General features: G+C 63.9%; 50 protein-coding genes and 1 pseudogene (1 of these 51 running past the window's edge). 36 read left to right on the top strand and 15 right to left on the bottom strand.

Annotated features, from left to right (window positions below):
• A pseudogene (locus AC1Q6X_RS02575) lies at nt 1–105 on the top strand (IS1595 family transposase); the annotation flags it as partial.
• Between the two features lie 98 nt (nt 106–203).
• Here AC1Q6X_RS02575 and AC1Q6X_RS02570 read toward each other — a convergent pair.
• Both AC1Q6X_RS02570 and AC1Q6X_RS02565 read right to left on the bottom strand, forming a co-directional pair.
• Nucleotides 204–2726, bottom strand: coding sequence for a TonB-dependent receptor (locus AC1Q6X_RS02570; RefSeq protein WP_070312843.1), 2523 nt, complete (start codon nt 2724–2726; stop codon nt 204–206).
• Between the two features lie 431 nt (nt 2727–3157).
• A complete protein-coding gene (locus AC1Q6X_RS02565) occupies nt 3158–4672 on the bottom strand; it encodes an AMP nucleosidase (RefSeq protein WP_152281250.1) in 1515 nt (504 codons plus the stop codon).
• Nucleotides 4673–4785: 113 nt separating this feature from the next.
• Between AC1Q6X_RS02565 and AC1Q6X_RS02560 the strand changes: the two genes are divergently transcribed.
• Genes AC1Q6X_RS02560 through AC1Q6X_RS02545 form a run of 4 tightly spaced genes read left to right on the top strand, consistent with a single transcriptional unit; the run spans nt 4786 to nt 7317 of the window.
• Entirely contained in the window at nt 4786–5385 is a 600-nt protein-coding gene (locus tag AC1Q6X_RS02560; RefSeq protein ID WP_070291842.1) for a TetR/AcrR family transcriptional regulator, read from the top strand.
• Between the two features lie 17 nt (nt 5386–5402).
• Complete coding sequence (gene map / locus AC1Q6X_RS02555; protein WP_070260327.1) at nt 5403–6206, top strand: type I methionyl aminopeptidase; 804 nt, start codon at nt 5403–5405, stop codon at nt 6204–6206.
• Nucleotides 6207–6208: 2 nt separating this feature from the next.
• On the top strand, nt 6209–6613 hold the full coding sequence (locus AC1Q6X_RS02550) for a hypothetical protein (protein WP_070221058.1): 405 nt from the start codon (nt 6209–6211) through the stop codon (nt 6611–6613).
• A gap of 56 nt (nt 6614–6669) precedes the next feature.
• On the top strand, nt 6670–7317 hold the full coding sequence (locus AC1Q6X_RS02545; protein ID WP_070221060.1) for an FABP family protein: 648 nt from the start codon (nt 6670–6672) through the stop codon (nt 7315–7317).
• On the opposite strand, the gene AC1Q6X_RS02540 is transcribed toward AC1Q6X_RS02545, so the two are convergent.
• Both AC1Q6X_RS02540 and AC1Q6X_RS02535 read right to left on the bottom strand, forming a co-directional pair.
• Nucleotides 7314–9776 carry a tetratricopeptide repeat protein gene (locus AC1Q6X_RS02540; protein ID WP_492494868.1) on the bottom strand — a complete coding sequence of 821 codons (2463 nt, stop codon included), beginning with the start codon at nt 9774–9776 and terminating at the stop codon, nt 7314–7316. The two genes, AC1Q6X_RS02545 and AC1Q6X_RS02540, sit on opposite strands and share 4 nt — an antisense overlap.
• An 81-nt stretch (nt 9777–9857) precedes the next feature.
• Entirely contained in the window at nt 9858–10637 is a 780-nt protein-coding gene (locus AC1Q6X_RS02535) for an AraC family transcriptional regulator (protein WP_492417713.1), read from the bottom strand.
• Between the two features lie 101 nt (nt 10638–10738).
• Between AC1Q6X_RS02535 and AC1Q6X_RS02530 the strand changes: the two genes are divergently transcribed.
• Nucleotides 10739–11629 (top strand): DMT family transporter, encoded by an 891-nt coding sequence (locus AC1Q6X_RS02530; protein WP_492494865.1) that lies wholly within the window; start codon nt 10739–10741, stop codon nt 11627–11629.
• Between the two features lie 38 nt (nt 11630–11667).
• Nucleotides 11668–12255, top strand: coding sequence for an O-methyltransferase (locus AC1Q6X_RS02525; protein ID WP_230505731.1), 588 nt, complete (start codon nt 11668–11670; stop codon nt 12253–12255).
• Here AC1Q6X_RS02525 and AC1Q6X_RS02520 read toward each other — a convergent pair whose 3' ends face one another.
• Entirely contained in the window at nt 12256–12765 is a 510-nt protein-coding gene (locus AC1Q6X_RS02520; RefSeq protein WP_492494889.1) for a GAF domain-containing protein, read from the bottom strand.
• A gap of 67 nt (nt 12766–12832) precedes the next feature.
• Nucleotides 12833–13723: a LysR family transcriptional regulator gene (locus AC1Q6X_RS02515; RefSeq protein ID WP_492494863.1), complete on the bottom strand. Its 891-nt coding sequence runs from the start codon at nt 13721–13723 to the stop codon at nt 12833–12835.
• An 89-nt stretch (nt 13724–13812) separates the two neighbouring features.
• Between AC1Q6X_RS02515 and AC1Q6X_RS02510 the strand changes: the two genes are divergently transcribed.
• The 13 genes from AC1Q6X_RS02510 (at nt 13813) to AC1Q6X_RS02450 (ending at nt 30194) form a co-directional block, all read left to right on the top strand.
• A complete protein-coding gene (locus AC1Q6X_RS02510) occupies nt 13813–14799 on the top strand; it encodes an aldo/keto reductase (protein ID WP_492494861.1) in 987 nt (328 codons plus the stop codon).
• A 140-nt stretch (nt 14800–14939) separates the two neighbouring features.
• Nucleotides 14940–15764, top strand: coding sequence for a CheR family methyltransferase (locus AC1Q6X_RS02505; protein WP_200899269.1), 825 nt, complete (start codon nt 14940–14942; stop codon nt 15762–15764).
• Nucleotide 15765: 1 nt separating this feature from the next.
• On the top strand, nt 15766–16374 hold the full coding sequence (locus AC1Q6X_RS02500) for a chemotaxis protein CheB (RefSeq protein ID WP_492494859.1): 609 nt from the start codon (nt 15766–15768) through the stop codon (nt 16372–16374).
• Nucleotides 16375–16480: 106 nt separating this feature from the next.
• Nucleotides 16481–17605 (top strand): hybrid sensor histidine kinase/response regulator, encoded by a 1125-nt coding sequence (locus AC1Q6X_RS02495; RefSeq protein ID WP_492494857.1) that lies wholly within the window; start codon nt 16481–16483, stop codon nt 17603–17605.
• Nucleotides 17602–21000, top strand: coding sequence for a hybrid sensor histidine kinase/response regulator (locus AC1Q6X_RS02490; RefSeq protein WP_492494855.1), 3399 nt, complete (start codon nt 17602–17604; stop codon nt 20998–21000). The genes AC1Q6X_RS02495 and AC1Q6X_RS02490 overlap by 4 nt, the downstream gene beginning before the upstream one ends.
• A gap of 48 nt (nt 21001–21048) precedes the next feature.
• Nucleotides 21049–21447 (top strand): MAPEG family protein, encoded by a 399-nt coding sequence (locus AC1Q6X_RS02485; protein ID WP_070221081.1) that lies wholly within the window; start codon nt 21049–21051, stop codon nt 21445–21447.
• Between the two features lie 106 nt (nt 21448–21553).
• Entirely contained in the window at nt 21554–23245 is a 1692-nt protein-coding gene (locus AC1Q6X_RS02480) for a RecQ family ATP-dependent DNA helicase (protein ID WP_492494852.1), read from the top strand.
• Between the two features lie 87 nt (nt 23246–23332).
• The gene (locus AC1Q6X_RS02475) at nt 23333–24373 is read left to right on the top strand and encodes a ligase-associated DNA damage response exonuclease (RefSeq protein WP_492494850.1); all 1041 of its coding nucleotides are present in this window, start codon (nt 23333–23335) and stop codon (nt 24371–24373) included.
• Nucleotides 24366–26006, top strand: a complete 1641-nt coding sequence (locus AC1Q6X_RS02470; protein ID WP_492494848.1) for an ATP-dependent DNA ligase — start codon at nt 24366–24368, stop codon at nt 26004–26006. Before AC1Q6X_RS02475 ends, AC1Q6X_RS02470 begins: the two co-directional genes overlap by 8 nt.
• Nucleotides 26007–26013: 7 nt before the next feature.
• Nucleotides 26014–28479, top strand: a complete 2466-nt coding sequence (locus tag AC1Q6X_RS02465; RefSeq protein ID WP_492494846.1) for a ligase-associated DNA damage response DEXH box helicase — start codon at nt 26014–26016, stop codon at nt 28477–28479.
• A complete protein-coding gene (gene pdeM, locus AC1Q6X_RS02460; RefSeq protein WP_492494844.1) occupies nt 28476–29165 on the top strand; it encodes a ligase-associated DNA damage response endonuclease PdeM in 690 nt (229 codons plus the stop codon). The genes AC1Q6X_RS02465 and pdeM overlap by 4 nt, the downstream gene beginning before the upstream one ends.
• 193 nt (nt 29166–29358) lie before the next feature.
• Nucleotides 29359–29733 (top strand): KGG domain-containing protein, encoded by a 375-nt coding sequence (locus AC1Q6X_RS02455; protein WP_492494842.1) that lies wholly within the window; start codon nt 29359–29361, stop codon nt 29731–29733.
• 194 nt (nt 29734–29927) lie between these two features.
• The gene (locus AC1Q6X_RS02450) at nt 29928–30194 is read left to right on the top strand and encodes a hypothetical protein (RefSeq protein WP_070300427.1); all 267 of its coding nucleotides are present in this window, start codon (nt 29928–29930) and stop codon (nt 30192–30194) included.
• Between the two features lie 9 nt (nt 30195–30203).
• Here AC1Q6X_RS02450 and AC1Q6X_RS02445 read toward each other — a convergent pair whose 3' ends face one another.
• Nucleotides 30204–30812 (bottom strand): DUF2239 family protein, encoded by a 609-nt coding sequence (locus AC1Q6X_RS02445; RefSeq protein WP_492494839.1) that lies wholly within the window; start codon nt 30810–30812, stop codon nt 30204–30206.
• Between the two features lie 84 nt (nt 30813–30896).
• Complete coding sequence (locus AC1Q6X_RS02440; protein ID WP_070221099.1) at nt 30897–31394, bottom strand: pyridoxamine 5'-phosphate oxidase family protein; 498 nt, start codon at nt 31392–31394, stop codon at nt 30897–30899.
• 262 nt (nt 31395–31656) lie between these two features.
• Here AC1Q6X_RS02440 and AC1Q6X_RS02435 point away from each other — a divergent pair, with 262 nt between their 5' ends.
• The 5 genes from AC1Q6X_RS02435 to AC1Q6X_RS02415 are packed head-to-tail and all read left to right on the top strand — an operon-like array spanning nt 31657 to nt 36127.
• Nucleotides 31657–32310: a PepSY-associated TM helix domain-containing protein gene (locus AC1Q6X_RS02435; RefSeq protein WP_492494837.1), complete on the top strand. Its 654-nt coding sequence runs from the start codon at nt 31657–31659 to the stop codon at nt 32308–32310.
• Nucleotides 32311–32342: 32 nt separating this feature from the next.
• Nucleotides 32343–32858, top strand: a complete 516-nt coding sequence (locus AC1Q6X_RS02430) for a DUF2271 domain-containing protein (RefSeq protein ID WP_290603349.1) — start codon at nt 32343–32345, stop codon at nt 32856–32858.
• Nucleotides 32859–32870: 12 nt separating this feature from the next.
• The gene (locus AC1Q6X_RS02425; protein WP_492494835.1) at nt 32871–33695 is read left to right on the top strand and encodes a DUF4198 domain-containing protein; all 825 of its coding nucleotides are present in this window, start codon (nt 32871–32873) and stop codon (nt 33693–33695) included.
• A gap of 26 nt (nt 33696–33721) precedes the next feature.
• On the top strand, nt 33722–34750 hold the full coding sequence (locus tag AC1Q6X_RS02420) for an FAD:protein FMN transferase (protein WP_492494833.1): 1029 nt from the start codon (nt 33722–33724) through the stop codon (nt 34748–34750).
• A 12-nt stretch (nt 34751–34762) separates the two neighbouring features.
• Nucleotides 34763–36127, top strand: a complete 1365-nt coding sequence (locus AC1Q6X_RS02415; protein ID WP_492494831.1) for a sulfite reductase subunit alpha — start codon at nt 34763–34765, stop codon at nt 36125–36127.
• Between the two features lie 15 nt (nt 36128–36142).
• Here the strand turns inward: AC1Q6X_RS02415 and AC1Q6X_RS02410 are convergent, their stop codons facing one another.
• The 6 genes from AC1Q6X_RS02410 to AC1Q6X_RS02385 form a co-directional block, all read right to left on the bottom strand.
• Nucleotides 36143–37372, bottom strand: coding sequence for a DUF2325 domain-containing protein (locus AC1Q6X_RS02410; protein ID WP_492494829.1), 1230 nt, complete (start codon nt 37370–37372; stop codon nt 36143–36145).
• Between the two features lie 48 nt (nt 37373–37420).
• Nucleotides 37421–37747: a hypothetical protein gene (locus AC1Q6X_RS02405; protein WP_070312866.1), complete on the bottom strand. Its 327-nt coding sequence runs from the start codon at nt 37745–37747 to the stop codon at nt 37421–37423.
• Nucleotides 37748–37832: 85 nt separating this feature from the next.
• Nucleotides 37833–38030 (bottom strand): hemin uptake protein HemP, encoded by a 198-nt coding sequence (hemP, locus tag AC1Q6X_RS02400; RefSeq protein WP_034750559.1) that lies wholly within the window; start codon nt 38028–38030, stop codon nt 37833–37835.
• A 251-nt stretch (nt 38031–38281) separates the two neighbouring features.
• Complete coding sequence (locus AC1Q6X_RS02395; protein ID WP_070221155.1) at nt 38282–39088, bottom strand: Crp/Fnr family transcriptional regulator; 807 nt, start codon at nt 39086–39088, stop codon at nt 38282–38284.
• Nucleotides 39089–39424: 336 nt separating this feature from the next.
• Nucleotides 39425–40069 (bottom strand): response regulator, encoded by a 645-nt coding sequence (locus AC1Q6X_RS02390; RefSeq protein WP_070221113.1) that lies wholly within the window; start codon nt 40067–40069, stop codon nt 39425–39427.
• 154 nt (nt 40070–40223) lie between these two features.
• The gene (locus AC1Q6X_RS02385) at nt 40224–40691 is read right to left on the bottom strand and encodes a universal stress protein (RefSeq protein ID WP_070221114.1); all 468 of its coding nucleotides are present in this window, start codon (nt 40689–40691) and stop codon (nt 40224–40226) included.
• A 466-nt stretch (nt 40692–41157) separates the two neighbouring features.
• Between AC1Q6X_RS02385 and AC1Q6X_RS02380 the strand changes: the two genes are divergently transcribed.
• Nucleotides 41158–42012, top strand: coding sequence for a protein phosphatase CheZ (locus AC1Q6X_RS02380; protein WP_121670176.1), 855 nt, complete (start codon nt 41158–41160; stop codon nt 42010–42012).
• On the top strand, nt 42012–43907 hold the full coding sequence (locus AC1Q6X_RS02375; protein WP_070221116.1) for a chemotaxis protein CheA: 1896 nt from the start codon (nt 42012–42014) through the stop codon (nt 43905–43907). Before AC1Q6X_RS02380 ends, AC1Q6X_RS02375 begins: the two co-directional genes overlap by 1 nt.
• A gap of 64 nt (nt 43908–43971) precedes the next feature.
• On the opposite strand, the gene AC1Q6X_RS02370 is transcribed toward AC1Q6X_RS02375, so the two are convergent.
• Entirely contained in the window at nt 43972–45108 is a 1137-nt protein-coding gene (locus AC1Q6X_RS02370) for a S41 family peptidase (RefSeq protein WP_492494825.1), read from the bottom strand.
• Nucleotides 45109–45420: 312 nt separating this feature from the next.
• On the opposite strand from AC1Q6X_RS02370, the gene leuC reads away from it, so the two are divergent.
• The 9 genes from leuC to trpB all read left to right on the top strand — a co-directional run.
• Nucleotides 45421–46824, top strand: coding sequence for a 3-isopropylmalate dehydratase large subunit (gene leuC / locus AC1Q6X_RS02365; RefSeq protein ID WP_070221120.1), 1404 nt, complete (start codon nt 45421–45423; stop codon nt 46822–46824).
• 94 nt (nt 46825–46918) lie between these two features.
• The gene (locus tag AC1Q6X_RS02360; protein ID WP_010400408.1) at nt 46919–47041 is read left to right on the top strand and encodes an entericidin A/B family lipoprotein; all 123 of its coding nucleotides are present in this window, start codon (nt 46919–46921) and stop codon (nt 47039–47041) included.
• 51 nt (nt 47042–47092) lie between these two features.
• The gene (leuD, locus tag AC1Q6X_RS02355; protein ID WP_492494822.1) at nt 47093–47740 is read left to right on the top strand and encodes a 3-isopropylmalate dehydratase small subunit; all 648 of its coding nucleotides are present in this window, start codon (nt 47093–47095) and stop codon (nt 47738–47740) included.
• An 11-nt stretch (nt 47741–47751) separates the two neighbouring features.
• Entirely contained in the window at nt 47752–48822 is a 1071-nt protein-coding gene (leuB, locus tag AC1Q6X_RS02350; RefSeq protein WP_070221124.1) for a 3-isopropylmalate dehydrogenase, read from the top strand.
• Between the two features lie 45 nt (nt 48823–48867).
• On the top strand, nt 48868–49995 hold the full coding sequence (asd, locus tag AC1Q6X_RS02345) for an aspartate-semialdehyde dehydrogenase (RefSeq protein ID WP_071650193.1): 1128 nt from the start codon (nt 48868–48870) through the stop codon (nt 49993–49995).
• A gap of 255 nt (nt 49996–50250) precedes the next feature.
• Nucleotides 50251–52737, top strand: a complete 2487-nt coding sequence (locus AC1Q6X_RS02340) for a motility hub landmark protein FimV (RefSeq protein WP_492494819.1) — start codon at nt 50251–50253, stop codon at nt 52735–52737.
• A 381-nt stretch (nt 52738–53118) separates the two neighbouring features.
• Nucleotides 53119–53922, top strand: a complete 804-nt coding sequence (truA, locus tag AC1Q6X_RS02335) for a tRNA pseudouridine(38-40) synthase TruA (RefSeq protein ID WP_492417674.1) — start codon at nt 53119–53121, stop codon at nt 53920–53922.
• A 22-nt stretch (nt 53923–53944) separates the two neighbouring features.
• On the top strand, nt 53945–54628 hold the full coding sequence (locus AC1Q6X_RS02330) for a phosphoribosylanthranilate isomerase (RefSeq protein ID WP_492417672.1): 684 nt from the start codon (nt 53945–53947) through the stop codon (nt 54626–54628).
• Nucleotides 54621–55341, top strand: partial view of a tryptophan synthase subunit beta gene (trpB, locus tag AC1Q6X_RS02325; protein WP_121670171.1) — the 5' portion only. The gene runs 530 nt beyond the window's last position; the window shows 721 of its 1251 coding nt (coding positions 1–721); the start codon lies at nt 54621–54623; its stop codon lies beyond the right edge, outside the window. The genes AC1Q6X_RS02330 and trpB overlap by 8 nt, the downstream gene beginning before the upstream one ends.

Genomic DNA, 55341 nt, shown 5'->3' with positions numbered 1-55341 from the left:
AATTACCTGGGGTGGCGCTGGATACTGGACGCCGGGCGCATCCGCTCCCCAGAAACATTATTGAAGGCAACACTGGGCGAGTTCCCACATTTGACGGTGACATAGCTTTTTTTCGTCTGCCGGGCATGAAAAAAGCCGCACTCTCGTGCGGCTTTCGGGGGCAGTACCGGCAGCCATTTCAGGCTGCCGGGGATTGCGCTACATTACATGAACTTGTAGCCTGCGCCGATGTAGAAGTAACGGCCGCGCACGTTGTACAGCTGAGCAAAGCCCAGGGTGCCGTACTGGTTACCCGCGCCCATTGCGCTAAACGGTGGCATTTTGTCGAACAGGTTCTTGATGCCGGCCGTGAAGGTCAGGTTTTGCATCGCCACGTACTGGCCCGTCAGATCGACTTCCGTGTGCGAAGGAATCGTGCGGGTGCCCGGCTTGATTTCTTCGCGGCGCTTGTCAGAGTCGATCATGTCGCCCGTCGTGCGAATGACCAGGGAGCCGGACATATTGTCCTTTTCCAGGCTCGCAGTAAACGTGTTGCGGTATTTCGGGTTCATGAACGTCTTCAGCGTGCTTTGCACCGGATCCGTTTCCGTATCCTGCGTTTCCATGCGGGTGTAGACGGTGGACGCATTGCGGATCGTGAACTTGCCGAACATCGTTTGCGGCGAGGTGTAGCGTACGTCCGTATCGAAACCGCGTACTTCGGTGGTAGCCAGGTTCTGGTTGTTCAGCAGGATGCGCGCGTCGCCATTCTTGATTTCGACGTTGCCGCGCTCGATCGCCTTGGTTTCCGTCAGGGTACCGATCTCGTTCTTCTTGTCGATCTTGAAGTAATCGATGCTGACCGTCAGCGAGTTCACTGGCGAGAACACCACGCCCAGGTTATAGGTCTTGCCCGTTTCAGGTTTCAAGTCCTTGTTGGAGCCGGAGACCTGGTAGTAGGAGAAGTTGGTGCAATTGCCGGAAATCGAAGGGAAGGCATTGCAGATTTCCTTGTCGTTCGTCGTATAGGCACCGGCATCGACGCCGCCATACATCTGTTTCAGCGATGGCGCCAGGTAGCTGCCTGCATACGAACCGCGGAACATCAGGTTGTTCAGCGGCTGGTAGCGCAAAGCCAGTTTCGGGCTGGTCTTGCTGCCGACATTCGAGATGTCGTCATAGCGCAAGGCGACCTGAGCTTCGACGTTTTTCAGGAAGGGAATCGACAGTTCGCCGAAGATGCCCTTGGAATTGCGGTCCGCCTTCACGGAGGCTTGCTGGATGCTGCCGAAGACCAGGCCATCGATCTGGTTCTGGTCGGGCTGGTCGCTCAGCGTTTCCTTGTTGTACGACACGCCGACGGCGTAGGCCATCGCACCGCCAGCCAGGTCCATGATCGGCGCCGAGGCCTTGGCGTTGAAGAAGGTCAGTTCCGATTTGCCGGCGCGCGTAGGCGTCAGGCGAATCTTGTCGACGGCGGCTTGCGGGTTGTCGGTGCGGGTCGGGTCGATCGAACCATTCTCGATCGCTTCGTTGAACAGATCGTAATGTGCGTAGTTCGAATCGCGGTTGGTGGCCTTGCTTACGCCCTTGCCGATGGCGACGTCCCAGTCGATGCCGCGCGTCGTGCCTTCCAGGCCCGTCGAGAACTGGGTCATTGTGCCCTTGCGGTTGGTCTTGCGAGGACCCATTTGCATAAAGCGGCCGGCAACGGTCTTGCCATTGACTACGAAGTTGCCCGGAGCAGCCTGGGCTTCGAAGTCATCCTTGCTTTCGGAATAGGTAAATTCCGCGAACGCGCGGATGTTGTCGCTGATTTTCAGGCTGCCGATCAGCATGCCGCTGACGCGGTCGGCGCCGTTGGTCGAGGTCAGCAAGGTCTTGTTGACGTCGAAACGGCAGGAGCCGTTGCTCAAATCGTCCGGTGGGCATGGCACCAGGGTGCCGCCGCCGGCGATATTGCCGCTAGGATGGAAGCCGCTGCGGCCATCCGGGCCGCCAAAGCGGCGGAAGTCGGCCGAACGGGTCAGGTCGCGGTCCTTGCGGTAGATCGGATCGCGCTTGAACACGTCGACCGTGGCCAGTACGTTGAAGCCCTGGGTGTCGTAGTCGCCAAAACCGTACACGAGGTTGGCCGTCTTTTCCTTGGCGTCCGAGCGCGAGCTTTGACCATAGCTGGTCTTCGCTTCCAGGCCCTGGTAGTTCTTTTTGGTGATGAAGTTCATCACGCCGGCCACCGCATCGGCGCCATAAATGGCGGATCCGCCGTCCTTCAGGATTTCAATGCGTTCCAGCGCGCTCAGCGGGATAGCGTTGACGTCGACAGCGGCACCGGCGCCGGAGCCGTCAGCCAGCGCATTGGTTGGCAGGCGGCGGCCGTTCAACAGGATCAGCACGTTGCGTTCGCTCAAGCCGCGCATCTTGATGTTGGTGGTGCCGGAACCGGAAGGCGAGTTGGCGCTCAGCTCGCCTTGATCATTGATGTCGATCGAGGCCAGATTCTTGACCAATTCGGCAACGCTGGTGGCGCCCGTGCGCTCGATATCTTTTTTGGTGTAAATCTCCACCGGTGCGGCCGTTTCGGCATCCACGCGCTTGATGGCGGAACCGGTGACGACCACGCGCTGCAATTTCTCGTCAGCCTTGGCTTCCTGCGCTTGAGCGGCCTGATGCATGAAGCCTGCGCTCATGACCAAAGTGCCGGCAAACATCATGCGCAAGGATTTGCTTAATTTCTTTTCAATCATTGTCCATCCTCCAACTAGGAAACTTTAGTTTCCTTAGGGTTTTTATTTAGCTATTTGAAAGTATTTTCAAAATTACCATGTTTATAAATTTAGCAGCTTAAATTTACAATTCATCAGACCATTTTTCGCCTTGGGCTGTCAAGACGGCTCTGCTTTTTGCGTATGGATTCTCTCTTCGAAGAATGACGCTGGATGAATTTGATTTGTGTATGGCAGGAAATCATTAAATTTCAATTGTTAAATAAATTTAATTTCCCCATTGGCAAAAAAAGCGTGGATAGTTTTGTTTTTTTATAATGCCGATCTAGACATCTGTTGTTTTTTTGTGACGTTTTATAGTGTCGTTGCGACGATTGCCCGCCGCATTGCGTCAGCGCCACGGGCAAAAAAAACCGCCCGTGGAGGGCGGCCGGCATGACGGGGAAGCGCGCTTATTGAAACGCCACCTCCGCAAAACTGCGCAATTTTCGGCTGTGCAGGCGGTCCACGCCCTGGCGGCGCAGCAGTTCCACGGCGCGGATGCCGATGCGCAGATGCTGGTCGACCCGTTCGCGGTAGAAGTGATTGGCCATGCCGGGCAGCTTGATTTCGCCGTGCAGCGGCTTGTCGCTCACGCACAGCAGGGTGCCGTACGGGACGCGGAAACGGAAGCCGTTGGCGGCGATCGTCGCGCTTTCCATGTCCAGCGCGATGGCGCGGCTCTGGCTGAAGCGGCGCTCCGGCGTGCGCTGCGGCAGCAGTTCCCAGTTGCGGTTGTCCGTGCTGGCCACGGTCCCCGTGCGCATGATGTGTTTCAAGTCATGCCCCGTCAGCTGGGTGATCTCCGCCACCGCCGTTTGCAGCGCCTGCTGGATTTCCGCCAGCGGCGGGATCGGCACCCATAGCGGCAAGTCTTCGTCGAGCACGTGGTCTTCGCGCACATACGCGTGCGCCAGCACGTAGTCGCCCAGGCTTTGCGTGGTGCGCAGGCCCGCGCAATGACCGAGCATCAGCCAGGCGTGCGGGCGCAGCACGGCGATATGGTCGGTGATGGTCTTGGCGTTGGCCGGACCGACACCGATATTGACCATGGTGATGCCGCTGCCGTCCGCGCGCAGCAGGTGATAGGCGGGCATCTGCGGCAGGCGCGGCGGGGCGGCGCCCAGCGCATCCTCGCTTTCGACCGTCTGGCCGACCCGGCGCGTGACCACGTTGCCCGGTTCGACAAAGGCGACGTAGCCGTCGTCGTCCGAGGGCGCTTGCGCATCGGGCGCGCGGTCCATCATGGCGTGGCCCAGGCGGATGAATTCGTCGATATAGAACTGGTAATTGGTAAACAGGACGAAGTTCTGGAAATGCTGCGGCGAGGTGCCGCTGTAGTGGCGCAGGCGCTGCAGCGAATAGTCGACGCGCGGGCCCGTGAACAGCGACAGGGGCTGCGCTTCGCCGTGCGCCGGTTCGTGCGTGCCGTTGGCGATGCCGTCGTCCATGGCCGACAGGTCGGGCAGGTCGAACAGGTCGCGCATGGCCAGGCGGCGGCCCGCATCCATATTGCCTTCGATATGGTCATGCTCGGCGAACGAGAAATGCACGGGAATGGGCTGGGCGCTGACGCCCACTTCCAGGTGCACTTTCTGGCCGCTGTTATGGTTTTTCAGCAGCAGGGTGAACTGGTCCAGATAGTAATCGCCGAACAGGTCAGGGCGCGTCAGCGTGGTTTCAAACACGCCGGGGCCGGCGACAAAACCGTAGGCCAGCGGCGAGTCGGCGCGCGCCACGGTGTCGGTCTGGATGCGTACGAAGGGGTAGCAGGCGCGCACGCGCTCGTGCATGTCTTCGCCGGCGACAAAGCGCTGCAGCGCGTCGCGCAGGTGTTCGATGCTGCTGCGGTAAATGGCTTGCACCTGTTCCAGCGCCAGGCGTGGATCGTCGAAGCGGGAGGAGGCGATGAAGGGGGGCGTAAGCAAGCGGATTCTCCTTGTAGCGGTTCGTGCATACCATTGTAAGGCAGCAGGGCAACTCATGTTGGCGCATGTCGGGGGCGCTTGACGAATTCAAATAGAATCTGTATTCTATTTGAATGGTCAGACTAGCCAAATTCAACGAAAACAACTTCATCGACAGCGCGATCGCCGTCGCCGCCCAGTGCGGCGTGGGCGCCGTGTCGATGGCTGCCATCGCCGTCAAGGCCGGCGCGCCCATCGGCTCCGTGTATCACCGCTTCGATTCGCGCAACGCCATCCTGGCGCGCGCTTGGCTGCGCGTGAAAAGCGACTTCCGCGAGGAAGTGGCCAGCCGCTGGCTCGGCGGCGACACCTGGGCCGGCGTGCACGGCTTGCTGGACTGGTGCCGGCGCAAGCCCGTGTACGCGCGCTTCCTGCTGCAATGCGCGGACAGCCCCGATTTCAGCAGTGGCCTCAGCGAGCAATTGCTGGCCGCCGTCGAAGAGGAACAGGCGGCGCTCGACGCCTGCTTTGTGCGCTGCGCCGAAGCCATGCCCGCCACCACGGAGCTGGACCTCGATCACATGCTGCTCAAATTCGTGCTGATCGACGCGCCCGTGGCCGTCGTCAAGCCCTACCTGACCCAGGAGCGGCCGATACCGGCCAGCGTCGACGCCATGCTGCGCGCCTCGCACGACGCCGTGCGCGGCTGGGCGACCCAAACCATCACACACTGACAAAGAAAAGAATCCCCATGCGCTATTCCACCCAGCTTGAACACGGCAAGAAAATCCCGCTGCACGATGAAGAGGGTTTTATCGGCATGCGTGCGGCCGGCCGCATCGCCGCCGACACGCTCGACTACATCGCGCCTTTCGTCAAACCGGGCGTGTCGACGGCCAAGCTCGACGCCCTGTGCGAGGAATTCATGCGCGCCGCTGGCGCCATCCCCGGCACCATCGACTACCACGGCTACAAGCACGCCAGCTGCATCTCCGTCAATCACGTCGTCACGCACGGCATCCCGTCCGAGACCAAGATCCTGAAAGTGGGCGACATCCTGAACATCGACGTGACCCCGAAATTCAACGGCTGGTTCGGCGATACCAGCCGCACCTTCAAGGTGGGCGCCGTGTCCATCCTGGCCAACCGCCTCGTCAACACGGCGTATGACGCCATGATGGCCGGCATCCACACCGTGCGTCCGGGCGCGACCCTGGGCGACGTGGGCGCCGCCATCGAGGCGGTGGCCAAGGCACAGGGCTTTTCCTCCGTGCGCGACTTCTGCGGCCATGGCGTGGGCCAGGTCTTCCACGACACGCCGCAAGTGCTGCACTACGGCCGCGCCGGCACGGGCATCGTGCTCGAACCAGGCATGATTTTCACGATCGAACCGATGCTCAACGTGGGCAGCTACCAGGTCAAGGTCTTGCCCGACAAATGGACGACGGTGACGAAAGACCGTTCGCTGTCGGCGCAGTTCGAGCATTCGCTGGCCGTGACGGAAACGGGCTTTGAGATCTTTACCCTGACCGGTTCGACCGAGCCGCTGGTCTGAGCATGGATGCGGCCAGTACCAGCCTGACGCAGCGCCTGCTGAACAAATACCGGCACGATCCCGAAGACGCGCTGCAGCAGGTGGCGCTGGCCGTCCTGCAGCAGGAAGGCATCCGCGACGACAGCGTGCTGCGTTCTGAACGCATCGCAGCCCTGGCGCCGCCCGTCGCCCAAGTGCTGACCCTGGCCGAGTGGCTGGCCTACGTGGACTGGGAAGGCTTCGACAGCGCCCTGTACGCGAATATCGACGCGGTGGCGGCGTTCGTCGCCGGCGAATTGGGCCTGCCCGAGGCGGCAGCCAATCTGCTGCAAACGCGCGATGCGGCCGTGTTCGAAACGCAGCGCCCCGAGCTGGCCGCTGCAGCCTTGCTGTTCGTCGAACGCCACATCGCGCTCTTTCCCAGATAGCGGCCTGCGTCTTACAATGGCGGCAAGCACTGTTGCCCCATTTTGAAGACTTCCGCATGAGCGATTTTCCCGAAGATATCTACACCGAGCCGTCCGCCGACGTGCATACCCTGAACAACCTGGGGCCCCTGACCGGCATGGCCGGCATCTGGACGGGCACGCGCGGCCTGGACGTCAAGCCGAAAGCGGACGGTCCGCGCAAGCAGGCCTTCGTCGAACGCATCGAACTGCAGCCGATCGACCCCGTCACCAACGGCCCGCAACTGTTCTACGGCTTGCGCTACTACATCCACATCACCAAGCCGGATCAAGTGAAAACCTATCATGAGCAGGTCGGCTACTGGCTGTGGGAGCCGGCCACGGGCGCCGTGATCCAGACCCTGGCCATCCCGCGCGGCCAGATCGCCATGGCGTCCGGTACGACGACGGCGGACGCCACCAGTTTCGAACTGGTGGCCAAGCGCGATTCGACGGCCTACGGCATCTGCTCGAACCCCTTCCTCGAACACGCGTTCACCACCGTCGAATACCGGATCAAGGTCGATATCCACGCCGACGGCACGTGGGGCTACGATGAAGACACGGTCATGCTGATCCGCGGCAAGGACGAACCGTTCCACCACACGGACCGCAACCTGCTGACGAAAATCGGTGAGCCCACGCCGAACCCGATGGCCTTGCAGGCGCTGGCGGCAGCCGCTTAAGGCTGTCCCTGGGCGACGGCCTTGATCGCGCGTTCCTCGCCCATGGCGGCAGCGATCTTCCAGCGCTGCATGGCGCTGGCGCGGTCCGGGCGTTTCAATCCGGCGCCTTCCCAGTCCATCAGTCCCAGGTTGTAGATGTCGCCTGCGCTGCCCTTGTCGGCGGCCAGGGTGAACCATTTGCGCGCTTCCTTGTGGTTGACGGGAATCTGGTAGCCGCGCACGTGGTACAGGCCCAATAAGTGCATCGCTTGCGCATTGCCCTTGTTCGCGGCCTGTTTCAGCAGGTCGAGCCCGCGCGCCATGTTGCGTGGTTCCTGCCAGCCTTCGGCCAGCATCACGCCCTTCGCCGTCAGCGCATAACTGTCGTTCTTCAGCAAGCCCTTGCCGACCAGGGGCTTGGCGGCCACCTGGCGCGCTTCGCGCTGCTGCGCCGTCGGCGCCGTGACGGGGCCGGGCTTGCCTTCGCCCATCAGCAGCATCCAGCCATACAGACCATACGCGCCCGCGTCGCCCTTGCCGACCAGGCTTTCCAGCATGGCCAGCGCCTGTGCCTTGTCGCCATTTTCGTACAGCTTGACGGCCTTGGCGGCACTTGCGTCCGGCGGCACGGCGGCCGGTGCATGGGGCGTAACGGGCGCCGAGGCCATGGCCGCCTGCTGCGGCGGCGCAGCGGGGCGCACGCGCACGGGCAAGCCATAGCTGGCGGCCAGCACGGCCACGCTGGCGGGCGCGAGGATCAGCACTTGCGCCAGCTGGTTGCGGCGTCCCTTGCCGGCGATGCCCATGGCGCGTTCGGCCTGCTGCTGGCCGCCCAGCGCTTCGCTCAGCACGCTTTTCACCTTGCGGTTGAACAGCCAGTAGCCGGCGCCCGTGATGAGCAAGCCGGCGATGGCGGCCGCGCCGCGCCCGGCGAAGAACCAGGCGGCGATGGCGGCGGCCAGCGCGGCCAGCGCGCTTTTCCACCAGAATTGCTTGGCCAGCCGCGTGTAGACCTGGCGCAGGGCGCCGAGCACGCAGGTGCGCACATTGTTGGCATAGTCGGCGGAGACGACATCGACGTGGGCGTGGTCCGCGTCGCCGCTGAGGACAGACTCGATCACGTCCGCATTCAGCTCCGAGGCGGCCACGTCGCGCAGCGGCGTCAATAGCCCCTGCACGTGGGCCGAGAACAGGCCGTCGTCGGCGCTGCCGGCCAGCGCATCGCTGAGCGCCTTGAGGTCGCCGCGCAGCAGTTTTTCCACGATGTCGTCCAGCGTCAGCCAGCGCAAGTCCGTGCCGTATGCCACCAGGTGGTGTTTTTCTGCGTTGCACGATGCGTCCAGGCGCACGATGCGCAGCTTGGCCGCATACAGGGCGTCGACTTCCTGCGGCTGGTCTTCATTGTAAATGCTCACTTTCGCCAGGCTCAAACTGCTGGCAATGGCCGCCAGTGAGTGCACGCTCTCCTTGTCGCGGATGCGGCGCGCGTCATCGGGCGCCTGCTTGGGCAGGCTGACGCTGTAGCCGGGCGTCACATGCACGTCGACCCAGGCCGCCGTGCCCACCTTGCCGGAGCCGTCGCACGGGTTGCAGCGCAAGTCGCCCACGCCGCTGCAGGTGCGGCACGTGACCTTGCCGCTGGCGCGGCAAGTGCCGCAATTGATGTTGCCGGAACCGTGGCAGGTGTTGCACGTGACCTTGCCGTAGCTGCAATGGTAGCAATTGCGATGCTTGGTGCGGTATTGCGTGCGCGTTTCGCTGTGGTAGCTCGTGTGCGAGCTGCCGTTGCTGTAGGTGGTAGTGGGCACTTGCACCGTGATGTAATCGGTGACTTGCTCGGACACGGTGCCGCTGCCGCTGCAATACGAGCACGACACCTTGCCGCTGCCGTAGCAGCCGTAAGCGTCGCAGCTGACGGTGCGCCCGCCGTGGCAGTTCCAGCATGTTTCCGTCGTCGCGCCGTGGCAGGTGTGGCAGCCGATGCGGCCTTTGCCCGAACAGGGGACGCACGTATCGAGGTGCCAGTACTTGACGGCGTGCGGCAGGTAGGCGCCCGCTTCGATGGCGTTGTAGGCCTGGCCCGCCTGGCGCAGGGCAGCGTCGAGCTTGCCCGCCGCGCGGCGCAGCCGTTCCTTTTCCTGCGCGTGAGCGAGCGCTCCCACCTCGTGGGAGCCACAGCGGCAGTCATTGCCCGAGGGCGTGAAATAGCCATTGATCACGCGCTGCTCGAAGCGCGCCTCGAGCGCGTAATTGGCTTGCAGGGAAAAATCCTGCAGCACGTCTTCCTCGCCCAGCGGCGTGATGTCGTGCGGCTCGAAACGCGTCTTGTCCTGCACCAGCGTGCGCAGCTTGCCCAATACGGTGGGGATGTCTTCCTTGCCGAGCTTGATGGGCGCTGGCGCCGCCACGGCCGTCTCTGTCACCTGCGGCGTATCCTCGCTGCCTGGGGTTTCATGGGCCGTGTCGGTGCTGGGGTTCATGCGCGTCCTTTTGCTCTCTGGAAAGATGTTTGAATTTTAGCATCCTCATATGACAAAGCATGACAAAGCGGAGCCGCTTTTTCAGCGCAGCCTGCGGCGGAACTGGTCCGGCGTGCCGCCGCTCTGGCGGCGGAACATGGCGATGAAGGCGGAGGCCGTGCTGTAGCCCAGTTCCAGCGCGATCGCCTGCACGGTTTCTCCCTGTTCCAGCAGGGGCAGGGCGGCCAGGAAGCGCTGGCGCTGGCGCCATTCGCCGAACGGCATGCCCAGTTCGCGCTGGCAGCGGCGCGCCAGGGTGCGCTCCGTGACGTGCAATTGCGCGGCCCACTCGGCCAGTGAGCGGTTACTTCCCGGCTCCGCCTGCAGGGCCGCCAGCAAGGCTGCGATGACGGGCTCGTCGCTCCCGGGCAGGTAGTTGCGGCTGCACGGCGCCAGCTGCAGCTGGTCGACCAGCACTTGCGCCAGGCGCTGGTCGGCTGCGGTGGCGGGCGTGGTGACGTTTCTGTCGGCGAAGTCGCCGAGGATGGCTTTGAGCAGGGGACTCAATACCAGCGCGCACGGCTGGGCCGGCAGCTGCGCGCACAGGCTGGCATCGATGTAGGCGGAGTGAAACACGACGTCCTGGCGGATATAACCGTCGTGCAGGGTCTCGGGCGGTATCCACACGGCGTACTGGGGCGGCGACAGATAGCGCTGGCCCGCCACCATGATTTCCATCACGCCCGTGGAACAATAGGTGAGCTGGCCCCATGGATGGCTCTGGTAATCGAACTGCTGGTGCGCGTGATAATCGTCGAGGCGAAAGTACACGGGGTAGGGCAGGGCGTCGGAAACTGCGGGGAAATGCTGGTTGCTGGCCATGGTGTCTTTGTCCTGTTCTTCGCATCGATTGTCCGATATGCATTATATCCATGGAATCAGACCATGCGAAAATGGCGGTATTGAAATCTGGAGTCCGCCGCATGCAAGCCAAGCATTATCTGTTTCCCGTGATCGCCGTGATGATCTGGGCCATCAATACCATCGTCAGCAAGCTGGCCGTGGGCGTGATCGATCCGGCCGCCATCTCGTTCTTCCGCTGGCTGCTGGCCGGCGTGCTGCTGGCGCTCGTGTTTGGACGCGCCGTGTGGAAGCAGCGGGCCGTGGTGACACCGTATCTGGGCAAACTGTTTGTGCTGGGCATGTTGGGCATGGTCATGTACCAGTGCCTTGCCTACATCGCCGCACAGACGACGACGGCCACCAACATGGGCATCCTCGCGTCGATGATGCCGCTGCTGGCCGTGGGCCTGTCCGTGCTGGTGCTGAAGGAGGCGCCTACCGTGGGCGGCGTGTTCGGCGGCATCGTGTCCTTGCTGGGACTTGGCTACCTGCTCAGCCATGGCGACCCGGCCGCCCTGATCGCCCATGGCGCGGCCTTGGGCGACGCCCTGATGCTGCTGGCCTGCCTGTCGTATGCGGGCTACGGCGTGCTGCTCAAGCGCTGGAAGATTCCCCTGAATAACTGGCACTCATTGCTGATCCAGGTCTGGTGCGCCGTGCCCGTGCTGTTCGTGTATTACCTGAGCCAGTCGGCGCCGCCCGTCACGGGCGCCGGCTTGCCGCTGGTGCTGTTCGCCGGCATCCCCGCATCGATCATCGCGCCGTTTTTGTGGATGCATGGCCTGGCCAAGCTGGGCCCCAGCCGCGCCACCACCCTGATGAATCTGCTGCCCGTGTTCACGGTGATCATCGCCATGCTGTTTCTCGGTGAAACCTTGCACAGCTACGATGTGATCGGCGGCGGCGTGACCCTGCTGGGCGTGGTGATGGTGCAAACCCTGAAGCGCCCCCTGCGCCGCGCCAGCGCCTAGTTTTTTTGCTATGCTGGTGTTTTTCACAAGGAGCCACCATGCCGGACATTGATACCCTGTTGAGCGAACTCGAAGCCTTCGGCAGCAGCAACGATGCGGCGCACACGGAACGCGCCAGCCGCATGCTCAACATCACGCGCGACACGGGCGAATTGCTGGCCGTGCTCGTGCACGCGCGCGGCGCGCGCCGGCTGCTGGAAATCGGCACCTCGAACGGTTACTCGACCCTGTGGCTGGCGCGTGCGGCGCAGGCGCTGGGCGGCAGCGTGGTGACGGTGGAAAAGGCGCAGGACAAGTTCGACATGGCGCACGACAACTTTGTGCGCGCGCAATTGCAAGGCGTGATCGGTCAGCTGCTGGCGGACGCGGGCGACGTGCTGCGCGATGCGGCGGACGGCGCCTACGATTTCATCTTCCTCGATTCCGCGCGCCAGCAATATGCACAATGGTGGCCGCAGCTGGACCGGGTGCTGGCGGCGGGCGGCGTGCTGGTGGTCGACAACGCCAGTTCGCACTACGCGGACATGGCGCAGTTCCTTGACGCCATCCGCGCCGACAGCCGCTACACGACGTGCCTGGCGACTGTCGGCAAGGGCGAATTCATCGCCGTCAAGTCCGGCAACTGATTATTCAGCGACGATAGCCGCTTCCAGCACGCGCACCAGCGATTCGACGCCTTGCGCGTCGACGTCATCGAAACGGCCGGTCAAAGGACTGTCGAGGTCGAACACGCCGACGATCTGGCCATTCGCAAACACGGGCACGACCAGTTCCGAACGGGAATTGACGTCGCAGGCGATGTGGCCGGGAAAAGCGTGCACGTCCTGCACGACGATGGACTTGCCTTCGACCACGGTGGTGCCGCATACGCCGCGGCCCTTCTTGATGCGGATGCAGGCCGGCTTGCCCTGGAACGGTCCCAGCACCAGTTCCTCGCCCTTGAGGAAATAAAAGCCGGCCCAGTTCAGGCCCGGCATCGTGTGGAAGACCAGCGAACTGAAGTTGGCCGTATTGGCGATGAAGTCGGTTTCGCCCGACAGCAAGCTTTGCAGCTGCGAACGCAGGTCCGCATACATGGCTTGCTTGGCGGCGGGGGTATCGGTGGCGTAGGCGGCGTCGTTGAGGGGAAACGTCATGGTCGTGGTGGGGCGCAAAATGGGGAAGGCGCTATGGTAGCGCGTCTGGCGCATCCGCGCGCAGCCTTCACTTTGTCAGATGTTGTTGCGCCAGCCGGCGCAGCAGGGGCAGGGCCGCATGGCCGTGCTCTTCCCGCCAGGCCAGGCCGATGCCGGCCGCCAATTCCTCGCCCTCCGCCAATGGCCGGTAGGCCACGCCAGCGAGGCGCAGCGCGCGGAACGAGTCGGCCAGCAGCGCCATGCCCTTGCCGGCCGCCACGTCGCCGAGCAGCACATGGTGGTCGGGCGCTTCGCGCAGGAAGGCGGGCGCGAAGCCATGGCGGCGAAACACTTGCTGGCAATGATCGAAGAAGGCGGGCTGGCGCGCCCGTTCGAACCAGTAAATCGATTCTGCCGCGATGTCGGTCAGACTGAGCTTGCGCTTCTTCGCCAGCCGGTGCCCGGCGGGCAGGGCCAGCATCATGGGCTGGCGCGCCAGCGGCTGCACGGCCAGCTCGAACGTGGCGCTGGGTAAAGCGAGCAGCGCCGCGTCGAGCTGGCCCTTGCGCACGCCAGCCACCAGGCGCGGCGACGGCGCCGCCGTCAGTTCCAGCCGGACACTGCCCAGTTGCGCCTCCAGCGCCGCCAGCAGCGGGCGGAACAGGCCGGCCGCCACGGAGCTGGTCAGGCCCAGGCGCAGGCGTGCGGGGGCGGCATCGCGCTGCAGCGACGTTTGCGCCGTCTCCAGCAAGTCGAGGATGTGCAGTGCCTGCGGCAGCAGGGTGCGGCCCGCCTGCGTCAAGGCCACGCCCTGCGTGTCGCGCTCGAACAGGCGCGCGCCCAGTTTTTCTTCCAGTGTCTTGATGGCGCGCGACAAGGGCGGCTGGGTCATGTGCAATTGCTCGGCCGCCTGGCGAAAGTTCAGGCAACGGGCAACGGCGCAAAACAGGGTCAGGGCGTGGGTGTCGAGGGCTCTCATACCAGAAAGGTATCACGAAATCGCGCATTCCCCCGTCAGCCGGCGCGGTCTAGACTGGCTGCATTGAGTCAACACATGAGGAGAGCAGCATGCAACAACGACGGATCGGTAATAGCGGCTTGAACAGTTCGGCACTGGGCCTGGGCTGCATGGGCATGTCGGAATTTTATGGCGCCACGGACGAGGCGCAATCGATGGCCACCCTGGAAGCGGCCCTGGCGGCGGGCGTGACCCTGTTTGACACGGCAGACGCCTACGGTTTTGGCCACAACGAGCAATTGCTGGGACGTTTCCTGGCGCGCCACCCAGGCCAGGCGCTGGTCGCCACCAAGTGCGGCCTGGCGCGCGAGCCGGGCAGCTATGCGCGCCGCGTCGACAATTCCCCCGCCTACATCCGCCAGGCGTGCGAAGCGTCGCTGGCGCGCCTGGGCGTGGAGAGCATCGACCTGTTTTACCTGCACCGCCTGAATCTCGATACCCCTTTGGCAGAGTCGATGGGAGCGCTGGCGCAACTGCGGCAAGAAGGAAAAATTCGCGCCGTGGGCCTGTGCGAAGTGAGCGCCGCCACTTTGCGGCGCGCGGCGGCGATTTGCCCCGTGGCCGCCGTGCAGAGCGAATACTCGCTGTGGACACGCGAGCCGGAGCAGGGCGTACTGGCCGCCTGCCGCGACGTGGGCGCCAGTTTCTTTGCCTACAGCCCGCTGGGGCGCGGTTTCCTGACGGGCGCCATCGCCGATGCGGCCAGTCTCGACGCGGGAGATTTCCGCCACTTCAATCCCCGTTTTGCCGCCGACAACCTGGCGCATAACCAGGCCATCGTCGCGCAGGTCAGGGACATCGCGCGCGCCAAAGGCTGCACGCCGGCCCAGCTGGCGCTGGCCTGGCTGCTGGCGCAAGGCGACGACATCATTCCCATCCCCGGCACCAAGCGCATCGCCTACCTGCACGACAACCTCGGCGCGCTGGCCGTGCGGCTGGACGGGGCGGAGCTGGCGGCGATGAACGCGGCCTTTCCCCTGGGCATGGCGGCGGGCGCGCGCTATACGGAGGAAGGCATGAAGGGCTTGGATGCCTGAAAAAAGTGGCTCTAGCGTACGCCAGCGTACCTAACTGACGCTTTTCCTGCGGGATAATCGGCGACGATCTGCTAGCATTTGGCAGTGACTGCACGGTGCGTGTTGCACCGTGTTCAACGGTCAGGTATCCGATGAGGTGGATGTTGTTAGATGACGATATTTTCGATATAGAACTGAAATTATTGCTTGAGGGAATATTGCTGCGCTATCAGCACGATTTCCGCGATTATTCCGTGGCCTCCCTGCGCCGGCGCATGCGTCAGGCCATGGAGCGCTTCGGCTGCGCCAGCCTGTCGCAATTGCAGGACCGCATCTTGCACGAGCCGGCCATGTTCGCGCAGATGCTGCAATTTTTTACGGTGCAGGTGAGCGAGATGTTCCGCGATCCCGCGTATTTCCGCGCCTTGCGCGAAAAAGTCGTGCCCATCCTGCACACCTATCCCTCGATCAAGATCTGGGTGGCCGGCTGCAGCAGCGGCGAAGAGGTGTGGTCGCTGGCCATCTTGCTGGAAGAGGAAGGCTTGCTCGAGCGCAGCATGATTTATGCGACCGACATCAATGTGGAAGCGCTGGCTGCCGCGGAAGCGGGTATCTATCCGGTCGAGCGCATCGCCCAGTTCAGCGAGAATTATCAGCTGGCGGGCGGCAAGCGCTCGCTGTCCGACTATTACACGGCCGCCTACAAGGGCGCCATCTTTGACCGGCGCTTGCGGCGCCAGTTCGTCTTCGCCGACCACAGCCTGGCGACGGACAGCGTGTTTTCGGAGGTGCACATGGTTTCCTGCCGTAACGTGATGATTTATTTCAATAAAGATTTGCAGGACCGCAGCCTGGGCCTGTTCCACGAAGCGCTGGTGAACCGGGGCTTCCTGGGTCTGGGCATGAAGGAAAGCCTGCATTTCAGCCGTCATGCGGACAGCTTTAACGAGCTGAGCCCGGCCGAACGCATCTTCCAGCGTGCCTGACATGCTGCCGAGCTCCGACGTCGCGCCACCGCCGGCCGGCCTGCGCCTGATCGCCATCGGCGCTTCGGCCGGCGGCGTGGAAGCGCTGGGCATCGTGCTGCGCGCCTTGCCCGCCACCTGCCGCGCGGCCGTGGTGGTGGTGCTGCACCTGGCGCCGGGCCGCTCGAGCCAGTTGCCGCAGTTGTACGCGGAACGTTGTCAGCTGCCCTTGCGCGAAGCGCAGGACAAGGAACCGCTGCAACCCGGCGTCGTGTATTTCGCGCCGCCCGACTACCACCTGCAAGTCGAGCCCGATGGCTGTTTTTCCCTGTCGCAGGAAGCGCCAGTGTATTTTTCACGCCCATCGATCGATGTCTTGCTGGAAACGGCCGCGTATGCCTACCGGCGCGCCATGCTGGCCATCATCCTGACGGGCGCCTCGGCCGACGGCGCGGCGGGCCTGGCGCGCGTGCGGCAGCTGGGCGGCAGCGCCTGGGTGCAAGACCCGCAGCGGGCCAGTTGTGGCATCATGCCGGCCGCCGCGCTCAAGCTGGCCGGCGCCGACCGCGTGCTCGATTTGCCGCAAATGGCTGCCAGCCTGGCATTGCTCGGCGATGGCGAACAGAAGTGAATGGGAATAGTGTAGTGCGTGTAATATATGTGAGAATTGAAACAATGTTTATGTCCATATCGAAACACGATGGCGTCTTGCCGTTGCGATGCCTGAAGATGATTCCGTGACCGCCCCTATTCATATCCTCGTCGTTGACGACATCGCGCAAAACCTGGTCGCCGCCGAAGCCGTGCTGGCGCGGCCCGGCATTGTCATCCTGAAGGCCAGCTCGGGCGCGGAAGCGCTGGAACTGCTGTTGACGCATGAAGTGGCGCTGGCCCTGATCGACGTGCAAATGCCGCAGATGGATGGTTTCGAGCTGGCCGAGCTGATACGCGGCAGCGAGCGCACCCGCAGCATCCCCCTGATTTTCCTCACGGCCGCGTCGCGCGAGCCGAGCTACAGTTTCCGCGGCTACGAGGCGGGCGCCGTCGACTTTCTCTACAAGCCCATCGACGTGAAAGCCTTGCAAAGCAAGGTGGCGGTGCTGGTGCAGCTCTACCAGCAGAAACGCGAATTGTCGGCCCAGCTCGACGAACTCAAGCATGCGCTGCACCTGAATGAACTGTTCACGGCCGTGCTGGGTCACGACTTGCGCACGCCCTTGTCGGTGGTGATGAACGGCGCCATGCTGTTGCCGATGATGAGCGACCACCCGAAGGTGATCGTCACGGCGCAGCGCATCGAAAGCAGCGCCAAGCGCATGGCGCGCATGGTCGACCAGTTGCTGGACCTGGCGCGCATCCGTTCCGGCACGATGGAATTGCGCGGCAGCATGCACGATTACCTGGCGCTGGCGCGCGCCATCGTCGAGGAATGCGAGACGGCCGGTCAGGCGCCGCTGGTCGAGGTCAGCAGCGTGGGCGAGCTGCACGGGCAATGCGACGCGGGCTTGCTGTCGCAAGTCATCTCGAATCTGTTAAACAATGCCATCACGCATGGCGAGCCGGGCGCGCCCGTGCAACTGGCCCTCGACGGACGGGACGCCGGCAGTATTGAATTGCGCATCGCCAATCGTGGCGTCATTCCCGCCACCTTGCTGCCGACCCTGTTCGAACCGTTCCAGCAGGCGGGCGAGAAGCGCCGGACGGGGCAGGGCCTGGGACTGGGCCTGTACACGGCAAACATGTTCGTCAAGGCCCATGGCGGCACGCTCGAGCTCAGTTCGACGGCCGCGCAGGGCACGCTGGCGACCGTGCGCATTCCGCGCCAGTGCCAGGTGTGCGTGCAAGCGGGACGGGCGACATGAGCGCGCCAGCCTGGCCGCGCGGCGGCGGCAGCATGGGGGAACTGGTGCGCCAGCGCGACTGGTCCGCCACCAGCCTGGGCGCCGTCGATGGCTGGCCCGCCCATCTGCGCACCAGCGTCGACATCGTGCTCAATTCGCCCATGGCGATGGTGCTGATGTGGGGCCCGCAGCACGTCATGATTTACAACGACGACTACATCCAGATCGCCGGCGAGCGCCATCCGGCGGCGCTGGGCGGCACGGTGCCGGGCATCTGGCCGGAAATCTGGGACTGGAACGCGCGCATCCTCGAAGCGGGACTGCGCGGCGAGACGCAGGTGCACCGCGAATGCTGTTTGCCGCTGTTGCGCGGCGGACAGCGCACGGACGTCTGTTTCGACCTGTTCTACACGCCCGTGCATGGCGCCGGCGGCCAGGTCGACGGCGTGCTGTGCACGGCGCTGGAATTGACGGCGCGCATGGAGGAGGGGCGCAAGCTGAAGCTGGCCACGGCCGAGCTGGGCCAACTCAACACCACCTTGCAGGCCGAGAGCGAGGCCGTGCGCGCGGCCAACCGCCGCCTGGGCGAGGAGCGGGCGCTGCTGCGCGCCCTGTTCCAGCAGGCGCCGAGTTTCATGGCCCTGCTGCGCGGGCAGCAGCACGTGTTCGAATTGGCGAACGAGCATTATCTGCGTCTGGTGGGGCACCGCGATGTGCTGGGCAAGACAGTCGAAGCGGCCTTGCCTGAAGTCAAGGAGCAAGGTTTCATCGAGCTGCTCGACCAGGTCTACCGCACGGGCGAACCTTACGAGGGGCGCCAGGTGAAGGTGGACTTGCAGGCGGCGGACGGGCAGACGGGCCAGCGCCAGATCGATTTCGTGTACCAGCCCATCAAGGATGAAGAGGGCGTGGTGACGGGCATCCTCGTCGAAGGCATCGACGTGACCGAACGGATGGAAGGCGAGGAGCGGCTGCGCCTGGCCCAGCAGGCGGGCGGCATCGGCACCTTCGAATGGTTCCCCGAGACGGGCGCGATGGTGGTGTCGCCCACGTTCCGCCGCCTGTGGGGCATTGCCGACGAGGTGGAAGTGACGGAACGCCTGCTGGTGAGCCTGGTTGATGCGCGCGACCAGCAAAAGGTCGGACCGAGCAAGCTTGACGTCGCGCCCAATCCCCTCGAATACGTCGAGTACCGCATCCGCCGCCCCGCCGATGGCGCGCTGCGCTGGATCGCGCGCCAGGGCGAGGTGGTGGCCGGCCGCATGCCGGGCCAGCGCCGCTACGTGGGCGTGTCGTTCGACGTGACGGAGCGGCGCCAGATCGAGGACGAACTCAACGCCAGCCAGGAGCGCATGGCGGCCATTTTCGGCCAGGCCTCGGTGGGCTTGTCCGAGCTGGGCCTCGATGGCAGTTTCCAGAGGGTCAACGGTGCCCTGTGCTGCATGCTGGGGCGTTCCGCCGAGGAACTGCTGAGCCTGAACATGAACGACATCATGCATCCGGCGGACGTGCCCGGCAACAACGTGCTGTTCCAGCGTCTGGTGGAAACGGGCGAGTCGTTTTCGCTGGAAAAGCGCTACCTGAAGCCCGACGGCACGCAAGTGTGGGTGTCGAGCAATGTCAGCCGCCTCGTCGATGAGCAGGGTCATACGCGTTCCCTGATCGCCGTCAAGACGGACATCACGGACCGGCGCCGTGTGGAAAAAGCGCTGCATGAATTGAACGAAACGCTCGAGCACCGGGTCGAACAGGAAGTCGGTGAGCGCACCAAGGCCGAAGACGCGTTGCGCCAGGCGCAAAAGATGGAAGCCGTGGGCCAGTTGACGGGCGGCATCGCGCACGATTTCAATAATGTGCTGCAAATTATTTCCGGCAATTTGCACTTGCTGCAGCATCTGGCGGGCACGGATGGCCTCATGCGCCAGCGCCTGGACACGGCGATTGCCGCCGTCGAGCGAGGCGCCAAATTGTCGTCGCACCTGCTGGCCTTTGCGCGGCGTCAACCGTTGAAACCCGTGGTGGCCGACCTGGCCCGCGTGGTGCGCAACATGGATGCGCTGCTGCGGCGCGCGCTGGGCGAAGCGATCGACATCGTGCTGGTGGGCGGCGGCGGGCTGTGGAATACTCTGGTCGACCGCAGCCAGATCGAGAACGTCATCCTCAACCTGGCCATCAATGCGCGCGACGCCATGGATGGCGTGGGCAAGCTGACGATCGAACTGGGCAACGTCGTGCTCGACGAACAGTATGTGCACAATCTGGTCGACGTGCCGGCGGGCCAGTACGTGATGCTGTCGGTGACGGACACGGGCCGCGGCATGAGCGGCGCCGTGCTGCAGCGCGCGTTCGAGCCGTTCTTCACCACCAAGCCGGAAGGCGCGGGCACGGGCCTGGGCCTGTCGATGGCGTATGGCTTCGTCACGCAAAGCCGCGGCCATATCCGCATTTACAGTGAACCTGGCGTGGGCACGGGAGTCAAAATCTATTTGCCCCGTTCCCTGATGGCCGAAGCGGACGAGGAACTGGAATTGAGCGGCGTCGTCACGGGCGGCACGGAAACCGTGCTGGTAGTGGAAGACGACGTGGGCGTGCGCACCACCGTGGTCGATATGCTGGGCGCGCTGGGCTACAAGGTACTCAAGGCCGAGGATGGCGAAAGCGCGCTGGCCGTGCTGCATAGCGGCGCGCAGATCGACTTGCTGTTTACGGACGTCATCATGCCCGGTCCCGTCAGCAGCACGGAGATGGCGCGCCAGGCGCGCGAGTTGCAGCCCGATATCGCCGTCTTGTTTACGTCGGGCTACGCGCAGGATGTCATCGTGCATGAGGGGCGTCTCGACGCGGGAGTGGAATTGCTCAGCAAGCCGTACCGGCGCGAAGAGCTGGCGCGCAAGCTGCGCCATGTGCTGGCCAACCGCCAGCAGCAAATGCGTGCGCGCCAGTTTGAACGGTCCGGCGCGCCGGTGGCCGGCATCCTGCCGACCGGCAGCGCGGCGGCCAGCGTGCTGGGAAGTGACACGCCGGGACTGGACTTGACGGGCCATGCTCCGGAACCACAGGGGGACATGCCGACATCGATGAAAATACTTGTGGTGGAAGACAACCTCGATTCGCAGCTGATGGTGTGCGAACTGGTGGGCATGCTGGGCCATACGGTCAGCGGCGTATCCGATGGCGAGGCGGCGTGGAAATTGCTCAACGAGCAAGACTTCGATATCCTGTTTACCGATGTCAGCCTGCCCGGCATGTCCGGCATCGCGCTGGCGCGCATGGTCCTGCGCGATAAACCGGCCATGCGCATCATCTTTTCCACGGGCTATGGCAAGGAATCGATGGATGAACTGGGTTTTTCCGCCAGTGTCTTGCGCAAGCCCTATGATTTGATGGAGTTGCAAGCGGCACTCGACCAACCTTGACGGGCACGCGCCGCTTCGGCCCGCCCGTCTCACACCTAGAGGTAAGGCATGACCCCTGAACTGACGATGCTGGCCGGTACCCTGGTGCTGGCGCTGGTGCAAATCCTGCTGCCCGCGCTGTTCCGCACGCGCGAAACAGGCACGGCCTATAACGTGAGCGCGCGCGACGGCGACGGACCGCCCGTGGGCAAGATCACGGGCCGTTTGCGGCGTGCCCAGGCAAACCTGTTCGAAACCCTGCCCCTGTTCGCCGCCGCCGTGCTGATCGCCCACGTGACGGCGCAGGAAAGCGCACTGACCTTGTACGGCGCCGCCCTGTATCTGGCCGCGCGCGTACTGTATCTGCCCCTGTACGCGTTCGGCGTGCCCGTCGTGCGCACGCTCGTGTGGTGCGTGTCGATAGCCGGGCTGCTGATGCTGTTCTGGGCCATCCTGTTCGCTTCCTGAAATCCTACGCTGGCTGTAGCAGCCGTCCTATGGTCGTACGCCAGACCCGGCCGTAAAGTGGCGGCAAGCTGGCAATTGGCGCCGGCATGTGAGGGACCGGACCACGATGGCGACTACCATTTCTGCAGTGAACGAAGCGGGCAGCGCCCGCCAGCGCAAGATCCAGCGTCTGCTGCGCTCCGTATTTGGCGTGGCGCGGCTGCGCGCCGGCCAGCAGGACGTCATCGACAGCGTGCTGGCCGGACGCGACACCCTGGCCATCATGCCCACGGGCAGCGGCAAGTCGCTGTGCTACCAGCTGCCCGCCGCTCTGTTGCCGGGTGCCACCGTGGTGGTGTCCCCGTTGATTTCTCTGATGAAGGACCAGCTGGAAAAGCTGCACGAACTGGGCATCACGGCCGTGCAGCTCAACAGCAGCCTGTCGCGCGCCGAGGAAGACGACGCCATCGCCCGCATCGCCCAGGGCGGCAGACTCATCATCTTTTGCACGCCGGAACGTCTTACCAATACCGCCTTCCTGTCCCTGCTGGCCGGCGCGCCGCCAAGCCTGGTCGTCATCGATGAAGCCCATTGCATTTCCCAGTGGGGCCACGACTTCCGTCCCGCCTACCTGGACATCGCGGCCGCCCTGCGCGCGCTGGGCCGCCCGGCCGTGCTGGCGTTGACCGCCACGGCCACCGGGGAAGTAATGGCCGATATCGATACGCAACTCGAAGCGCGCAAGCTGAACGTCATCAATACGGGAATTTACCGCGCCAATTTGCGCTACCGCGTGATCCAGGTCACGAATGCCGGCGAGAAACAGGATGAAGTCCTGCGCCTGCTGCGCGAGACGCCGGGCGTGGGCATCGTGTACGCGGCCACGGTCAAGGCCGTCGAAGACCTGGCGGCGCGGCTGGAAGCGTTGGGCGAGAGCGTCACCTGCTACCACGGCAAGCTGGCGGCGCGCGAGCGCAAGCACCACCAGGACTTGTTCATGAATGGCGAGCGCCGCATCATGGTGGCCACCAACGCCTTTGGCATGGGCATCGACAAGCCCGACACGCGCTTCGTCATCCACTTGCAGGTGCCGGCCAACCTGGAGGCGTACTATCAGGAATCGGGCCGCGCGGGGCGCGACGGCTTGCCCGCCGACTGCACCTTGCTGTACTTCCAGGAAGACAAGCGGGTGCAGCAATTTTTTCTGGCCAAGCATTACCCGACGGCCGAGGAACTGGCCGCCATCGTGGCGGCAGCGCAAGAATTGCCGGCCACGTTTACTTTCGCTGCGCTGGCGTCCAGCCTGCCCGATTTTTCCGACGGCCACCTGAAGGTATGCCTGAAACTGTTGAAAGACGGCAAGCTGCTGCGCCAGGACCGCAAACTGGGCTACAGCCTGAAAGCGCCCTCGGCCAGCTCGCCCTCGTATGCGCAGCTGGCGCAGATCTACGTCGACAAGCAGGAGCGCGACAAACAGGCGCTCGAGCAGATGGTGGCCTATGCGCAAAGCGGCTTGTGCCGTTGGAAACTGCTGCTCGATTATTTTGGCGATGCCGGCGATTTCGAGCGCTGCTGCACCTGCGACAATTGCCTGTCGCCGCCCGCGCTGGCCGCGCCCATTTCCCTCGACGAGTTGCCCCCGGTCCCGTCCCAAGCGCCATCGCCGCCGCCAGCGCCGCAGATCGCCGTCGGCAGCCGCGTGCGCGTGCCCCGCTACCAGATCGGCACCGTGCTGTCGGTGGCGGGCGACCAAGTCACGATTGCCTTTCCGGAAAACACCACGCGCACCTTCATGGCCGAGTTTGTCGCACCGGCGTGAACCCAGTGTGCGCTGTCTGACAGATGATCTGGCGCAAGAGCGCTAGAATCAGCCCATTCCAACGCGTGATAACGCAGGGAGCAGGGCATGGCAGACATGGTGGTGGTGCGCAAGGAAGGTTTGTACTGTGTGCCGGGTCAGTTCTACATCGACCCGTGGCGCCCCGTCGAGCGCGCCATCATCACGCATGCGCACGCCGACCATGCGCGGGTCGGGCACCGGCATTACCTGTGCGCCGCGCCAGGCGAGCAAGTGCTGCGCGCGCGCCTGGGCCCCGTGTCCATCCAGGCGCTCGCGTATGGCGAGACCATCGAACACCACGGCGTGCAGGTGTCGCTGCATCCGGCTGGCCACGTGCTCGGTTCGGCACAGGTGCGCATGGAATATGGCGGCGAAGTGTGGGTGGCGTCGGGCGATTACAAGCTGCAGCCCGACCCCACCTGCCTGCCGTTCGAACCCGTGCGCTGCGACACTTTTATCACCGAATCGACCTTCGGCCTGCCCATTTACCGCTGGCAGGCGCCGCAGGAAATCTACGACGACATCAACCAGTGGTGGCGCAGGAATGCGGCCGAAGGGCGCACCAGCGTGCTGTTCTGCTATGCCTTCGGCAAGGCGCAGCGCATCCTGGCGGGCCTCGATGCCAGCATCGGCCCCATCATCTGCCATGGCGCGGCGCAAGCCCTGACGCAGGTCTACCGCGAATCGGGCGTGGCCTTGCCCGCCACCGTGATGGTGGGCGAGGTGGCGGACAAGGCCGCCCTGAAGACGGCGCTGGTGATCGCGCCCCCATCGGCCGCCGGCTCGCCGTGGATAAAGCGCTTCGGCGACTACAGCGATGCGTTTGCCAGCGGCTGGATGCTGCTGCGCGGCGCGCGCCGGCGGCGCGGCGTGGACCGGGGTTTCGTGCTGTCCGACCATGCCGACTGGCCCGGCCTGATGCAAGCGATCACGGCCACGCAGGCCGAACGCATCATCGTCACGCATGGCTCGATTCCCGTCATGGTGCGCTGGCTGCAGCAGAACGGCTGGCAGGCGGGCGGCTTCGAGACGGAATACGGCGATGACGAGGCCGATGACGGTGCGCCCGGTGCGGCCGCGGCGGCGGAGGACGTCAGCCATGCGTGACTTTGCCCGGCTGTACGCGGAACTCGACGAGACGACCTCCACCAGCCGCAAGCTGGCGGCGCTGCAAGCCTATTTTCGCGGCGCCTCGCCCGAGAACGCGGCCTGGGCCGTGTATTTCCTGGCCGGCGGCAAGCCGCGTCAGGCCGTGCCCACCAAATTGCTGCGCGAATACGCGACCGAACGGGCGGGCCTCGATGCCTGGCTGTTCGACGAGGCCTATCACGCCGTGGGCGACCTGGCCGAAACCATCGCCCTGATCCTGCCCGCGCCCGCCAAACGCAGCGACGTCGGCCTGGCCGAGTGGGTCGAGCAGCGCATCGCACCGTTGCGCGGCGCAGCGCCGGACGCCATCCGCGTCGCCCTGCTGGGGTACTGGGACGAGCTGGAAACGCGCGAACGTTTTCTGTTGATCAAGCTGATCGGCGGCGGCTTTCGCGTGGGCGTCTCAAAACTGCTGGTGACGCGCGCGCTGGCATCGATCGCCGCCGTCGACAGCAAGCTGATCGCCCAGCGCCTGATGGGCTGGACCGATGGCAAGGTCAACCCCACGGGCGCGGGATTCTTGAAGCTGATCGCCGCGCAGTCGGACGGCGAACATGCGCTGCGCGGCGGCCAGCCGTATCCGTTTTTCCTCGCGCATCCCCTGCAGACGGCGCCGGAAACCTTGGGCGAGCTCTCCGGCTGGCTGGCCGAGTGGAAATACGACGGCATGCGCGCCCAGCTGCTGCGCCGGGAGGGTGTGAACTGGCTGTGGTCGCGCGGCGAGGAATTGATCACGGAGCGCTTTCCGGAACTGGCGCAGCTGGCCTTGCCCGAGGGTACCGTGCTCGATGGCGAAATCCTCATCTGGCAGCCGGGCGACGTGCCGGCGCCATTTGCCGATTTGCAGCAACGGATGGGCCGCAAGACGGTCTCGCCCAAGCTGCTGGCCGAGCTGCCCGCCGTGCTGGTGGCTTACGATGTGCTGGAGCTCGATGGCGTGGACGTGCGCCAGCTGCCCCAGCTGGAACGGCGCGCGCTGCTGGAAAGCGTGGTGGCCGGCGTTCACTCTCTCGCGTTGCGCCTGTCGCCGCGTGTTGACGCGGCTAGCTGGGAGGCATTGGCCATCATCCGCGAGGAATCGCGCGCGCGCGGCGTGGAAGGCCTGATGCTCAAGGCCGTGTCGGCCGCATATGGCGTGGGCCGCACGAAAGACGTGGGCACATGGTGGAAATGGAAGATCGATCCGTATGCCATCGACGCCGTGCTGATCTACGCCCAGGCGGGCCATGGCCGCCGCGCGTCGCTGTACACGGATTATACGTTTGCCGTGTGGGATGACGTGGAGGAGGGCGGGCAGGGCGAGCGCAAGTTGGTACCGTTCGCCAAGGCGTATTCGGGCTTGACCGATGCGGAGATCGCGCAAGTCGACGCGGCCATCCGCAAGACGACGATAGAAAAATTCGGCCCCGTGCGCAGCGTGCAGCCGACGATGGTGTTCGAGATCGGTTTCGAGGGCATCGCTGCGTCCAGCCGCCACAAGGCGGGCATCGCCGTGCGCTTTCCCCGCATCCTGCGCCGCCGCGAAGACAAGACAGTTGCCGACGCCGACACCCTGGCCACCCTGAAGGCCATGCTGGCGGGCGCCGCATGAGCAGGCGATGAGTAAAAGCGCGCTGGCGCAGCGCATCGATGCGTGGTTCACGGGGCGCGGCTGGACGATCTTTCCTTTCCAGCGCGCCGTCTGGCGCGCTGGCGCGCAGGGCCAGTCCGGCCTGCTGCATGCGAGTACCGGGTCCGGCAAGACGTATGCCGTGTGGTTCGGCGCCTTGCTGCGCGCCGAGCGCCTGGCGCGCAAGGGCAGGAAGCAGGGCTTGCGCGTGCTGTGGATCACGCCCATGCGGGCGCTGGCGGCCGACACTGTGCGCGCGCTGCAGGCGTCCGGCGAAACGCTGGCGCCCGGCTGGCGCATCGAGGCGCGCACGGGCGATACGAGCGCCGCGCAGCGGGCGCGGCAGGCGAAAGCGTGGCCTGAGGTGCTCGTCACGACGCCGGAAAGCCTGTCCCTGATGCTGAGCCAGGCGGACGCGCAGGAATGCTTCAGCCTGCTGGAAACGGTGATCGTCGACGAGTGGCATGAATTGATGGGCAGCAAGCGCGGCGTGCAGGTGCAGCTGGCGCTGGCCCGTTTGCGCCGCTGGAATGCAACCTTGATGACGTGGGGCTTGTCGGCTACCCTGGGCAATCTGCGGCAGGCGCAGGACGTCTTGCTGGGAGAACAAAGCGATGGCGTGCTGGTCGAAGGTAAAGTCAAAAAGCGCATCCTTGTCGACAGTCTGATTCCCGTCAATCCCACGCGCTTTCCCTGGGGCGGCCACCTGGGCATCCAGATGCTGCAGCCGCTGATCGCCGAGATCGAGGGCAGCGCCACCACCCTGGTGTTCACCAACACGCGTTCGCAGGCCGAGCTGTGGTACCAGCACTTGCTCGATGCGCGCCCCGACTGGGCGGGCCTGATCGCCCTGCACCACGGTTCGCTGGACCGCGAAGTGCGCGAGTGGGTCGAGCAGCACCTGAAGACGGGCGAGCTGAAAGCCGTCGTGTGCACGTCCAGCCTGGACCTGGGCGTCGATTTCCTGCCCGTCGAACGGGTGCTGCAGGTGGGCAGCGCGAAAGGCATCGCGCGCCTGGTGCAGCGGGCGGGGCGCAGCGGCCACGCGCCGGGGCGCATTTCGCGCGTCACCCTGGTGCCGACCAACAGCCTGGAATTGCTGGAAGCGGCCGCCGCCCGCGCTGCCCTGGCGCAGGGCCACCTGGAAGCGCGGCCCGTGCCGGACAAGCCGCTCGACGTGCTGGTGCAGCACCTGGTGACGATCGCGCTGGGCGGCGGTTTCGACTCGCCGGCGCTGTACGCGGAAGTGCGCGCGGCCTGGTCGTATCGCCACCTGACGCCGGACGAGTGGCAATGGGCGCTCGACTTCGTCGCGCGCGGCGGGCAAAGCCTGACCGTGTACCCGGAATACCGCAGAGTGCTGCCGGACGATGTAGGCGTCTACCGCGTGCCGGACGTGGCGCTGGCGCGGCGCCACCGCATGAGCATCGGCACCATCGTCTCGGAAGCGGCGATCCAGGTCAAATTCCTCGGCGGGGGACGCATCGGCAGCATCGAGGAATCGTTCATCGCGCGCCTGAAGCAGGGCGACCATTTTCTGTTTGGCGGGCGCATCCTGGAATTCGTGCGCGTGCATGAGATGACGGCCTACGTGCGGCGGGCCACGGGCAGCCGCGGTGCCGTGCCGCGCTGGCAGGGCGGCAAGATGCCGCTGTCGTCGGAGCTGGCGCATGCCGTGCTGGACCAGCTGCAGCTGGCGCAGGAAGGGAAAGCCAGCGGGCCGGAAATGCGCGCGCTGGCGCCCTTGCTGGCCATCCAGCAGAAATGGTCCAGCCTGCCCACGCGCGCCAGCCTGCTGCTGGAAACCTTGTCCAGCCGCGAAGGCCATCACCTGTTCGTGTATCCGTTCGCGGGCCGCTCCGTGCACCTGGGCCTGGCATCCCTGCTGGCCTATCGCATCGCGCGCGTGCAGCCGGCCACCTTGTCGATCGCCGTCAACGATTACGGCTTTGAATTGCTGGGCGCGGACGATATCGATTTTGCGCCGCTGCTGACGGCCGCCAGCGGTGCCGATCTTCCCCTGTTCAGCACGGACAACTTGCTGGAAGACGTGCTGGCCAGCCTGAACGCGACGGAATTGTCGCAGCGGCGTTTCCGTGAAATCGCCCGCATCGCCGGCCTCGTGTTCCAGGGCTATCCGGGTCAGCCGAAAAGCGCGCGCCAGCTGCAGGCGTCGTCTTCGCTGTTCTTTGAAGTGTTCCGCAAGCACGACGCGGCCAATTTGCTGCTCACGCAGGCGCAGCGCGAAGTGCTGGAGCAGGAACTGGAACTGACGCGCCTGCGCGCCACCTTGCGCGAACTGCATGGACGCAGCCTCAGTCTGCAAGCGCTGGAGCGCGCCTCGCCATTTGCCTTCGGCCTGATGGTCGAGCGCTTCCGCGAACAGCTGACGACGGAAAAACTGTCGGACCGGGTGGCGCGGCTGGTGCTGGCGCTGGAAAAGGCGGCCGCATGAAGGGACAGGAGCGGGCGCACTGCGCGGTGGAGCTGGCCGGCGAGCTGGTCTGGCTGCTGGCGGACAAGGCCGTGTACTGGCCGGCGCGCAGCATGCTGATTATTGCCGACATCCATTTCGGCAAGGCGGCGGCGTTTCGCGCGCTGGGCGTGCCCGTGCCGCGTGGCACCACCACGCAAAACCTGCTGGCGCTCGACGCCTTGCTGGCCAGTTACGCCTGCGAGGAAATCGTCTTCCTCGGCGATTTTTTGCACGCGCGCGCCGCCCATGCGGCCGCCACCGTGGCGGCCATGCTGGCCTGGCGCATGCGTCATCGCGACGTGCGCCTGACGGTGGTGCGCGGCAACCACGACGCGCATGCGGGCGATCCGGCCGCCGCGCTGGGCATCCGCATGGTGGACGAGCCGCACCAGGTGGGCAAGCTGTCGTTCTGCCATCATCCTGACACCGTCGCGCCCGGCTACGTGCTGGCGGGCCATGTGCATCCCGTGTTTCACTTGCGCGCCAAAGGGAGCGGAGCGCACGGCGGCGGCTTGCGCCTGCCGTGTTTCCTGCTGGGCCAACAGCGCGCCATCCTGCCCTCGTTTGGCGCCTTCACGGGCGGCCATGCGGTGCTGCCAGGCGCTGGCGAGCGCGTGTACGTGACGGCCGACGCGGCGATTTTTCCGCTGCCCGCCAACTGCTGAGTGCTTGGTACTTTTGGTGGAAAACTGAAAGTAACTGTGCCACCGTAGGCGGGACTCATCCTACATGCGCTCTTGCCATCCTCCTATTTCTTGTGCCCCATGTGCGCACTAAGATGACGGTTCCCTTGCCATGCGAGGGGGAAGAATTGCATGGTTTGCACTGTTTCCGATTCCATCGATCAAGGAGATCATCATGGCCACATCGAGCGACAATAAACAGCAAGGTAGTAAAACCAGTAGCAGTAGCAGCGGCGGCAGCGGCGGCAGCAAGCAAAGCGATACCAGCAAGCGGGGTTTCGCTTCCATGGACCCCGCCCAGCAGCGCGAAATCGCCAGCGAAGGCGGACGTGCCGCGCATGAAAAAGGCACGGCCCATGAATTCACGTCGGAAGAGGCCCGCCGCGCAGGCAGCCAAAGCCACAAGAACGATGCCAACCGGCAAAGCGCCTCCAGCTCCAGCGGTTCGCGCGATAACACCAGCATGAACCAGGAGGGCAACCGTGACAGTGGCAACAAGCAAAGCGGCGGTTCCGGGTCCGGTTCCAGCTCCGGGTCGCGCAACAAGTAGCGCCAGCTGAGTAGCAAGTTGCAAGTGGCTCTGGCCAGCGGGAAGCAGGCACGCTGCCGGTCAGGGCCACGCTTATTTGGCTGCCGCAAAATTTTGATGCAACGCAGCAGGCATGGACTATGATGAAATAGCTGCGCCGGCCACGGCCGACACGCAGTCAACGCAGTCAAATCGCACTCACGATCAGGGAGAAGATGATGGGCAACTCCACCACGCCGCAAGCCGGCAATAGCCAGGGCGGCACGCCGTCCGTGGCAGGCAACAAGCAAAGTACGGCCGATTCTGCCGAGAACTTTGTGCTGGTCGATAGCGAGCAAGGGCTCGATATCGGCGACGATCTGTTTTCCATCGGCGAAGTGCGGCGCGCCGACCGCCTGCCCCATCACCAGTCCGGTTCCGCCGGGCAGAGCCGGCAGAGCGCCGACGATGCGCCCGACACCACGGGCAGTACGGGCGTCTGATCTGGCCGCCTAACTTTCTTCACTCTCAAGCCACGCGCGCCGGGCCAGCTGCAAGACGTGCTCGCGCACGTCCGCTGGCCATTCCTGTACGCATGCGAGAAACGCTGCTTGCTTGCCGGCGAACAGGGCGCGGCTTGCTTCCTCGAAGCCTGGCGCATCGCCGGCCAGCGCATTCATGACTTTATAGGCCGCTTCGCGTGCCTGGCGCTGCTCATCGTGCAGCTTGTTGCCGCGCTGCGCGTGTTCCACCAGTTTGCGCAAGGCGACGGAAGCGCCGCCCGGCTGCGTCGCCAGCCATTCCCAGTGACGGGGCAGCAAAGTGATTTCGCGCGCCACGACGCCCAGCTTCGGGCGGCCTGCCGTGCGCGCCGGGGCGGGAGCGTCGTCCTGCGGCGCCGGCGTTGCCGCGCGAGGCAGGCGCTGCAGCACGTCGGCCAGGCTGCCGTGCAGGTTCAGGTCGACCTGGCTGCCGCTGGCATCGTCGAAAATCAGGACCTGCGCATCGGGATCGCGCGTCACCAGTTCCTTTAGTGTTTGCGCAAGCGCATGTAAAGGGCCGGCGGCGACTTTTCGCTTGCCGGCGAAGGCGGTGAGCTGAGGTGGTGCGGGGGTATGCATGTCTTGCCTCCATGGGGAATGCAGGCAATTTTACCCGGGTTAAATAGATAGTCAATATTACCCGGGTAAAATAGGGCAAATCTGCTACAGATCGACCCGGCCGTGTTCGCCCATGTCTTTCGGCGGCTCGCCCGTGATGGCGGCCTTGGCCATTTCATAGAATTGCATCATCTTGCTGGCGCTGCTATCCCAATACTCGGCCGACTGGATCGTCACCTTGATCAGCGACAGCTTCGGATCGTCGAGCCCGCCCGGGAACCAGGCTTTCACGAGCGGATTCCACAATTCCTCCGCCTTGGCGCGGTCTTTCAGCAGCTGCGCGTGGCCGCAGACGGATACATACAGGCTGTCGCCCGTGTCGACAAAGCTGACATTGACTTGCGGATTGTTCAGCAAGTCGCGCGTATAGCTGGCCTCGTCGGAAACAAAGAACCAGATCTGCCCTTCGTTATCGACCTGCTGCTGCGTCAGCGGCCGGCTGGTGAGGGTGCGCATGTCGTCGCTGGTGGTCAGCATGCCGAATTTGACGTCCTTGATCTTGGCCGCGATGCTGGCCAGTTGTTCGCTGGAATACGATTGCATGGGTGCTCCCTTGTTGGTTGTCCTGAACAACAAGCATAGGCGCTTGCTGCATGCGGCTCTGTACGGCAGCTTACGTAGCAGCGGTGCTTTGTTTCAAAGCTGTTACAAAACGCCGGCCCGGCGGGGCGCCCCATGTCTTGACTTAATAAATGATAATCATTATCATTTGTTTGAAATATCGGCATGCACTCTGATTGAAGGATGGGAATGAAGCACACTGACTTGTCGCGCCAGCTGGCCCGCCCCTTGCCGGGAGCGGAGCATGCATAGTGCGGGCGCCGCCGACAAGGCCAGGAACAACGCCAGCCGCGCCGTCTGGCTGAAGAACTTGCATCAATGGCACTGGATCAGCTCGGCACTTTGTTTGCTGGGCATGTTTTTGTTCGCCATCACCGGCATCACCCTGAACCACGCCGGTCAGATCGAGTCGAAACCGTCGATCACGCGCCAGAAGGCGCAGTTGCCGGCGCCCCTCGTCACGGAACTGGCCGCCTATGCCGCCCGGCATGACGGCGCCAATGCCCCGATGCCGGCCGCCGCCGAAACCTGGCTCAAGCAGCAGTGGTCGCTCAATGCGGGCGGGCGTCCCGCCGAATGGTCGATCGACGAAGTGTATTTGCCGTTGCCCAGGGCGGGCGGCGACGCCTGGGTGCGCATCGGCCTGGAAGACGGGGCCGCCGAATATGAATTGACGGACCGGGGCTGGGTGTCCTGGCTCAACGACGTGCACAAGGGCCGCAACACGGGCGTCGCCTGGAGCTGGTTCATCGATATCTTTGCCGGCGCCTGCATCGTGTTTTGCCTGACGGGGCTATTGATTTTGAAGTTCCACGCGGCCAACCGGCCATTTACGTGGCCGATGGTTGGCCTCGGTATCCTGATACCTTGCGCGATCGCCTTGCTGTTTATCCACTGATCGTTTTTATTTTTCCTTTTTACAGGCACACCATGAAATTACGCTACTCCCTGGCGCTTGGCCTTCCCCTGATCGGTACGTCGGCGATGGCTGCCGACTTGTCCCTGAAGATTGAAATTCCGCAACTGAACGTGGCGGAATACCACCGCCCCTATGTGGCGGCGTGGCTGGAAACGGCCGATCAAAAGGTCGTTGGCAATCTGGCTGTGCTGTATGACGTGAAAAAGAAGGACAAGGCGGGCGAAAAATGGCTGAAAGACATGCGTCAATGGTGGCGCAAGAGCGGCCGCGACCTGGCCATGCCAGTGGACGGCGTCAGCGGCGCCACGCGCGCGCCGGGCGAACATACCCTGACTTTCCCTGGCGCCAAGGCCTTGCTCGACAAGCTGCCGGCCGGCGAATACCAGGTGGTGGTGGAGGCGGCGCGCGAAGCGGGCGGACGCGAACTGGTGCGCGTGCCGTTCCAGTGGCCGCTGAAATCGGCCCAGTCCGTTCCTGGCAAGGGCAAGGAAGAACTCGGCAATGTCGTCGTCCAACTCAAACCTTAAGGCGCCTCTACCATGTTGAAGCAACTGAATAAACCGCTGATCGCCCTGGCGCTGGCCGGCCTGGCCATGAATGCCCACGCCCACCGGGGCTGGATGGTGCCATCTAGCACGATGGTGGAAAGCAAGGACGCCTGGGTGACGGTGGACGCTGCCGTCTCCGACGGCCTGTTCGAGATCGACCACCAGCCGCTGCGCCTGGATGCGCTGCAAGTGACCGGCCCCGATGGCGCGAAAGTGGCGCCGGCGAATACGCTCACGGGCCGCTTGCGCAGCGTGTTCGATGTGAAGATGGAAAAGCCGGGCACGTATAAAGCGGCCATCGTGTCGCAAAACGTGATGGGCAGCTACAAGCTCAATGGCGAGCTGAAGCGTTTCCGCGGCAACGAAGAGACGTTCAAGAAAGACGTGCCGGCCGACGCGCAAGAGCTGAAAATCACGCGCACGGCAGCGCGCCTGGAAACCTTCTTCAGCAATGGCGAAACCAGCACGGAAGTGTTCAAGCCGACGGGCGTGGGCCTGGAATTCGTGCCGGTGACCCATCCGAACGACTTGCGCGCGGGCGAAAAAGCCACGTGGCGCTTCCTGATCGACGGCAAGCCGGCCGCGAACCAGGCCTTCAGCCTGGTGCCGGGCGGCGTGCGCTACCGTGGCGTGCTCGGGGAAATCCGCCAGAGCACCGATGCCAAGGGCGAGATCACGTTCACCGTGCCGGCCGCCGGCATGTATTACCTGAGCAGCACCTGGCCAGCGGCCGCCCCGGCCGTGGCCGGCCAGCCGCCAGCCATGCCGGAGCGCCGCATGACCTACGCGGCCACCGTGGAAGTGCTGCCGCAGTAAGCGGCGGCATCGTCACGAGCTCGCCGATGCGCCGGGTCCTGCTGCCGCAGCATATTTCCGATCAGGCCGCGCCGCCCGGCGCCGCGATCCGGGACTTGCGTGGCTTGACCATGGGCACCAGCTGGTCGGTGCGCCTGCTCGAGTCCGCCATGCCGGGACGCGCCGGCAGCGCCGACCTGCAGCAGGGCTTGCAGCAGCAGCTGGACCTGGTCGTGGCGCAAATGAGTCACTGGAGCGATGAGTCCGACCTGGGCCGCTTCAACCGGGCCGAACCCGGCAGCTGGCACAGCCTGCCCGCCGCCTTTTGCGAGGTGCTGGGCTTTGCCGTGCACGTGTCGCAGGCGTCCGGCGGCGCGTATGATCCGTGCGCGGGCGCCCTCGTCAACCTGTGGGGCTTCGGCCCCCGCCATCGCTACGACGAGCCCGGTTTCCTGCCGCCGAAAGACGATACGGTGGCCCTGCTGCTGTCGCAGCGCCAGCGCCGCCGCCTGGAACTGGACTTGCCGGCCCGCCGCGCGCGTCAGCCGGGCGGCTTGCAGCTCGATTTATCGGCCATCGCCAAGGGGTATGGCGTGGACCGCCTGGCCCGCTACCTGGACAGCCAGGGCATCGGCCATTACCTGGTCGAAGTGGGCGGCGAGCTGCGCGGCGCCGGCAGCAAGCCCGACGGCCAGCCGTGGTGGGTGATGCTGGAACAGGTCGACGGCGCCGACGCGGATCTAGATCCGCCGGAAATGCTGCTGGCGCTGCACGGCTTGTCCGTGGCCACGTCGGGCGACTACCGGCGTTTCTTCGACGATGGCACGGCGCGTTTCTCACACACCATCGATCCGCGCAGCGGCATGCCGATCGCCAATCAACTCGCTTCCGTCACCGTCGTGCATGAGCAATGCATGGCGGCCGATGCCTGGTCGACGGCCCTGACCGTGCTCGGTGCCGAGGCCGGCATGGCGCTGGCCGAAGAGCAGGGCCTGGCCGCGCGCTTCCTGCAGCGCGACGGCTCTGGCTTTCACGAAACGCTGAGCAGCCACATGCTGGCCATGCTCGACGAATGAACGATTAATTCCATGATTTTTACGCACGATACGACGCGGCTGGCCTTGCTGGCGGCCCTGTCCCTCAGCTACGCGGGCGTGTGCCTGGCGCCCTGGTTGCGCGCGCGCGCCAGGCGCCGCGCGTCCGCCGCCGCCAAGGCGGCGCTGGCAAACAGTCCCGCCTGGCTGGTGGCGTATGCAAGCCAGACGGGCAATGCCGAGGAACTGGCCACGCAAACGGCGCAGAGCCTGCAACTGGCCGGCATCCCCGTGCGCCTGTGCGCGCTGGCCGAAGTCACGGCCGTTGATCTGCAACAAGCCGAACGGACTCTGTTTTTAGTCAGCACCTATGGCGAAGGCGATGCGCCCGACAATGCGGCCGCCTTCATGGGCCGCCTGATGACGGGCGGGCTGGCGCTGCCGCAATTGCATTACGCCGTGCTGGCCCTGGGCGACCGCAGCTATGGCCAGTTTTGCGGTTTCGGCCGCGCGCTCGATGCCTGGCTGGCGGCGCAGGGCGCCTCGCGCCTGTTCGAGCGCATCGAAGTCGACCGCAGCGCCAGCGTCAGCATCGAGCAATGGTTCCAGCATCTGAGTCACCTGGCCGGCACCAGCGACGCGCCCGACTGGAGCGCCCCCGCCTTCGGCGACTGGCGCCTGACGCACAGGCAGCTGCTCAACCCGGGCAGCGCGGGCGGCGCCATCTATCACGTGGAACTGGCGCCCGTGGCCGGTAGCCTGCCTGACTGGCAGTCGGGCGACCTGGTGCAGGTGACGGCGCCCGCCGACCCCTCGCAGCCGCGCGAATATTCGATCGCTTCGATTCCGCGCGATGGCGGCGTGCACTTGCTGGTGCGCCAGCATGCGCATCCCGACGGCAGCCTGGGCCTGGCCTCGGGCTGGCTCACGGCGCAGGCCAAGGTCGGCGACGTGGTGCAGCTGCGCTTGCGCCAGCATAAGCGCTTCCGGCTGGAAGACAATGCTCAGCGGCCATTGATTTTGATCGGCAACGGCAGCGGCATCGCCGGTCTGCGCGGCCACCTGAAGAGCCGCGTGCTGGCAGGGCAGCGGCGCAACTGGCTGATCTTTGGCGAGCGCAACCTGGCCCACGATTTTCATTATCGCGAAGAGATTGAAGGCTGGCATGCCAGCGGCGACTTGCCTCGGCTGGACCTGGCGTTTTCGCGCGACCAGACGGAGCGCACCTACGTGCAGGACCGCCTGCGCGGCAATGCCGATGAAGTCAAGCTGTGGCTGGAGCAGGGCGCGGCCATCTATATCTGCGGCAGCCTGGCCGGCATGGCGGGCGGTGTAGACCAGGCCCTGCAGGAGATACTGGGCCGGCCCGCGCTCGACGCGCTGGCGGCCGAAGGGCGCTACCGGCGCGACGTGTATTAATGCAGCAGCGATTGCTTATGGCTGGACCGCAGCCAGCGGCGCCGTGTCCATCTCGCCGCTCACTTCCTGCAAGCCGCGCGCCAGGCTGGAGATGCTGGGGTTGTCGATGAAGACGCAGCGCTTGCCCGTGCGCTTGCAATAATCCTTCACGCGCCAGTAGGCGCTGTGGCTGATGCAGCCCGTCTGGCAAATCACCAGGTCGGCGGCCGCCAGGCTCGAGTCGAGCAGGTTGGCATTGTCTTCCAGGCCGCCGTCGTGGTGGGCGAACTGCGCGCCGACCCGCTCGATCAGGGCGCGGTAGGTGGCGACATTGCCGCTGCGTCCGCCCACGCACAAGACGCTTTGATCGACGAGGCGGATCGGCATTTTCAGCTTGCCGCCGGTCGGCACTTCCAGCTTGGGTGCCGGTGGCGGCACGGCGGCGGCTTGGCGCGGCTGGGCCTGTTTCAATTCCGCGATTTGCTGGCGCAATTCCTTTTCGCGCTCATCCATTTGCGCCAGGCGTTCGACCAGGCGCGTGCGCGATTCCAGTGCCGGGACGGCCGCCTGCAATTGCGCCAGTTCCGCGCGCAAGCCGTCGATCACGCTATCCTTGCCGATGGACTCGGCCCGCGTGCGCAGCAGCACGGCTTCCTGGCGTTCCAGTTCGCCCGTTTTTTCCGTCAGTGCGGCCTGGCTGCGCTGCTGCAGCTTGGCCAGTTCCTGCGTCAGGCGCGCATTTTCTTCCTGCAAGGCCGTAAATTTGCCCATGTCGGCGCGCACGCAGGCGCCGGCCTGGTGCTGGATCATGTGCAAGTCGCGGCACATCTGCTCTTCCAGCTCGGCGTCGCAGCGCGGGTGCGTCAGGCCGGCCCAGAAGGCGCCCGACACGTCGCCGTTGGCGACGGCCGTGCGCCACAGTTGCGCTACCTGTTCCGTGGTCTTGGCGCCGCGAAAGCGCAGGATCACGGGAGCGTAGCGGCGTTCGAGTTCCTTTTGCAGCGCTTCGGACAGGCGGTTGCGCGCGCCGCATTCCGTCACGGCGCCCACGTGCACTTCGTAGTCGTCGGCCAGCACGCGCCCGCCCGTCATCTTGCCCACCAGCTTGCGCAGGTAGCCCAAGGGCAAGCCTACGCCGACCAGCGGGCAATGGCAGGTATGCGACAGTTCCCACAGCCGGCGGCGGCGCGAAGCGAGCGCGGCAGTTTCCGTGTCGGCGTGGGCGCAATTGCTGATGACGGGCAGGGACTGGTCTTTGTCACACATGGCGATATCCTGTTGGGCGGTGGGGCAGCGGTGGAAGAGAAATAGAAATTAGTGCGGCAGCGGCGAGGCAGGACGTCTGGCGCTCAGCATGCGTGCCAGGCGCTCGAGCAAGGTGGTCTTCGGCGGCGCGGGCCGGTGCAGCGCCACCAGGGTGGCCCATTGCTGCGACAGTTGCTGGCAAGTCGCTTGCAGCACGGGGCCGAGGCCGGGCGAGCCGGCCAGCGCTTGCAGATGGCGTTCGATGACTGCGGCCAGTTTCTCGCAGGGACTGTCCGCATGGTAGTGCGACATCAGGTGCAGCACGGCCGACAGCAGCAATTCAGGCTGCTGGCCTTGCGGGGAAGGAAACATCGGGGAAGGTCGGTCGTTCGCCATCAAACACTCCTGTGCGGTGGTTTGGCTGGCTGCGCGCACGGGGCGCGACTGGCTGGCGAGCGTGGTGACTGGCTGCCGTGCTGCTTCAGGCAGTCAGGATCAGCTTGTTCAATTGGGTGACGCGCAGGCGATAGATCTTGCCGCTGTGCTCAATCTCCACTTCGCGGCCCTGCTGCAGCAGCGCTTCGCTGGTGATGCGGCGCGCTGGCTGGGCCATGCTGACGGGAGGACGGACGTGGGCGGTAGCGGCATCCTGGATCAAGGCTGGTTTTGAGCTTTGCATGTTGGGCTTTCTTTATCTCAGTTGAGAATGATTCGTATTTGCATTATTGTTGAATGTGGCCCGAAAAGCAAGGCTTATTTATGCGCAAGCCGTGCTTTTTTGCGATGGGATGGCAGCGTGGAGCATGGCGCTGCGCGAAGACGGCCATTGGCGCGGCATGGAAGGGGAGCGGCAGCAAAAAAGACCCGCCAAGGCGGTGCGCGCCTTGGTCGGGTCAAGCCTGTGCCAAGCTGGAAGAAATCGGGATGGCGTTAAATCGTGGCCAGCAATTGCGCCGAGGCGGCCGCGGCGGCGGTGGTGTCGGCCTTGAGCTTGGCGGCAGCCAGCTGCTTGGCGCGCGAGCGCGACGGCGGCAGGCGGCGCAGGGTTTTCAGGGCGTCCGGATCCTTGATGCCGATGGTGCGCTGGTCAACCGAGATCAGGCCGATTTCATTGAAGGCGGACAAAGTGCGGCTCACCGTTTCCAGGGTCAGGCCCAGGTAGCTGCCGATTTCGTGGCGCGTCATGCGCAGGTTGAACAGCTTGCTCGAATAGCCCATCTGCGCGAAGCGGTCGGCCAGCGAGACGAGGAAGCGCGCCACGCGGGCTTCGGCGCTCAAGGCGCCCAGCATGCCGATCATCGCCTGTTCGCGCACCAGTTCGCGGCTCATCACGCCGTACATGACGTTTTCCAGTTCCAGGTGAACACGTCCCAGCGCCGTCAGCTTCTTGAACGGCAACAAGATCAGGTCGCAGTCGGACAGGGCCACCGCTTCCGAGGAGTAGTGGCGCGAGTGGATGCCGTCGACGCCCAGCATGTCGCCCTTCATGGGAAAGCTCAGTACCTGTTCATTGCCGAATTCGTCGATGAGCACGGTTTTCAGGAAGCCCGAATTGACGATGTACAAGGTGTCGAACGGTTGGCCGATGGTATGCACGCGCTGGCCCGTCTTGAATTGCACGTGCTGGAACAGCAGTTCGTCGGCGGCGATGGTGCAGGCGCTGGAGATATGCAGCAGATCGCATACTTCCTTCAGGTTCGACCATAGCCGCCCCTGGCGCTGGCGCCCTGCTTCCATCGGGGAAGAGGGGGCCAGCGATGGGGCGGCGGCGCGGGTTTCGGGCGTTTGCGTGGACAGCATGTTCATCTCCTGGTGACAGGTAGTTCAGAGTTGAATGACAGGGTGCGCAGACGGCGGGCAGGGAAAGGGCGGCGCGCGTCCAGGCTGGTAAAGCTCAATTCGCTGACGACTTGCTGTGTGATGAAATAACTTCCCAGCAACTTGATTACTGGTTTCAGTATGCCAACAACCATATGCAATTAATATCAGCAGTGGCTGAATATGGCAGTAGGAGCTACGGTAGGGGGAGTAGGATTGTTCCTACGGTCGACGCGCGGGCGCGCGCCGCCGGGCTTACGTCTTGAAGGGGGAGAGCAGGCGGTGCGCCACGGCGTACTGCACCATTTCGGACAGCGAACTCATGCCCATTTTTTGCATGATGCGCGTCTTGTGCGTACTCACCGTCTTCACGCTCAGGTGCAGGTTGTTGGCGATTTCCGTGATCGACTTGCCCGCCACCAGCAGGGAAAAGACTTCGAACTCGCGGTCCGATAACTGTTTGTGCAGCAAGCTTTCATTCGGCATCATGATGTTGAGCACGAGCTGCTCGGCCACCTCGGCGCTGATGTAGGGGCGTCCCGACGCCACCTTGTGAATGGCGCCCACGAGCTGGGTACCAGCGCTTTCCTTGGTTAGATAGCCTTGTGCGCCGGCGCGGATGGCGCGCACCGCATATTGTTCTTCCTCGTGCATGGTGAGGATCAGGATGGCCAGCTTGGGCGCCTCGCTGCGGATTTGCCGGATCAGGTCGACGCCGCTGCGGCCCGGCATTGACAGGTCGAGCAGCAGCAGGTCGAAGCCGCCCTGGCGCACCTGATTGAGTACTTCAAAGCCGTCGATGGCTTCGCCCACGATATCGATATCCGGCGCGCCGTCAAGGATGCGCTTCAAGCCTTCTCGCATGATGGTGTGGTCGTCGGCAATTACAATACGTATCATAGGCGGGCAATCTGGATGCGTGAAATCTGCTCTGTCCGTCACCGGACAATCAAATGTTGAGAAACGAGAAACGTTGTCATTTTAACTGAGGCGGCCGCATTATGCCTTTTTCTGCATATGCCGGCAACGGCGGCCCCGGTGGTCATGTGACCTCTTATTCGGACGGGGGTTCCTTGATCAGCCTATGCACGAGCACGGGCAATTTCGAGTGCGACAGCACTTTATTGGTCACACTGCCCAACAGCAATTGCCCCCAGCCGCTGCGGCCATGCGAACCCATGAAAATCAGATCGCAATGCTGCAATTGCGCCACTTCCACGATCTTCAGGGCCGGGCTGTCGGAAAAGGCCGTCAGGCCCGTCGCTTCCAGGCCGCGCTTGGCGGCCGCGTCGAGGATGGGCTGCCAATGGTCGGCGCCGGCCTTGCGCATGGCGATGCGGTACTCCTCCTCGCTGGGATAGCTTGGCGGAATGATTTCGATGTACACCGGGTACTGGTATTCGGGCGCCACATACAAGGCAAGGATGTCGGCGTGCATCTGTTCGGCAAAAGCAACGCCGGCGCAGGCCGTCAGGTTGGAGACGGTGGAGCCATCCGTGGCGATCAGAATTTTCTTATACATGGCAGGTCCTTTGGCGGTGACTGAGCGCGCGCAACGCCTCTTATTGTAGACGCGGCGGCAGCATTGTATTCATGCAAAGACTTGATAATTATCAATACAACTGCACCTTCAGTATAGACAACATTGGCAGAAAGATCGTGTGTAGCTGCAACGATGTCCATGTGGCGCTGTTGCGCAGACGCCCGGAAGCAGGATTTCTTCTGCTGTGCGTGGTCTTGCACGCACGCCAATGGTAGTATTTCAAAATACAACAGCTGGAACACATATTTCCTTGTGGAAAAGCTCTTGTAGGCCAGCTTTGCACCAGGAAGCGCGTTTTGAGATTTACCAACAGGGCGGCGCCCTGCTACACTCGCACCATCGCAGCGGTATTGCCTCAAATCATCTTAATCGAGAAATTGTGGGTATCAGTCTGTAAAACGCACAGTTCAGGCGGAATTTTGACAAATTATGGAGAAGCAGGGATATGACCAACGCCGCTGATGATTTCGACGCATTATTCGATGAAGTATCTGCGCAAAGTGCGGCCGCGGCTCAGCCCGCGCCTGCCGCCGCGCCCGCTCCCGCCGTGATTGCGGAGGACGATTTCGACGCGCTGTTCGACTCGGTGTCGGCCAACGCCGCCGTGCCGGCAGCCGCCGAGCCCGTGGCCGCCGAGGCGGAAGCGCTGCCTGTGGCCGGCGCCGAGGCGTCTGGCGACGCGGCCGATCCCGTCGACCAGTCCGACAAGCCGATGTTCGAGCGTCTGGGCGGCATCGTGCGCCTGCTGCACGATTCGCTGCGCGAACTGGGCTACGACAAGGCGCTGACGGAAGCGTCGTCGCAGATCGTCGACGCCCAGGACCGCCTGGAATACGTCGCCACCCTGACCGAGCAGGCCGCCAACAAGGTCCTGAACACGCTCGACGAAGGCATGCCGGCGCAGGATGTGCTGTCGAAGAAAGCCAAGGACATGGACGGCCGCTGGACGGCGCTGTTCGACGGCAAGCTGAGCCTGGAAGAATTCAAGGCCCTGGCCGGCGACTCGCGCCAGTTCGCGCAAGCCGTTGCCGAAGCGACGGAAGCGGAAAAAGCGCGCTTGCTGGAAATCATGATGGCGCAGGACTTCCAGGACATCACGGGCCAGCTGATTAAAAAAGTGGTCAACATCACCAAGACCGTGGAAAACGAACTGGCCCAGCTGTTGCGCGACAACGCGCCGGCCGAGGTGCGCGAGAAACTGGCGCAAAAGCCGGTGCCGCTGATGCAGGGCCCGTCCGTGCCGTCGGTGGCGCTGGACCAGGATAATGTAGACGACCTTCTTGCGGATTTGGGATTCTAATGGACGATATGCTCAAGGATTTCGTCGTTGAGGCGATGGATCTTGCGGTTAATGTTGAAGAGCACTTGTTGCGCCTCGAGCGCGATCCTGACAACAAGGAAACACTGAATGCGGTGTTTCGTTCCTTCCACACGATCAAGGGTGGTGCCGGCTTCATGGGCTTGCCCGCGCTGGTGGCGGCCTGTCACCTGACGGAAAACCTGTTCGACGCCTTGCGCACGGGCGCCGCGCCCGTCACCCCCATCGCCATCGAGGCGGCGCTGCAGGCGTCCGGTTTCGTCGCCGACCAGCTGACGGAACTGGCCAATGGCGCCGCGCCGGAAAGCTTGCCGGCCATGCCGGAAGAGCTGGAACACATCCTGACGAACGCCATCGAAGGCAAGGGCATGGACGCGCCTGCGCCTGCCGCCGCCGTGGTGGCGGAAGTGGCCGCGCCCGTTGCCGAGGTTGCGGAAGTGCCTGCCGCCACGCCTGCCGCCGCCGTCTCCACCGCCGGCGCCGATGGCCTGGACTGGGAAGGCATGTATAACGCCGTCGTGCCCGAGGGCAGCCGGGTCGCTGCCGCGCCGGTGTCCGCCGTCGCCGCTGCCCCTGCCGTCGTGGCCGCCGCTGCGCCCGCCGCTGCTGCCGCTGCCGCCAAGCCGGCCGCCAAGGCCTGGGATGGCGCCGAGCGACGCGAAGAGCGTCCGGAAGTGCGCCATGCCGCGCCCGTCAAGGAAGACAGCATCCGCGTCGACGCCGTCAAGCTCGACGCGCTGCTGGAAGTGGCGGGCGAATCCGTGCAGGCCGCCAACCAGGCCGCCGTGCTGCTCGAACGCTTGCTGCAATTCAAATTCGAAGGCCAGGCCGCTACCCTGATGGCGACCCTGGCGGAAACCCTGGAGCGCGCCTCGCGTTACTCGACCGAACTGCAGCGGGCCACCCTGGCCACGCGCATGCAGCCTGTCGGCCGCCTGTTCCAGAAATTCCCGCGCCTGGTGCGCGAGCTGGCGAAAGACCTGGGCAAGGATGTCGAGCTGACCATCGAAGGCGCGGAAACGGAAGTCGACCGCGTCGTCGTGGACAGCCTGTACGATCCGCTCGTGCACATGCTGCGCAACTCGCTCGACCATGGCGTCGAATCGCCGGAAGCGCGCCTGGCCGCCGGCAAGCCCGCCAAGTCGTATATTTCGCTGAAAGCCTGGCAAGAGGCCAACAGCGTCATGATCGTGCTGCAGGATGACGGCAAGGGCATGGACCCAGTCTTCCTGCGCAGCAAGGCCCAGCAAAAGGGCTTGATCAGCGAAAACGCGCAATTGAGCAACGACGAATGCTTCCAGCTGGTGTTCCTGCCGGGCTTCTCGACCAAGGAAGTGGCGTCCAGCGTCTCCGGCCGCGGCGTGGGCATGGACGTGGTGAAAACGGCCGTGGAGAAAAACCGCGGCGCCATCCACATCGAGTCGACGCTGGGCAAGGGCACGAAGTTCGCCATCCGCCTGCCGATCGAACTGTCGATCGTGCCGACCATGCTCGTGTCGACCTCGGGCGCCGCGCTGGCGCTGCCGATGGCGGTGGTGCAGCGCGTCGTCGAATTGCCGGAAACCTTCATGGAAGTGGGTGGCGCGCCCGTGCTGAAAGACCAGGGCCGTCCATTGCCCGTACGGTCGCTGGCCGGTGCCCTGGGCTATGAATCGTGCAGCGAACGCGTCGGCATCGTCGTCGCCGCGCCACAGCCGTACATTCTCGCCGTGGAAGCCGTCGATGGCACGGCCGACCTGGTGATCAAGCCGATGACGGCCATCACCGTGGAAGGCATCACCGGTACGGCCCGCTCGGCCGAAGGCGAGCTGGTGCTGGTAGTCGGCTTGTCGTTCCTGATGGACGGCTGCCGGGGAAGCGTTCGTCTAGCTGCCTGAGTCTTGCTTCATTCGTTAGAAAGCCCGCTAGGCATAGCGGGCTTTTTTTATGGCGCCAGCGGTGTCAGATGTTGTTAGGGCGTAAGGTGCCGCCTTCCAGCCAGCGCTGCACGCGCACGATTTCCTGGGCGCGCTCAGCCTCGTCCTTCGGCGGCGGCAGGTAGATGTCGGGCATGATGCCGTCGAGATCGACCTGCAGATATGGCAAGCGGGCCGAGCGCGAGGTGGCGTAGGCCAGCTGGCGCCGTCCCGAGGGCAGAGGGTGCATGCGCAGATTCGAATAATCGAGCGCGCCTCCGCTGTTGCGTCCGATCAGCTTGACGCGAAAGCTTTGCCGCGCTTCCAGCAGAAACTGTTCGCAGGAACTGCCGCAATCGCGGTCGACCAGCACCGCCACCCTGGACGGCTGTACTGCCTGGCCAGACACACTCGCATAGCTGACAGGCCCGTTGGTGCTTTGCGCCACGAACTGGCCGGGCTGCACGCTGCGCATGCGGGTGACGGCCAGTGCCATATATTTCGTGCAGGTGGCGTCGCCGGGAGCGTACAGCGCGCAGATGTTTTCCTGGCTGGCGATATTGGCCGGCGTGGACAGCCATTCACCACCGATATTGACGCTCTCGCCTGAAGCTAGCCATGGCAGCAAGGGCGCATATGTGCTGTCGCTGCCGCCGTTGTTGCGCCGCACATCGATAATCCAGTTTCGACGGCTGGCCAGTTCGTCGCGCTTGCTTTCCAGTAAATCATTGATGAGCCCGGCGTATCCGGGGAAAAAACTCGGTAAGGTCAACAGCGCCGTGTGCGGCGACAGCAGCTGCAGCGATGGCGCTCTGTCATCGATGGTGGCCGTTGGCGCGGCGGTTGAGGATGGCGCTGCAGCTGGTGTCTCATGTTTCAGCGCACCGGTCGGCATGATCTGCAGGTGGCCTTTGCGCCACTGGCTCAGGTAACCGGACAGTACCGTATTGCAGGCAGCCTCACCGTTCACCTTGGCCGCCGCGGTGCTGGCGCTGGCCAATGCCTGATCGAAATACGCTTGACCTTTTTGTGCCAGATGCTGGCGCGCGCCAGTATCGTTTTCCAGCAAAAAGGCGGGAAGGACGCGCAAGTCCTGCAGGCAGGTCTCGCCCGGCGTGGCCGCTTGCGTATGGCTGACTGTCAAAGTAGTCAGGAGCGTGGCGGCAACAGAACACAGTCTCATCAATGCAGTCTTTCCTGAAATTGTTATCGAAATACAATACACGAAAGATTAAAGAAAAAGTATCGATTTCTGGCCGCGCCGTGGCTCGTTCGGCGGCCTGCCCGCAGATGGGGTCGTCATGTCGCCGATATGCCGATATCGGCAATTTCCAGCTCATATCCAACAATGCGGCCAAACTTTGTATCGCCAATCCCACGCTTTTGCCTGTTTCGGTTCTGTGTCGCGCAATATATGGCATAATCCTTGTGGATCACCGTATGACCTGGTATCACTTGATCACTTACTACAGGCTGTGGCAACGCTGCATAAATCATGATGAAGACGCTTTACGACAAACTCTGGGAATCCCACGTTGTTCGGGCCGAAGATGATGGCACGACAATTTTGTACATCGACCGGCACTTGCTGCACGAAGTCACCAGCCCGCAAGCCTTCGATGGCCTCAGCGTGGCGGGCCGCCAGCCGTGGCGCATTTCCGCCAACCTGGCCGTGGCCGACCATAACGTGCCCACCACCAGCCGGGTCGACGGCATTGCCGATCCCGTCTCGCGCCTGCAGGTGGAAACCTTGGACAAGAACGCCAAGCACTACGGCTTGACCTACTTCAACATGAACGACAAGCGCCAAGGTATCGTGCACGTGATCGGCCCCGAACAGGGCGCGACCCTGCCCGGCATGACGGTGGTCTGCGGCGATTCGCACACGTCCACGCATGGCGCGTTCGGCGCGCTGGCGCACGGCATCGGCACGTCGGAAGTGGAACACGTGCTGGCCACGCAAACCTTGCTGCAAAAGAAATCCAAGTCCATGCTGGTGCAGGTCGACGGCGCTCTGCCGGCCGGCGTGACGGCGAAAGATATCGTGCTGGCCATCATCGGCAAGATCGGCACGGCCGGCGGCACCGGTTACTGTATCGAGTTCGGCGGCTCGGCCATCCGCGCCTTGTCGATGGAAGGCCGCATGACGGTGTGCAACATGGCCATCGAGGCGGGTGCGCGCGCCGGCATCATCGGCGTGGACGACACCACCATCAATTACGTCAAGGGCCGTCCGTTTTCGCCGGCCGGTCCGCACTGGGAACGCGCCGTGGCCTACTGGCGCACGCTGCATTCGGACCCGGGCGCCCGTTTCGACTTGGTCGTCACGCTCAACGCGCAAGAGATCGAACCGCAAGTGACGTGGGGCACCTCGCCCGAGATGGTGGTCGGCATCGATGGCCGCGTACCGGATCCGGACAATGAGAAAGACAGCGTCAAGCGCGACGCCATCGAAAAGGCGCTCGTCTACATGGCGCTGAAGCCGAACACGCCGATCTCGGACATCCGTATCGACAAGGTCTTTATCGGTTCCTGCACCAATTCGCGCATCGAGGATCTGCGCGCGGCCGCCGCCGTGGTACGCGGCAAGTACCGCGCCTCGAACGTCACCCTGGCGCTGGTCGTGCCCGGTTCCGGCCTGGTGAAAGATCAGGCCGAGCGCGAAGGACTCGACCGCATCTTCAAGGATGCCGGCTTCGAGTGGCGCGAGCCGGGCTGTTCCATGTGCCTGGCCATGAATGCGGACCGTCTGGAACCGGGCGAACGCTGCGCCTCGACCTCGAACCGCAACTTCGAAGGCCGGCAAGGGCAGGGCGGTCGTACCCACCTGGTGTCGCCCGCGATGGCGGCGGCGGCGGGCATCGCCGGCCACTTTGTCGACGTGCGGGGATTGCGATGAATTTGGGGTCAGACCCGTTGGGTCTGACCCCAGCATTTGCCGGTGGTTTACACTAACGGGATTTGCAACCATTAGCACATAGACTGAAATCATCATGAAAAAACTCTTCGCCCTCCTCATCGCCACCGTCATCTTGTCCGGCTGCAACACCGTCTCGGGCATCGGCCGCGATGTGCAGAAAGTCGGCCAGGTCGTCACTGGCGCCGGCGGAAAATAAACCGTGACGTGGCGGCGCCCCGCGCCGCGCGTCTTACCGAGTAGAAACAGCATGGATAAATTTACGATTTACGAAGGCCTGGTAGCCCCGCTGGACCGCGCCAACGTCGACACCGACGCGATTATTCCGAAGCAATTTCTGAAATCGATCCACCGCAGCGGCTTCGGCCCCAACCTGTTCGACGAATGGCGCTATCTCGACCATGGCGAACCGGGCCAGGACAACAGCCGCCGCCCGCTGAACCCCGAGTTCGTGCTCAACGAGCCGCGCTACCAGGGCGCCTCGATCTTACTCACGCGCAAGAACTTCGGCTGCGGCTCCTCGCGCGAACACGCGCCGTGGGCGCTCGATCAATATGGCTTCCGCGCCATCATCGCGCCCTCGTTTGCCGACATCTTCTTCAACAACTGCTACAAGAACGGCTTGCTGCCCATCGTGCTGTCGGAAAGCCAGGTCGAGCACCTGTTCAATGAAGTCAAGGCTTTCCCCGGCTTCAAGCTGGTGGTGGACCTGGAGCAGCAATGCGTGCGCACCAGCAACGGTTCCGTCTCGTACCCGTTCGAGATCGATGCCTTCCGCAAATATTGCCTGATGAATGGGCTCGACGATATCGGCCTGACCCTGCGCCACGCCGCCGACATCCGCGCCTTCGAAGAACGCCATCTTTCTGCTCAGCCCTGGCTGGCCAACGTCATTTAAACGATTAAAATATGAAAATTGCAATCTTACCCGGCGACGGCATCGGTCCTGAAATCGTCGCGCAAGCCGTCAAGGTCTTGAATGTGCTGGGCGAATCGTTTGAGCTGGAAACGGCGCCCGTGGGCGGCGCCGGCTACGCGGCCCATGGCCACCCTTTGCCGGAAGGCACGCTGGCCCTGGCGAAAGCGGCCGATGCCGTGCTGTTCGGCGCCGTGGGCGACTACCAATACGACAACCTCGAGCGCCAGTTCCGCCCGGAACAGGCGATTCTGGGCTTGCGCAAGAACCTGGGCCTGTTCGCCAACCTGCGTCCGGCCATCTTGTATCCGGAACTGGCGGGCGCCTCGACCCTGAAGCCGGAAGTGGTCTCGGGCTTGGATATCCTGATCATCCGCGAATTGACGGGCGATATTTATTTCGGCCAGCCCCGCGGCGTGCGCGAGTGCCCGGACGGTCCGTTCAAGGGCCAGCGGGAAGGCTTCGACACCATGCGCTATGCGGAAGGCGAAATCCGCCGCATCGCCCACGTGGCATTTCAGGCCGCGCAAAAGCGCGACAAGCGCCTCACCAGCGTGGACAAGGCGAACGTGCTGGAAACCTTCCAGTTCTGGAAAGATATCGTCACCGATGTGCACAAGGAATACCCGGACGTGGCGCTCGATCATATGTATGTCGATAACGCGGCCATGCAGCTGGTGCGGGCGCCGAAGAAATTCGATGTCATGGTGACTGGCAACATGTTCGGCGATATCTTGTCGGACGCGGCCGCCATGCTGACGGGCTCGATCGGCATGTTGCCGTCCGCTTCGCTCGATGCCAACAACAAGGGCTTGTACGAGCCGTCGCATGGTTCGGCGCCCGATATCGCGGGCAAGGGCATCGCCAATCCGCTGGCGACGATCCTGTCGGCCGCCATGATGCTGCGCTATTCGCTGAACCGCGAAGAGCAGGCAAACCGCATCGAAGGCGCCGTCAAGCAGGTGCTGGCGCAGGGGCTGCGCACGGCCGACATCCACGAAGCGGGCACGACTTTGGTCGGTACCGAGGCCATGGGTGATGCCGTAGTGCGTGCATTAGGATAAAATATTTCAATGATGGCAGTCGCCGTCTCATCTTGAGGAATGGTAATGAAATTAGTTGGCTTGGTAGGTTGGCGCGGTATGGTCGGTTCGGTCCTGATGCAGCGCATGCAGGAAGAGGGCGATTTCGCCCACATTGAACCGGTGTTTTTCACCACCTCGAACACGGGCGGCGCGGCGCCGGCCATGGCGAAGAATGAAACCATCCTCAAGGATGCCAACAACATCGCCGAACTGTCCAAGTGCGACATCATCATTTCCTGCCAGGGCGGCGACTACACGAGCGCCGTCTTCCCGCAGCTGCGCGCAGCGGGCTGGAACGGTTACTGGATCGATGCGGCCTCGACCTTGCGCATGGAAAAAGACGCCGTCATCGTGCTCGACCCCGTCAACCTGCACGTCATCAAGGATGCGCTGGGCAAGGGCGTCAAGAACTACATCGGCGGCAATTGCACCGTGTCGTGCATGATGATGGGCCTGGGCGGCCTGTTCCAGCACGACCTGATCGACTGGATGACGTCGATGACGTACCAGGCGGCCTCGGGCGGCGGCGCGCAGCACATGCGCGAACTGCTGACGCAATTTGGCACCATCAACAGCTCCGTCAAGGCGCTGCTGGAAAACCCGGCGTCCGCCATCCTGGAAATCGACCGCCAGGTGCTGGCCACCCAGCACGGCTATTCCCCGGATGAAATCAAGCAGTTCGGCGCGCCGCTGGCCGGCAACCTGATCCCGTGGATCGACAAGGACCTGGGCAACGGCCAGTCCAAGGAAGAATGGAAGGCGGGCGCGGAAACGAACAAGATCCTCGGCCGCGGCATCGATTTCGGCACCAAGGAAATTCCCGTCGACGGCCTGTGCGTGCGCATCGGCGCCATGCGCTGCCATTCGCAGGCGCTGACCATCAAGCTGAAGAAAGACGTGCCGCTCGATGAAATCAACGACATCATCGCCAGCAACAATCAATGGGTGAAATTCGTGCCGAACACGCGCGAAGCGTCCGTGCGCGACCTGTCGCCGGCAGCCGTCACGGGCAGCCTGACGATTCCCGTCGGCCGCGTGCGCAAGATGAGCATGGGCGGCGAATACCTGTCCGCGTTCACCGTGGGCGACCAGTTGCTGTGGGGCGCGGCCGAGCCGCTGCGCCGCATGCTGCGTATTCTGCTGGATGCGTAACAGCAATAAATCAGCAATTAATTGCTGATGCGGATCAAGCCGGGGCTGTTTTCCCGGCTTTTTTTTCGCCCTGAGCCCGTCAAGGCTCAACCATGCGGAGCTTGCATAGCTCTGGGCATGATGATATGTTGATACCTCTGGAAAAGTAACTGTTTTCCCATGTCAACTAAGATGCCGCCAACTATGCCTGTACACACTCGTCCCCGGGTCGCCTCCCTTGCCATTAAAACACTCAGCAGCGCTGTCGCCTGTGCGGTGTTATTGTCACCGGCGGCATCCGCAGCCGAGCTGGGCAAGATCACGGTGCTGTCCGCCGCCGGCCAGCCGCTGCGCGCCGAGGTCGAATTATCGGCCATCAAGCCAGGCGAGGCAGCCAGCCTGCTGGCCAAGCTGGCGCCGCCGGAGGCCTATCGCCAGGCCAACGTGGAATTCAATCCCGCATTGAACGCCTTGACGTTTGCCGTGGAAAACCGCAATGGCAAGCCCTTCATCCGCATCAGCTCGGCGCAACCGGTGGCCGAGCCCATGGTGGATCTCTTGCTGGAACTGAGCGGCAAGAGCGGTCGCCAGGTGCGCGAATATGCGTTCGTGCTCGACACGCCGGAAGCGCGCCAGACGCGCGGCGCGCAAGTGACGGCGCCGGCCGAACCGGGCAAAGGCAAGGCGGCGGCCGATGCTGCGCCAGCTGCGGCGAAAAAGCCGGCCGGGGAATACAAGGTCAAGACGGGCGACACCCTGAGCCGCATCGCCAGCGAACTGAAGCCTTCGGGCGTGTCGCTCGACATGATGCTCGTCGCCCTGTACCGCGCCAATCCCGACGCCTTCAAGGGCGAGAACATGAACCGCATGCAGGCCGGGCGCATCCTGGCCGTGCCTGGCGCGGACGCCGTGCGCGCTACCGGTGCGGCTGAAGCGAAGGGCATCGTGACGGCGCACGCCATCGATTTCGAGGCCTACCGCAACAAGCTGGCAGGTCAGGTGTCGCAAAGCAAGCCGGCCAAGGCCGCGCAAGCGACGCAAAGCACGGCCGGCAAGATCGGTGCGACCAAGGTGCAGGAAAAGCCGACGGCCGTGAGCGAGTCGCAAGACAAGCTGAAACTGTCGAAGGCGGAGCCGGCGGCCAAGTCGGCCGGCAAGAGCGCCGTCGCCAGCGAGGAAGACAAGATCGCCAAGGCGAAACAGGTCGATGAAGCCGCTGCCCGCGTCAAGGAGCTGGAAAAGAACGTCAGCGACCTGGAAAAGTTGATGGCGGTCAAGAGCAAGGCCATGGCCGACAAGAGCGCCCCGGCGCCCGCCAAACCGGCCGAGGCCGCTGCCAGCGCACCCGCCAGCGCGCCGGCCGAGGCGCAGCCGCCCGCACCTCAGCCTGCCGCACCGAAGGTCAAACCGGTGCCGCTGGTGAAAAAGCCATCGCCGCTGGAGCCGACGATTACCGACAAGATCAATGACCACCTGGGCGCCATCGGCATCGGCATCGCCGCGCTGCTGGCGGCCGTGGCCGCACTGGTGGTCGCGCGGCGCCGCAAGCAGACGCCGCCGCCAGCCCAGGGCGATATCGCCCCCGTGGTCGAGCCGGAACCGGAAGCGCCCGTGACGCCGCCGTCCGGCCTGGCGCCGGAAGACCAGCAGTCCGAAGCGAGCAATCACCTGTTCGGTACGGGCGCGGCCGCTGCCGGCGTGGCCGCCGCGGCGGGCGCCAGCATGCTCGATGCGAATGAAACGGACCCCGTCGCCGAAGCGGACGTGTATATCGCTTACGGCCGCGATGGTCAGGCGGAAGACATCCTCAAGGAAGCCTTGCGCATCCACCCGGAGCGCCATGCGGCCCGCCTGAAGCTGCTGGAAATCTATTCGGCCCGCAACGACGTGCGCGCGTTTGAAGACCAGGCCAGCGAGCTCTACAGTCTGACGCGTGGCCAGGGCGAGGAGTGGCCGCAGGCGGCCGCGCTGGGACTGGCGCTCGATCCCACCAATCCCCTGTATGGCGATACGGAAGACGACGCCGTGGTCAGCCTGAGCAAGGCGGCCGGCGACGACGTGCATGGCCAGAGCATGGACTTGCCCGACGAGCCGCCCGCGCCGCTGGCCGACCTGGCGCCGGCCGAGCCGGTCTCCTCCGTGACGGCCCGCGATGCGCGCGCGCCCCTCGACTTTGACCTCGACAGCCTCGATTTCGAACCTGTTTCCACCAGCGAGCCGATCGTCATGCCGGGGCCGGACAGCAAGCCGGTCCCTGCCGCGCACGATGCGCAGTATGACGCCAGCATGGATTTCGGCCTGGACCTGGAGCCGCCTGCCGGCCCCGTCAATGGCGTGGGCGCCGGTTTGACGCCATTGCCTGATCCCTTGAAGGATGTCGACCTGGCCCACTTCGACCTCGACGAACCCGTGGCGCCGGCTGCCGTGCCCGTCGCGCCCGTCGCGGCGGCCGAGCCTTCCCTCGATAGCCTGTTCGACGATGCGCAAGCGCCGGCGAGCTTGCCGGAAGCGATACCGCCCGCACAGGAATTCGACCTGTCCGGCATCGACCTGGATCTCAACGATGGCAAGACGGCCAGCGTGGGCGTGGACGACCCGTTGTCGGCTATCCACATGGAAATGGATACCAAGCTGGACCTGGCGATCGCATACCAGGAAATCGGCGACAAGGAAGGCGCGCGCGAGCTGATCGATGAGGTCATCAAGGGTGGCAGCGAAGAGCAGGTCGCCAAGGCGAATACCATGAGAGCTTTGCTGAGCTAAGCACCTGATACGACGTTCATGGCTGCGTTGCACGGTCTCGCCGTACTATTCGTACTGTCTTCGACCGCGCGCCTGGCCCTGAACGCCGTCTCGTTCGCTTTCCAGCACCAGATACGACGTCCATGGCTGCGTTGCACGGTCTCGCCGTATTATTCGTACTGTCTTCGACTATGCGCCTGGCCCTGAACGCCGTCTCGTTCGCTTTCCAGCACCAGATACGACGTCCATGGCTGCGTTGCACGGCCTCGCCGTACTATTCGTACTGTCTTCGACCATGCGCCTGGCCCTGAACGCCGTCTCAGGCGCTGGTGTGGCAGGAAGGCGGGGCGGCCTTTGCGCCGGTATAATGCTTCGATGCAAAATATTACGACAGCAACGCCATTGAAGCGTATCGTCCTCGGCCTGCAGTATGACGGCACGGCCTGGCATGGATACCAGAAACAGGAAGACGGGCAGACGGTGCAGGACCAGCTGGAAAACGCGCTGGAGCAGTTTGCCCGCGTGCGCCTGGCCACCACGTGTGCTGGCCGCACGGATACGGGCGTGCATGCGCTCGAGCAAGTCGTGCATTTCGATACGGATTTGAACCGCGATGTGCACTCGTGGGTGCGCGGCGTCAACGCTTTCCTGCCCAAATCGATCGCCGTGCGCTGGGCCAAGGAACTTGATGGCGATCCGACGGTCAATGACTTCTTCCACGCCCGGTTCAGCGCCCGCGCGCGCACCTATCATTATGTGTTGTACAACAACGCCACCCGTTCGCCGCTGGTGGAGGGGCGCGCCGGTTTCTTTTTCCGTCCGCTGGACGTGGAACTAATGCGCCAGGCCGTGCAGCCGCTCTTGGGCTGGCACGATTTCACGGCGTTTCGCGCCGCGCAATGCCAGGCCAAGTCGCCCGTCAAGCTGATGCATGACATCCGTATCGAGCGGCGCGGCGATTGCGTGATTTTTACGATTACGGCCAATGCCTTCCTGCACCACATGGTGCGCAACCTGGTCGGTTCGCTCGTCTACATCGGCACGGGACGAGAAAAGCCGGAGTGGCTCGGGCATTTGCTGGAAAGTAAGGACCGCCACGCGGCGGCGCCCACCTTCATGCCGGACGGCCTGTACCTGGCACAGATCGATTACGATCCGAAATGGGCCTTGCCGCAAGACAGCAGCAGCGCCTTGCCCTGGTTTTGATCTGCATCAATAAAGGATAGCCATGCCACGCACACGCATCAAGATCTGCGGCCTGACCCGCGTCGAAGACATCCAGGCTGTCGTGGCGGCGGGCGCCGACGCCATCGGTTTCGTGTTTTATCCGAAAAGCCCCCGTTACGTGACGCCCGGGCAGGCCGCCAGCCTGATCGCCGCCATGCCGCCCTACGTGACGACGGTGGGCCTGTTCGTCAATGCCACGGTGGACGAGGTGCGGGCCACCAGGGCCGTGGCGCCTTTATCTCTGCTGCAATTTCATGGCGACGAGACGCCTGAGCACAGCGCGGCGCTCGCCGGTGCCGTGAATACGCCGTTTACGCAAGTGTTCCGCGTCAAACCCGACACCCGCTTTGAAGATTTGCTAGAATACGAACAGCGCTATCGCGCCGCCAGCCCCTTGTTCTCGAGCCTCTTGCTCGATACCTATGTGGATGCCTACGGCGGTGCAGGAAAGGTATTCGATTGGTCCCTCATTCCAGAAGAACTCGCGCCTCGGGTCGTTTTAAGTGGTGGCTTGAGCGTACAAAACGCGACTGACGCAGTGGTGCGCGTGCGCCCTTACGCCGTCGACATCAGCAGTGGTGTCGAAGCGTCCAAGGGCATCAAGGACGCATCCCGAGTCCGCGCGTTCATCGCCGCGGTGGGGGATGCCGATGCCATCATTGCCAGAGGAAACCACCATGAATGACCACACCAACTCGCCCGGCGCAGCCGCCGCATTGTTCCACGCTACCGATTACCCGTTTCCCGACCTGCGCGGCCACTTCGGCCCGTACGGCGGCTCCTTCGTTGCCGAAACGCTCACGCATGCACTGGCCGAACTGAAAGACGCCTATGCGCGCTACAGCGCCGATCCGGAATTCCTCGAAGAATTCCGCTACGAGCTGAAACACTTCGTCGGCCGTCCCTCGCCCATCTACCACGCCAAGCGCTGGTCCGAGATGGCCGGCGGCGCGCAAATCTATTTCAAGCGCGAAGACTTGAACCACACGGGCGCGCACAAGATCAACAACGTGATCGGCCAGGCCCTGCTGGCCAAGCGCATGGGCAAGCCGCGCATCATCGCCGAGACGGGCGCGGGCCAGCACGGCGTGGCCACGGCCACCATCTGCGCCCGCTTCGGCCTCGAATGTGTGGTCTACATGGGCAGCGAAGACGTCAAGCGCCAGGCGCAGAACGTGTACCGCATGAAATTGCTGGGCGCGACCGTCGTGCCCGTCGAATCGGGTTCGAAGACACTCAAGGATGCGCTGAACGAAGCCATGCGCGATTGGGTCACCAACATTGAAAACACCTTTTATATCATCGGCACCGTGGCCGGCCCCCATCCTTACCCGATGATGGTGCGCGACTTCCAGTCCGTGATCGGCGAGGAATGTCTGGTGCAGATGCCGGAAATGA

It is taken from the genome of Janthinobacterium sp. GW823-FHT06H09, from assembly GCF_058794735.1.
The sequence above is the reverse complement of the archived record's forward strand: the minus strand, read 5'-3'. Positions and strand labels throughout refer to the sequence as shown.

What these genes read in the sequence shown, in the direction of transcription:
- AC1Q6X_RS02370 (WP_492494825.1), bottom strand. Translation starts at nt 45,108, where the DNA reads ATGAGACTGTGTTCTGTTGCCGCCACGCTCCTGACTACTTTGACAGTC.
- AC1Q6X_RS02435 (WP_492494837.1), top strand. Translation starts at nt 31,657, where the DNA reads ATGCATAGTGCGGGCGCCGCCGACAAGGCCAGGAACAACGCCAGCCGC.
- AC1Q6X_RS02445 (WP_492494839.1), bottom strand. Translation starts at nt 30,812, where the DNA reads ATGCATACCCCCGCACCACCTCAGCTCACCGCCTTCGCCGGCAAGCGA.
- pdeM (WP_492494844.1), top strand. Translation starts at nt 28,476, where the DNA reads ATGAAGGGACAGGAGCGGGCGCACTGCGCGGTGGAGCTGGCCGGCGAG.
- AC1Q6X_RS02455 (WP_492494842.1), top strand. Translation starts at nt 29,359, where the DNA reads ATGGCCACATCGAGCGACAATAAACAGCAAGGTAGTAAAACCAGTAGC.
- AC1Q6X_RS02470 (WP_492494848.1), top strand. Translation starts at nt 24,366, where the DNA reads ATGCGTGACTTTGCCCGGCTGTACGCGGAACTCGACGAGACGACCTCC.
- AC1Q6X_RS02490 (WP_492494855.1), top strand. Translation starts at nt 17,602, where the DNA reads ATGAGCGCGCCAGCCTGGCCGCGCGGCGGCGGCAGCATGGGGGAACTG.
- AC1Q6X_RS02385 (WP_070221114.1), bottom strand. Translation starts at nt 40,691, where the DNA reads ATGTATAAGAAAATTCTGATCGCCACGGATGGCTCCACCGTCTCCAAC.
- AC1Q6X_RS02480 (WP_492494852.1), top strand. Translation starts at nt 21,554, where the DNA reads ATGGCGACTACCATTTCTGCAGTGAACGAAGCGGGCAGCGCCCGCCAG.
- AC1Q6X_RS02560 (WP_070291842.1), top strand. Translation starts at nt 4,786, where the DNA reads ATGGTCAGACTAGCCAAATTCAACGAAAACAACTTCATCGACAGCGCG.
- leuB (WP_070221124.1), top strand. Translation starts at nt 47,752, where the DNA reads ATGAAAATTGCAATCTTACCCGGCGACGGCATCGGTCCTGAAATCGTC.
- AC1Q6X_RS02410 (WP_492494829.1), bottom strand. Translation starts at nt 37,372, where the DNA reads ATGTGTGACAAAGACCAGTCCCTGCCCGTCATCAGCAATTGCGCCCAC.
- AC1Q6X_RS02525 (WP_230505731.1), top strand. Translation starts at nt 11,668, where the DNA reads ATGCCGGACATTGATACCCTGTTGAGCGAACTCGAAGCCTTCGGCAGC.
- AC1Q6X_RS02405 (WP_070312866.1), bottom strand. Translation starts at nt 37,747, where the DNA reads ATGGCGAACGACCGACCTTCCCCGATGTTTCCTTCCCCGCAAGGCCAG.
- AC1Q6X_RS02425 (WP_492494835.1), top strand. Translation starts at nt 32,871, where the DNA reads ATGTTGAAGCAACTGAATAAACCGCTGATCGCCCTGGCGCTGGCCGGC.
- AC1Q6X_RS02330 (WP_492417672.1), top strand. Translation starts at nt 53,945, where the DNA reads ATGCCACGCACACGCATCAAGATCTGCGGCCTGACCCGCGTCGAAGAC.
- AC1Q6X_RS02375 (WP_070221116.1), top strand. Translation starts at nt 42,012, where the DNA reads ATGGACGATATGCTCAAGGATTTCGTCGTTGAGGCGATGGATCTTGCG.
- AC1Q6X_RS02510 (WP_492494861.1), top strand. Translation starts at nt 13,813, where the DNA reads ATGCAACAACGACGGATCGGTAATAGCGGCTTGAACAGTTCGGCACTG.
- AC1Q6X_RS02520 (WP_492494889.1), bottom strand. Translation starts at nt 12,765, where the DNA reads ATGACGTTTCCCCTCAACGACGCCGCCTACGCCACCGATACCCCCGCC.
- map (WP_070260327.1), top strand. Translation starts at nt 5,403, where the DNA reads ATGCGCTATTCCACCCAGCTTGAACACGGCAAGAAAATCCCGCTGCAC.
- AC1Q6X_RS02450 (WP_070300427.1), top strand. Translation starts at nt 29,928, where the DNA reads ATGATGGGCAACTCCACCACGCCGCAAGCCGGCAATAGCCAGGGCGGC.
- asd (WP_071650193.1), top strand. Translation starts at nt 48,868, where the DNA reads ATGAAATTAGTTGGCTTGGTAGGTTGGCGCGGTATGGTCGGTTCGGTC.
- AC1Q6X_RS02430 (WP_290603349.1), top strand. Translation starts at nt 32,343, where the DNA reads ATGAAATTACGCTACTCCCTGGCGCTTGGCCTTCCCCTGATCGGTACG.
- AC1Q6X_RS02540 (WP_492494868.1), bottom strand. Translation starts at nt 9,776, where the DNA reads ATGAACCCCAGCACCGACACGGCCCATGAAACCCCAGGCAGCGAGGAT.
- AC1Q6X_RS02440 (WP_070221099.1), bottom strand. Translation starts at nt 31,394, where the DNA reads ATGCAATCGTATTCCAGCGAACAACTGGCCAGCATCGCGGCCAAGATC.
- AC1Q6X_RS02465 (WP_492494846.1), top strand. Translation starts at nt 26,014, where the DNA reads ATGAGTAAAAGCGCGCTGGCGCAGCGCATCGATGCGTGGTTCACGGGG.
- AC1Q6X_RS02500 (WP_492494859.1), top strand. Translation starts at nt 15,766, where the DNA reads ATGCTGCCGAGCTCCGACGTCGCGCCACCGCCGGCCGGCCTGCGCCTG.
- AC1Q6X_RS02475 (WP_492494850.1), top strand. Translation starts at nt 23,333, where the DNA reads ATGGCAGACATGGTGGTGGTGCGCAAGGAAGGTTTGTACTGTGTGCCG.
- AC1Q6X_RS02515 (WP_492494863.1), bottom strand. Translation starts at nt 13,723, where the DNA reads ATGAGAGCCCTCGACACCCACGCCCTGACCCTGTTTTGCGCCGTTGCC.
- AC1Q6X_RS02570 (WP_070312843.1), bottom strand. Translation starts at nt 2,726, where the DNA reads ATGATTGAAAAGAAATTAAGCAAATCCTTGCGCATGATGTTTGCCGGC.
- AC1Q6X_RS02550 (WP_070221058.1), top strand. Translation starts at nt 6,209, where the DNA reads ATGGATGCGGCCAGTACCAGCCTGACGCAGCGCCTGCTGAACAAATAC.
- AC1Q6X_RS02545 (WP_070221060.1), top strand. Translation starts at nt 6,670, where the DNA reads ATGAGCGATTTTCCCGAAGATATCTACACCGAGCCGTCCGCCGACGTG.
- AC1Q6X_RS02415 (WP_492494831.1), top strand. Translation starts at nt 34,763, where the DNA reads ATGATTTTTACGCACGATACGACGCGGCTGGCCTTGCTGGCGGCCCTG.
- AC1Q6X_RS02390 (WP_070221113.1), bottom strand. Translation starts at nt 40,069, where the DNA reads ATGATACGTATTGTAATTGCCGACGACCACACCATCATGCGAGAAGGC.
- hemP (WP_034750559.1), bottom strand. Translation starts at nt 38,030, where the DNA reads ATGCAAAGCTCAAAACCAGCCTTGATCCAGGATGCCGCTACCGCCCAC.
- leuD (WP_492494822.1), top strand. Translation starts at nt 47,093, where the DNA reads ATGGATAAATTTACGATTTACGAAGGCCTGGTAGCCCCGCTGGACCGC.
- leuC (WP_070221120.1), top strand. Translation starts at nt 45,421, where the DNA reads ATGATGAAGACGCTTTACGACAAACTCTGGGAATCCCACGTTGTTCGG.
- AC1Q6X_RS02485 (WP_070221081.1), top strand. Translation starts at nt 21,049, where the DNA reads ATGACCCCTGAACTGACGATGCTGGCCGGTACCCTGGTGCTGGCGCTG.
- AC1Q6X_RS02505 (WP_200899269.1), top strand. Translation starts at nt 14,940, where the DNA reads ATGTTGTTAGATGACGATATTTTCGATATAGAACTGAAATTATTGCTT.
- AC1Q6X_RS02395 (WP_070221155.1), bottom strand. Translation starts at nt 39,088, where the DNA reads ATGGAAGCAGGGCGCCAGCGCCAGGGGCGGCTATGGTCGAACCTGAAG.
- AC1Q6X_RS02420 (WP_492494833.1), top strand. Translation starts at nt 33,722, where the DNA reads ATGCGCCGGGTCCTGCTGCCGCAGCATATTTCCGATCAGGCCGCGCCG.
- AC1Q6X_RS02360 (WP_010400408.1), top strand. Translation starts at nt 46,919, where the DNA reads ATGAAAAAACTCTTCGCCCTCCTCATCGCCACCGTCATCTTGTCCGGC.
- AC1Q6X_RS02535 (WP_492417713.1), bottom strand. Translation starts at nt 10,637, where the DNA reads ATGGCCAGCAACCAGCATTTCCCCGCAGTTTCCGACGCCCTGCCCTAC.
- AC1Q6X_RS02380 (WP_121670176.1), top strand. Translation starts at nt 41,158, where the DNA reads ATGACCAACGCCGCTGATGATTTCGACGCATTATTCGATGAAGTATCT.
- AC1Q6X_RS02530 (WP_492494865.1), top strand. Translation starts at nt 10,739, where the DNA reads ATGCAAGCCAAGCATTATCTGTTTCCCGTGATCGCCGTGATGATCTGG.